Source organism: Pseudoduganella lurida (assembly GCF_007830455.1).
Lineage (GTDB): Bacteria > Pseudomonadota > Gammaproteobacteria > Burkholderiales > Burkholderiaceae_D > Rugamonas > Rugamonas lurida.
The window spans coordinates 575,615-633,285 of sequence record NZ_VLLB01000002.1 but is presented as its reverse complement, the minus strand read 5'-3'; the positions used below and the strand labels follow the sequence as shown (position 1 = coordinate 633,285).

Here is a 57,671-nt window from a genome sequence, read left to right as displayed (position 1 = left end):
CGCGTATTCGAAAACGATCATGTACGACCGCGAGGAGAAGCTGTTCTACCGCGACGCGCGCTACGTCTACCCGCAGCACAAGAGCTCGAACGGCAAGAAGGACTTCTGGTCGCGCGGCGACGGCTGGGTGTTCGCCGCGCTGGCCCGCGTGCTGGAAGAACTGCCGAAGGACGATCCATACCGCGCCGAATACGTGCAGGACTTCCGCGACATGGCCGTGGCCCTGAAGCGCTCGCAGCAGGCCGAAGGCTACTGGACGCGCAGCCTGATCGACCCGGCCCACACGCCCGGCCCGGAAACCAGCGGCACCGCCTTCTTCACCTACGGCTTCCTGTGGGGCGTGAACAGCGGCCTGCTGGACCGTGCCGAGTACCTGCCGGTGGCGCAGCGCGGCTGGCAGTACCTGACGACGGTGGCCGTGCAGCCGGATGGCCGCCTGGGCTACGTGCAGCCGATCGGCGACCGCGCCATCCCCGGCCAGGTGGTGGACAAGAACTCGACCGCGCACTTCGGCGTGGGCGCCTTCCTGCTGGCCGGCGCCGAATACGTGCGCCTGATCGATAAAGGAAACTGAGATGGAACGTCGTAATTTCATGCGTACGCTGGCCGCTGCGGCGCCGGCGGCGATGCTGGGTGCCGATGCGGTTGCGGGTGGCGCCGATGCCGTGGCCGCGCCGGGCGATGCCCGCGCCTTCCAGCTGGGGCTGATGCGCAGGATGGCCGAGCCGGTGCTGTTCAACATGGCCAAGGGACAGCTGAAGAAGACCTTCCAGCTCGAAGTGAGCCCAACGTGGGATGGCCGCGACAAGGGCGTCACTTACCTGGAATGCTTCGGCCGCCTGATCGCCGGCGTGGCGCCGTGGCTGGCGCTGCCCGATGACGGCACGCCGGAAGGCGTCGCCCGCAAGCGCCTGCGCGAGGCTGCGCTGCAAAGCTATGTGCATTCCGTCGATCCGAAAAGCCCGGACTACCTGCTGTGGAAGGGCCCCGGCCAGACGCTGGTCGATTCGGCCTACTTCACCAATGCGCTGATGCGCGCACCGAAGCAGCTGTGGGAGCCGCTCGACGCGGTCACGAAACGCCGCATCATCGCCGAGATCAAGTCGCTGCGCCGCATCGAGCCGCCGTACATCAACTGGATGCTGTTCGCCGCGATGAACGAGGCGTGGCTGCTGTCCATCGGCGAGGAATACGACCCGATGCGCATGAACGTGGCGATCCGCAAGGTCAACGAGTGGTACGTGGGCGACGGCTGGATCAAGGACGGCGAGTCGTTCCACTTCGATTACTACTGCTCGTACGTGATGTACCCGATGCTGGTGGAGATCCTGGAAGTGCTGGCCGAGAAGAAGGGCGTGTTCTGGAACGGCAAGCCGGACCAGCTGCTGGCGCAGGCCATGAAGCGCATGCAGCGCTACGGTGAACATCTGGAACGCTTCATCTCGCCGCAGGGCACCTGGCCGCCGATCGGCCGCTCGCTCACCTACCGCACGGCCGTGTTCCAGCCGCTGGCGCTGCTGGCCTGGCGCAAGCAGCTGCCGAAATCGCTGCCCGAAGGCCAGGTCCGCGCCGCCCTCGACGCCGCGCACCGCGCCATCTGGACCAATCCGTCGAACTTCAACGCGGACGGCTACCTGACGATCGGCTTCAACGGCCACCAGCCGGAGCTGGGCGACTGGTACTCGAACAACGGCAGCATGTACATCGCCTCCGAAGGCTTCCTCGCCCTCGGCCTGCCCGCCACCGACAGCTTCTGGACGTCGCCCGCCCAGGACTGGACGCAGAAGCGCGCCTTCTCCGGCGCGAAGTTCGCCAAGGACTACGCGGTCGATTACTGACCGGCCGCCGCACCAACGGTCCAGCTCGTGTCCACCTGGGGGGCAGACCCCGACTCGGACACGGACTGAGCTGCATTTGCAGCCGAGCTCGTGTCCATGTCGGGGTCAGACCCCAGGGTGGACACGGGCTCGGCAGTGGCTCTCCCTTCTGCCGCCGACGCGATGCCGCCGGATATGGTAAAAAGACATACCGTATTCAAAGGAGCGATCATGTCCGGTTTCAGTATCAATATCGAAGAAAAGACCCTGTCCAACGATTACTTCCGCGAGGTGCTGTACACCACGCAGCGCAGCCAGCTCGTCGTGATGACGCTGCAGGCGGGCGAGGAGATCGGCGCGGAGAAGCATGAGGGACACGACCAGTTCATCCGCGTGGAAGCAGGGCAGGGCAAGGCGATCCTGGATGGCGAGGAGCACCAGCTGGAAGATGGTGTGGCCGTCGTCATCCCGGCCGGCACGCAGCACAACGTGATCAACACGGGCGACGAGCCGCTGCGCCTGTACACGCTGTACACGCCACCCGAGCACCCGGACGGCATCATCCACAAGGACAAGGCGGAAGCCGACGCCTACGAAGAGCAGCACGGCCACTGACCATCGTCGGTCAACGGCCCAGCTCGTGTCCATGTCGGGGTCTGACCCCATGGTGGACACGGGCTCAGCGGTAGATGGCCTGGCCGTTGCCGTCGAGCGTCAGCGCGACGAGCTGCGCGCCATCCCTGATCTGCACGACCTTGCCGGCCGGCCCGCGCAGCACCGCACGCGTGAAGCGGCCGGCCTTCCATTCGATATCGATCTCGACACCACCGCGCGCCCGCACGCCGCGCAAGGCGCCGCCCCGCCACGACGACGGCAATGCCGGCAGCAGCCGGATCTCGCCGCCCCATGACTGCACCAGCATCTCCAGGATGCCGGCCGCGCCGCCGAAGTTGCCGTCGATCTGGAACGGCGGATGTGCGTCGAACAGGTTCGGATAGCTGCGCTCCGGTCCCATCAGGCCGAGCAGGATCGCGTGCGCGCGGTCGCCTTCGCCCATGCGCGCCCACAGGCACAGGCGCCACGCCGTGGCCCAGCCGGTGGACTTGTCGCCGCGCGTGTTCAGCGTGTGCTTCGCGGCCGCGATCAGCGCCGGCGTGTCGCGCACATTGAGCTGCGAGCTCGGGTAGATCGCATACAGGTGCGACACGTGCCGGTGCTGCTGCTCGGGCGCCGCCGCATCCCAGTCGTCGAGCCATTCCTGCAGCTGGCCCTGGGCGCCGATACGGTCTGCCGGCAGGCGGGCACGCGTCTTTTCCAGCGCGGCTACGAACTCCTTGTCTTTCTCAAGCAGCAGCGCATGCGCCTGCGCCGTGACAGCAAACAGGTCGCGCAGGATCTGGCTGTCCATCGCCGGTCCCGCGCAGAGGGCCACGCCGGGGCGGTGCGCATTCTCCGGCGACAGCGATGGCGACGTGACGAGCCCGCGGCCCTGCGGATCCTCCACCAGCGTATCGAGGAAGAACTGGCTGGCCCCCTTCAGGAGCGGATAGATGCGCCGCAGGTAGGCCGCATCCGGATGGTATTCGTAGTGATCCCACAGCGACATGCACAGCCACGCGCCGCCCATCGGCCAGATGCCATACTTGGCGCCGTCGATCGGCGCCGTCGAGCGCCACAGGTCCGTGTTGTGATGCGCGACCCAGCCGCGCGCGCCGTAGCCGTCGCGTGCCGTGACCGCGCCATTGACGGCCAGGTCCTCGACCATCCGCACCAGCGGCTCGACGCACACGCCCAGGTTGGCGGGACCGGCCGGCCAGTAGTTCATCTCCGTGTTGATGTTGATGGTGTACTTCGATCCCCACGGCGGATTGACCCCCTCGTTCCACAAGCCCTGCAGGTTGGCGGGCTGGCTGCCGGGACGGGAGCAGGACAGCAACAGGTAGCGCGCATACTGCACGTACAGCGCGGCCATCGCCGGATCGGGCGCGCGCTCCACATCGAGGATGCGGGCCTTGGTCGTGCGCCGGTCCTGCGCCGGAATGTCGAGACGCAGCGCGAAGTTGCGGAACTGCGCCCGGTGCGCGGCCAGGTGATCGTTCTTCAGCATGCCGTACGGCTTGCGCGCCGCCGCATCGACCTGGCGCCGCACGATGGCCACCGGATCGCCGCTCACATCCCGGAAGTCCACGTAGCTGGTGGCCAGCGCAACGAGCAGCGTCACCTGCGTGGCATTGCGCACTTCGATGCGGTCGCCGTCGACGACGATCTCGCCATCGCCAACTGCCTTGATGCGCACCGCGTAGCGCAGCGCGCCGTCGATGCCGAACGAGGCGATATTGTGGCCTTCGACCAGCAGACAGCCTGCGCCATCCCCGCGCACGGACAGGGAAGCAGGACGCTGGCTCACCCGGGCATCTTCCCGGTGATCCCATGCGGCGCCGCCTTTGCCGGCCTGCGTCACGGGTTCCGTCAGGCGCGTGGAATCATAGGTGGCCTTGTCCGGATGGCGGTAGCGGACCTGGAAGCCGAACGTCTTGCCGGGGGAGGAGAAGTGCGCGACGACCACCTGGTCCGCCGTGCTGGCAAAAACTTCGCGCACCGAGGCGCTACCGAGTTGCGTCGTCGCGATCGCGCTGTCGAGATCCAGGCTGCGCCGGTAGGTGGCAGGCGCGGTGGCGTCATCGAAATCGATCAGCAGGTCGCCCGCCGTGCCATAAGGCATCTGCCGGCCCGGCTTGCCCAGCAGGTCGCGCTCGGCCAGGTCGGACGCTTCCTGGTAGCGCCCCGCATCGATCAGCGCCCGCACCCGCGGCAGCGCGGCGCGCATCGCGGGATTGTTCGGGTTGTGCGGCCCGCCGGCAAACAGCGTGTCCTCGTTCAGCTGCAGGCGCTCCTGGGCGACACGGCCGAACACCATCGCGCCGATGCGGCCATTGCCGACGGGGAGGGCCTCGACCCACGGGCCGGCCGGCTGGTCGTACCACAGCGCCAGGTCCTCGCGATCCGCGGTCGAGGTGACGGCTGCCCGCGCACCGGCCAGCCCCGGAAACGCCAGCGCCAGGCCGGCGGCCACGATGAATTCACGCCGCGCGATGCCGCCGCCCGTCCTTTCCTTGCCTGCCTTGTCTGCCATCTCTGCCATGTCTCCTCCTTGCGGCGGCACTCGTGCGTACACCGTCGTTGATCGTGATGTCCAGTATATATTAAGAACATCGCACGGGGATGGAACGGCGACTTTCGAAAGGCCGGGCGCTCGAAGGCCGGGTAGCGCCGCCATCGTTCATCGAACAACCGACGTGGCGGGCGCCGCGACGGCCGGTGTTCATCCTGGCAGGGACGCGGCCACCGCCTCGGCATCCGCGCCGGCCGGAATGCGCATTGGCGCGGCAGGATCCGTCACCGCCCGCCACACGGCGCGCGCCACGTCCTCGGCATGCGTGACGGGCCCGTCGCCCCGTACGTTTGCCACGACGGCATCGAGCATCGGCCGGTACGCTTCCGGCAGCTCGCCCTGCATGTGGGAACGGGCGTTCTCGCCGAACCTGGTGGACGGCGAACGGCCCGGCAGCACCAGGCGGGTGCGGATGCCCAGCGGCGCCAGCTCCAGCGCCAGCGATTCGGTGAACGCATTCACGGCGGCCTTGCTGGCCGTGTAGACGGACAGCAGCGGCAGCGGAACGAGCGTGACGGTGGACGTGACGTTGACGATCACGCCCGCGCCTTGCGCACGGAAGGCCGGCAGCACGGCCTGCGTCATGGCGATCGTGCCCAGCGTATTCGCCTCGAACACGGCGCGGGCGGTGGCCATCGCGATCGCTTCGAGCGGATACAGCACGCCGATGCCGGCATTGTTGACGAGCGCGTCGATCGGCCCGGCAGCGTCGATCGCGGCGCGGATGCTTGCGGCATCGGTGACATCGAGCGGAAGGATGCGCAGACGATCGGAAGCGGGCAGCACGTCGTTGCGCGGCGTGCGCATCGTGGCGACGACGTGCCAGCCCTGTTCGAGGAAGTGTTGGGCCGTTGCCAGGCCGAAGCCGGACGAGCAGCCGGTAATCAGGACGGTTTTCATGGGGACTCCAGTGGTGGTGATCGGTAGCGCTACGATAGGCCACCATGCCCGGACGCGCTACAATCGCCAGTCCGAATAACTTGTGCGGGAGTCCAGATGATCGATCCGCTGGCCGAGGTGGTCGGCCTGCTGCAGCCCGGCGTGCGCTACACGAAGATCGTCAGCGGTGCGGGGCAGTGGGGCGTGCGGCGTGCCGAGACGGGGCAGCCTTCCTACTGCGTGGTCCTGGACGGGACCTGCCGCATCGCCTCCGAGGGCGGCGCCGCCATGGAGCTCGTGGCTGGCGACTTCGTGCTGATTCCGGCAACCTACGATTTTTCGATGTCGAGCACCGTGCCGCCACCCGCGCGGGACTTCGACCGCGCGCCCGTGATGCTGCGGCCCGGCGAATTCCGCCTCGGCGCACTGGATGCCGAGCCGGACGTCCGCTACATCATCGGGCATTGCGTGTTCGGCTCGCCCGATGCCGCGCTGCTCGTGTCGCTGCTGCCGCGCCTCGTCCATGTCAGAGGCCAGCAGCGCCTGGCAACGCTGGTGCAGCTGGTGAACGACGAATCGCGTGCGCAGCGGCCTGCCCGCGAGGTGGTGATGGCGCGGCTGCTGGAGGTGCTGCTGATCGAGGCGCTGCGCTCGGCCGAGGGCACGGCGGCCACGCCCGGCCTGGTGCGCGGCCTGGCGGATGCGCGCCTGGCCGTGGCGCTGCACCGCATGCACGAGGAGCCGGCGCGCGCCTGGACCGTGGCCGAGCTGGCGCAGGAAGCGGCCCTGTCGCGCTCCACCTTCTTCGAACGCTTCAGCCGCATGGTCGGCACGGCGCCGATGGAATACCTGCTGGCCTGGCGCATGGCACTGGCGAAGGACCTGTTGCGCCGTGGCGGCGCCAGCATCGCCGAAACCGCCGGACGCGTGGGCTACAGCTCCGCCAGCACGTTCAGCGTCGCTTTCGCACGCCATATCGGCGCGCCGCCGGCACGCTACCTGCGCGAGCAGGGGCGTGCATCGGAGGACAACGGTTTGCAGGATCGGGGCTTGCAGGATCGGGGCTTGCAAGATCGTGGCTTGCAGGATCGGGCCTTGCAAGATCGTGGCTTGCAGGATCGGGGCTTGCAGGATCGTGGCTTGCAGGATCGGGGCTTGCAAGATCGTGGCTTGCAGGAACCGGTCCGCGCAGCCTGATCGGGTATAGTCCGGCGATGTCCGCCGCACCTCATTATCCCGTCACGCCGGATGGCCGCTACTTCGTCGTCCGCGGCCGCCTCTGGCGCACCAGCAATCCGGCGCTCGATCCCCAGCTTCGGCAGGAGCTTGTCGACCGGCTGATGGCGGCCAGGCGCCAGGTGGGCGTGGCGAAGAAGGCTGGCGATGCGCAGGCCGAACGCGCCGCCCGCGCCGAGGTCGATGGGGCCAAGCGCGGCCTGGGCGAACGCGGGCCGGCCTGGTGGACGGATGGCGCGCCGGACTTCAATCGCCGGATGGTCGCCAATACGCCGTATGCGGAGTGGTTTGCCGCGCTACCCGAGTAGTTTCCAGCGTCAGCACCACGCCGACCAGCCATCACGACGTGGCCCCGGGTCAGTGATCTTCATAATCTTCGCCCACCACGTCCCGAGGTTCGCGCCGTTCCTCGCCCACCCGCCGCTCGCGCGCCGGCTCCGGCCGTTTCGGCACGACCGGTGGCCGTGCCGATGCAGCGATGGCCTCGGCTGCCGACGACGCCGCGGCGGCAGCCAGCTTCCCGGCACGCAGGATCTCGTTGCGGCGAACGCCCGCCAGTTTCCAGAACTTTTCGCCCGGCAGCAGCAGGCAGATCTCGCTCCATGCATTGCGGGGCGCACCCGCACACGCCGTCACGAACTGGTTCGGCGATACCGCACGGCTCTCGCAGATGATCTCGTCGCCAATCACTTCGGCATGGCAGGTTTGCAGAGGGCTTTGTATCCGGAGGCGCGTGCCGGCGGGCAGGAACAGCGTTTTCCAGCGATAGCCGTGAATGGGCGGCAGTTCGACCGGCGCGGCATGGCGCGCCGCGATCCAGGCGCGAATGGCTTCATCGGCCGCCTCGCAAGGCTCGGCATCGTAACGGCGAAAGGCCAGGTGCTGCAGCAGCGCCAGCATCGTGGTGCCGGAGATCTCCAGGCTCACTCGGGGAAGCATGCTTGAATCCTCCTCTCTTTTTTACTCAAATGTGCGGAAACATATTCGGTTGGACCTCTCCAGCAGGGAAAAGTTCAGAAAAGAGGGAAAGAGAAGGGATGTTGAGTAATTTTCCCTGAGGGGGCGCCGAGGGTGTACGGCCCCGGACCCGGCGTGAGTCGCCAGCCTCGGCGATAAAGGGCGCGGGCGATTCGCTGACCAGGCAAAGCCGCGCGCCGCCTACGTCACCCAAGTTGTCACTTGCCCAGTTTGGCCCGCGTCACTCACGCCACTCGCGCCGCGTTAATCCATCTGCGCAAGCACACCCGTGTCAGCGCATCCGAACCGCACGCACGCCACAGTCTTCGCAGCTGCCACGCGTCCCGCATCATGCATCCTCCAACCCGCGTCCTAGCCCGCTTCTTCCATCCCGCACCGTTACCCTCGCGCAAACTGACTTCCGCCGATCAGGCACTTCACGTCCGAAGGCCGCCATGCCCTTCTCCTGCCAGCCAACGCATGCGCACCAACACCGCTACCCCGGCGCCGACCGCCGGCCGCCGACAGCAGCGCCCCGACAGCAGCGCCCCGACAGCAGCGCCCCGACAGCAGCGCCCCCGCCAACCGCCAACCGCGCACTCGCCCATCACGCCGACTCAGATCCCCCCAACCGCGACAGCCCCGCTAATCACCCGCCCCGCCGAATTGCTCACCTCAACCGTGTACCTGCCCGCCGCGCGCGGCACCAACTCGCTGCCCGTCGCTCCCGCAACCGGCTTCCCGTCGCGATACCACCGGTACGCCACATCCGGCACCCCGGCCGCGCGCACGGACAGCGTCCGCGTCCCGCCGCCCTGCACCAGAACCGGCTGCGCCAGGATCAATGGCGCCAGCGCGGGCTGCCATCCGCCCAGCACCCACGCCGGATCGCGGTACTGCGCGATGAGGGCCGCATCGCGCTGCGGATCGAGCTGCCGCGAGGCCGGATGCCGCTGGCTGGTGTCCACGGGCTGGCCGTTCGCATCGCGGCTGTTCGCTTCCAGGAAGCGGATGTGCGTCGCCTCCGGCCCGATCTCGCCCCAGCCGGCCGGGATGATGCCCGTCAGCGTGGCATCGATCAGCACCGCTTCGGCGTAGGGATAATTGCGGCCCTTGTTGCTGGGCAGGCGTGCCAGGTCCGTGTCCCTGCCGATTGCCGTGAAGCGGCAGCCCACGAACACATTGCCGTGGTTCGTCTCCGGATTGCGGATCCACATGAAGGTGTTCTTCGAGGCGATGTCGCAGCGGCGGAAGAAGGCCGCGCCGCGGCCCAGGATCGTGTCGCCTTCGCCTTCCAGCCGGAAGTCCGTGTAGTAGGCGGTGCCGTTGGTCTGCAGCGCGTCGCCGGAGCCGCGCACCGTCACGTGGCTGATCACATTGCGTTCGCCGTTCAGCAGCAGGCCCTCGGCCTGGCCGTGCGCCGTCGTCTCGATCGTCAGGTTGACCAGGGCCAGGTCCTGCACGTTGTCGGCCATGAAGGCGGCGCGGCGCGACGGGAAGGTGCCCTTTGCTTCGTTGGTCGCCACGTTCAGCGGGTGCGGGTTGAACAGCTCGTTGTTCGCGTAGTGGATGCGCACCTTGTCGCGGTCCTCGCCGAGAATCGTGAGGTTGCGCTTGTTGCGGAAGTAGACGATCTCCTCGTAGTCGCCGTTCTTCACGAAGATGGTCGTGCGTCCGCGCGGCTGGTCCGGCACGTGATCGAGCGCGCCCTGCACGGTGGAGAAATCGCCCTGGCCATCGGCGCTGACGGTCACGCGCGCGGCATCGGCTGCCGGCCCATGCGGCCTGGTCGTGAAGCGCCAGTCCTTGCCCGTGATGCCCTTGAAGCCGTCGCCCGACAGCACGCCCGGATCCACCTGTACGTAATAGGTCCGCCCGTAGGCCAGCAGATTGTGATGCGGCTGGATGGCGGCCGTTTTATCGCGCACGATGACGGGATAAAAGTGAAAACCTTCCGTGAAGCCGCCGATGATGGTCCATTGCCAGTCGCCCGGCAGCGCCTGCGGTGCGGGCGCGACGCCGGCCGTCGGCGTGCCGGGCTGCGTGTCGGCATTGGTACGGCGCGGGCCATCGTAGGGGTAGGGCTGCGGCAGGTAGGCGGCGCGCGGCGCCGTGCGCGGCGTGGTCGGGCCGGCGGGGATCGCCAGGTCCAGCGTGTCGACCAGGCGGTCGTCCTGCGCGTCGTAGATGCGGATCTTGCCGCTCGTGCCGAGCACCGGTGCGCTGTCGAACACGAGGTGCAGCCGCGTATCGGGATTGACGCCGGTAGCGCCGGCACGGGGCAGCAGTTCGACCGCACTGGCGGCCAGCGGGAGTGTCAGGAAGAGGGCCGCCAGCGTCGAAAGCGTGGCGGGCAGGCGCATGTGGTGGATGGGGTAGTGCACGGAGTCTCCTGGCGGTGATCGATTCTTGGTATCCGGGCATTGTAGCTTGCGCCCGCATCGATGGTCCTCGTCGTATACTGGCCGTTCGATCCACTCTCGCGGCCGCGCCGCCACCTTCATGATCACCAGCCCGGATGCCGCCTTCTGGCACGCAGCGATAGTCCAGCCGACCGAACAGCGCCACGGGACTGCGCCCGCCGCGCTAGCCGATGCGCTGCGTGGCGAGTACGCCGACGTCGTCGCGGCCGAGGTGCCGGAGTTCGATACGGACCTGGATGCGGCGCTGCGCAGCCTGCCGCCGGCCGTGCTGGCCAGGCTGCACACCACCTGGCTGGGCGCCTACACGGTGCGGGGGCTGGGCCGACAGGCGCTGACGGACCTCGTCATCACGCCGGACGGCCAGTTCCTCGGCCTCGTCACGCTGCTCGATGCCGATGCGCTGGCGCCGTTCACGGCCAACGACTGGGCGAAGATGCGTGCCCGCGCTTCGTATCCCGGCGCGCCGATCGAAGTGCAGGTGGAGGAGTTCGCCGGCGACACACGCGCCAATGCGCTGCGGCTGGTGCTGCTGCACGAAGCGGGCAAGGCGCTGGCGGCCGGCCGCCGCTTCGTGCCCGACTGGTGGCATGACGAGCCGCAGGGCGACTACTCGTTCCTGCCGCTGTCCTGGCGCATCGGCGACGACAACGCCATCGCGCCGCTGGACGATGCCCTGGCGCGCGCCAGCGACGATGCGGCGGCCGCGTATGCCGCACTGGCCGGTACGCCTTTCCTGACGCCGTTCGGCGCGCAGTCGCCGCTGGACGACTTCGCCGAAGCGTTCGCGCTGTATGCGCACATCGTGCTGTCGCACCGTCCTTATATCGTGACGCTGCCGGCGTCCCGCTATGTGCCGGACTGGAACGATGCCCGCCTGGCCGGCAAGCGCGCGGTGCTGGCGCGCTTCGTGCCCGATGTGTCGAACGAGCCGGATGCGCTGGTGGCTGCTGCCGCGCTGCCTTTCGCACCGCTGGTTGGCGTGGCACCGCTGATGCGCCGGGCGTTCAACCAGCAGGACCTGGCGCCCGTGGCCCAGGTGCTGCTGGCGCGCGCCGAGGCGGACCAGCTCGATGCCAACGCCTATCTGGACTTCTCGACCACCTTGCAGCTGACGGGCGACCGCGACGTGGCCATGCAGGTGCAGGCCGAGGCGGTGGCCATCCAGTCCCGCTACACGCTGCCGGCGCGCCGCGGCGAGATGCTGCGGCTGCTGGTGGTGATGGGCCTGGGCGACCTGATGGCCAACACGCCTGTCGAATTCCTCGTCGAGGACAGCGACGTGACGCTGGAGATCCTGTACGTGACGGCCGACGCGCCTTGGCCGGACGTGGTGCCGGAACACGATGTGCTGCTGGTCTGCATGGGCGAGAACGACGTCAACCAGCCCTTGCTGGGCCGCCTGTCCGAATGGCTGGCCGGCTGGCCGCGGCCCGTGCTCAATGGCCCGGACCGCATCGCCGTACTGTCGCGCGATGGTGCCTGCAATGCACTGGCCGGGATCGAGGGCGTGGAGATGCCGCAAACCGTGCGGCTGCTGCGCGCGCAGGTGGCGGCGCTGGCCGAACATCCAGACACCTTGCCGGGCGTGCTGGCCGATGGCGCGTTCCCGCTGATCGTGCGTCCGCTCGGCTCGCACGCCGGCCACGACCTGGACAAGATCGACACGCCGGCCGACCTGGCCGCCTACCTGGCGCGCGTGCCGGCGGACCAGTTCTACCTGTCGCGCTTCGTCGACTACCGCAACGCGGGCGGCCTGTTCGGCAAGTACCGCGTCGTGCTGATCGAGGGCCAGGCCTTCCTCGCCCACTTCGCCATCAGCGAACACTGGATGGTGCACTACCTGAACGCCGGCATGGGCGAGAGCGCCGCCAAGCGCGCCATCGAGGCCGAGACCATGGCCAGCTTCGACACCACCTTCGCGCTGCGCCACCAGGCCGCGCTGGCCGAGATCAACCGCCGTATCGGCCTGTCCTACGTGGGCATGGACTGCGCGGAGACGCCGGACGGCAAGCTGCTCGTGTTCGAAGTGGACAACGCGATGGTCGTGCACGCGATGGACGACGCCACCATGTACCCGTACAAGCAGCCCGCCATGCAGAAGATCTTCACGGCCTTCCGCCAGATGCTGGAACGGGCCCGCAGCGGCGAGCGCCGCAGCTGAGCCCGTGTCCTGGTGCCAGGCACCAGGACAGGGAACCAGGACACGGACTCAGCGGCAGTCCGGCAGGTCGACGCTGACGGCGCTGCTGTCGGCAACAACGGTCACGCCGCGGTCCGTTGCGGCGGGTCCGCAGCGCACCAGGTAGGTCTGCCGGGCGGTCAGGCCGGGAAAGCGCCCCTGCCACGGCGCAATGGTCAGGCGCGTGGCGGACTGCAGCCACGTAAAGCGGCGCGTGGCCGATTCGCCCCGCGTGTAACCCTGGCCGTCGCCGGCATCGTCGTACAGCTCGTAGCTGCCGTCCTTGCCCGGATAGACGCGCAGCTCGATCGGCTCGCGGCTCTTCTGGTTGGCGTACTGCACCACGGGTCCCAGCGGCAGGATGCTGCCGGCGCGCACGAACAGGGGAATGGTCCCGATGTCCGCGGCCGCCGCGATCACCTTGCCGGCCGCGTGGCGCTGGCCGGTCCAGTAATCGAACCAGTCGTCCTGGCCGGGCAGGTAGACGGTGCGCACATCCGTCTTCGCGCTGGTCACCGGGGCCACCATCAGCGCCTTGCCGAAGAGGTACTGGTCCGGCACCGTGACGGCCTGCGGGTCGGTGCGGAAGTCCATCACCAGCGCGCGCATCATCGTGCCGTGGCGCCCCGTCACGTCCGCCGAGGCGCTGTAGATGTAGGGCAGCAGGCGATAGCGCAGCTGCGTGTACTTCAGCAGGATCTTCTGCGTGGCCGCGTCGAACTGCCAGATCTCCTTGCCGTCGCCGGTGCCGTGCACGCGGAACATCGGGTTGAACGCGCCGAACTGGTACCAGCGCGTGTACAGCTCCGCATAGGCCGGGTCGGACGGTTTGCCGCCGAAGAAGGCGCCGATATCGGCGGACCAGTAGGGGATGCCGCTCAGCGTGAAGTTCAGCGCGGCCGGCAGGTGGGCACGGAACACCTCCCACGTGGCGGTGGTGTCGCCGGACCAGGTGATGGCGGCGTTGCGCTGCTGGCCTGCGTAGGCGGAGCGCGTGAGGATGAACGGGCGCTTGGCCGGGGAGTCCTTCAGGGATCCCTCGTACACGCCGGTGGTGTGCAGCAGCGGATAGGCATTGAGCACGGCCGCGCCAGGACCGGCCGCCGTCTTCACGTCGCGCAGCTCTCCCCAGTTGCCGCCCAGTTCCGCCTCGCTGGCATCGAGCCACCAGCCATCCCAGCCATGGCGGCCCAGGCTGCGGCTGATCTGGTCCCAGTACAGCCTGCGGCCGGCCGGCGCATACGCGTCGTACCAGCGGCCCGTGCCTTCCGGGTAGACGTTCGTGTATGTCTTCGGATACAGCGCGCCGGCCCGTTCCAGTTCGGCGGCGTTGCGGGTCGCCGTGTCGAAGCGGGCCCACACGGAGATCACGGCGTGCACGTTCTGGCCATGCAGCGCGTCGACCATGCCTTTCGGATCGGGGAAGCGCGCCGGCTCCATCCGGTGCTCGCCCCAGTTCCCCGCGCTCCAATACTGCCAGTCCTGCACCACTGCGTCCAGCGGCACGTTCATCGCCCGATAGCGCGCGGCCACGCCGAGCAGCTCCTGCTGGTCCCTGTAGCGTTCCTTCGACTGCCACAGGCCCCAGGTCCAGCGCGCCATCATGGGAGCGCGGCCCGTCAGGTCGCGGTAGCCGGCCACCACATCGTCGATCTCGGGACCGTAGATGAAGTGGTAGTCGATGCCGCCACCCGCTTCGGAACGGATCTGCAGCGGGTGGCCCCAGGAGATGGGCAGGCCGACGTCGACATCGGTCACCGACGCGTTGTTCCACAACAGGCCGAAGCCCTTGGGCGACACGAGCATCGGTACCGCCACGTCGCGATTGGCCTGCTGCAGGTGGACGGTGTTGCCGGTGTAGTCGAACAGCCCGTTCAGGTGCTGGCCCAGGCCGAAGATGGGCGACTGCAGGGCGAAGCTCTGGCTGATTTTTCCGTCCCGCGCGATGCGCCGCGCATCGGCCGGCTCCTTCAGGATGAGCGTGCCCTGCGCATCATGGAAGCTGATCGCACCGGTCTTCCTGTCGACCCGCACCTGCAGCTGCTTCGTCGTCAGCGCGTGGTAGTCCGGTGTCTCGCTGGCCTGCCAGTCGACACGCGCCGCCTTCGCGATGACGGCAGGATTGTAGTTGCCCGGCCAGGCCGCGTCGGCACCGGCCAGCACGTGGATGACACGTTCGCTCCAGGGCTCGATGCGCACGGTGCCCTGTGCCGTCGTGATCACCAGGCCGCGAGCGGTGGCTGTGGCAGTCAGCGCCAGCGGCGCCGGGGTGGTGGGTTCTGCCATCGCGGGCAGCGAGAAGGCGGGGAGCAGCAGCAGGCCTGCCAGCAGGCCTTTCGGGGAAGTGCGCATCGGGTCTCCGGATCGTTATTGTTATCGCAACCACGGCTGATTGTGCCGCAATGGCATGCGCAGTGCGATGAAGTCTGATCACCGTGCGATATCAATTCGGCATCGGTAGCATCCCTACAGTTCAGCCGTGCAGCCGTGCGGCGGCCAGGGCTTCGAGGCCGGCGAGCAGGGCGTCGATGTCGCGTCGCTCGCTGCGGTGGTTGACGATGGCGACGCGGATGGCGACCTTGCCGCGCAAGGTGGTGAGCGAGGGTGCGGCGATGCCGGCTTCCTGCAGGTCCGCCACCAGCGCGGCGTTGAAGTCGTCGATGCCGTCGCCGGCCACAAGATAGCGGAAGCAGACGATGTTCAGCGCCACGGGTGCCAGCAGTTCGAAGTGCGGCCGCGCCGCCACCTGCTCGGCGCAATAGCGGGCCAGCGCGCACGTGCCGGCAATCGCGGCGCCCATCCGGTCGGTGCCATACGCCTGCAGTGTGAACCAGGCCTTCAGGGCGCGGAAGGAGCGCGACAGGTCGGGGCCGAAGTCGCAGGGCCAGGGCGAGCCGCCCGCCATGCCGCGCGGCTCCCGTTTCAGGTAGCGCGGGTTGGCGGCGAAGGTCTGCCGGTGCAGTTCGCCGTCGCGCACCAGCACGAAGCCCGCGTCGTACGGCACCTGCGCCCACTTGTGGAAATCGAAGGCGATCGAATCGGCGCGGCCGATGCCGTCCAGCAGGGGCGCCAGTTCGGCCGACAGCATCGCCATCGCGCCGAACGCGCCATCGACATGGAACCACAGGCCGTGACGGTGGGCGATGTCGGCCACGGCGCCCAGCGGGTCGATGGCGGCCGTGTCGACGGTGCCGGCCGTGGCGGCCACGAAGAAGGGTTTCAGGCCGGCGGCGATGTCGGCGGCGATCGCGTTCTCCAGCGCGGCCGTGTCGATGCGGTAGTCCTCGTCCAGCGGCACGAGGCGCAGCGCGGCGCGGCCGATGCCCGTCAGGTCCATCGCCTGGGCGATGCAGTCGTGCGCGGCGGCCGAGGTGTAGGCGACCAGGCCGCGGCCCAGTTCGGCCAGGCCCGCGTCCCGCACGGCCAGGCCCAGCGCGCGGTGGCGCGCCACCAGCACCGCGATCATGTTCGCCATCGACGTGCCGGTGACGAACAGGCCGCTGGCGCCGGCCGGGAAGCCGAACAGCTCGGCCATCCAGCGCGCCACCTGCCGCTCGACATGGACGGGAATCTGGTCGCGTCCTCCCACATTGGCATTCAGCCCGGCCGCCAGCATCTCGGCCAGCATGCCGACCGGCGTGCCGCCGCCATGCACCCAGCCGAAGAAGCAGGGATGGGCATTGCCGACGGCGTAGGGCACCACGTCGCGCATGAAGGTGTCGTGCAGGGTGGCGAGGTCGGTGCCGCTGCGCGGCAGCGGCGTCTCGAAGGTGGCGCGGGTGGCGGGCGGGGAGGGCTGCCACACCGGCCGCTCGCGCAGGTGCTCCAGGTAGTCGAACATATCGTCGAGCATCCGGTGGCCCTGGGCGCGCAGCGCCGGCCAGTCATCCGGATCGAGGGTGGTGCGGTCAGCCATCGTGGGGTCCAGTAACGCCGTGGCCGAACTATACTGCACCGGCGCCCGGTCCGGCGCAGGGTTACCGGACGCCGGCTGCCGTCAACCCCGCAGCGCCACCACGCCCTCCGTCACGGTGACGAGGTCCGCCACCCGCCCATGCACCAGCGCGCGGCCGATGCGTGCCTCCGCCTCGGCCGTGGTGCGCGCGATGCCCAGCAGGCGGCACACGGCGCGCGCCACGCCGGACTGCGTGGTGCTGCCCAGCTGTCCCAGCACGTACACGGCCAGGTTGCCCAGCTCTTCCAGCGGCACTTCGTCGATCGCCCGTTTCGATTCGGCTTCCGGACCAGGCAGGCGATGGCCCGTCCACGTGGCCGGATCGAGGTGCGCCGGCCACAGGAAGCCATCGGCCGTCGTTGCCACCGGCAGCAGCGCCGCCAGGTGCTTCTCGATGCGGGCACCGCTGCGCGCCAGGCCCCAGGCCCGCGTGATGCGGCGGAAGGCCACCGACTGCGCCACCGGCCCTTCTTCCTGGACGATGCGCCCCAGCTGGTGGCGCAGCGTGTCGGCCGACGCGCTGTCGTGGAAACGCTCCGGGTCGGCCGGCGGCAAGGTCACGGGCAGGTACAGCGCGTGGTTGTCCTCGCTGGCCGGCACCGGCAGTGCCGCAGGCCCTGTTTCGACCACCGGCGCGGTTTCCAATACAGGTTCGGGCACGGGCTCCGGTTCCGCCACGGCTTCCGGCGCCTGCTGCACCAGTTCCTCCAGCCGCGCCAGGAGTTTGCGCATCGGCTCCTCCGGATCGAGCCACCAGTCGGTCGACCAGATGCGGAACAGCTGCCAGCCCAGGCCTTCCAGCACGTGCTGGCGCAGCCGGTCGCGGTCGCGCGCGGTGGCGCCGGAATGGTACATGGCGCCATCGCACTCGACACCCAGCAGGTAGCGGCCCGGCGCACGCGGATCGACCACGCCGATGTCCACCCGGTAGCCGGACACGCCCACCTGCGGATGCACCGTCCAGCCTTTTTCGCGCAGCACATTGATCACCTGCCGTTCGAACGGGCTGTCCGGTTCGCGGCCGGTGGGCAGGCTCTGTTCGGCCAGCGCACGGGGACCGCGAATGGCGAATTCCAGGTAGTGCTTCAGGTCCCGCACGCCGCTGGCCCGCACGCGCGCCAGGTCGATCTGCTCCGGCACCAGGGTGCTGAAGATGACGACGTTCTGGCGCGCCCGCGAAATGGCCACGTTCAGGCGCCGGTGGCCACCCTCCAGGTTCAGCGGGCCGAAGTTCAGGCTCACCTTGCCCGCGATATCGGGGCCGTAGGTGATGGAGAACAGGATGATGTCCCGCTCGTCGCCCTGCACGTTCTCCAGGTTCTTGATGAACAGCCCCTCCTGCGCCGGCTGGGCGATGGCCGCATCGAGCGCCGGCAGCGCGCGGCGGCGCTCGTCCAGCAGCCGTTCGATCAGGCTTTGCTGCGCCTGGTTGAACGTCACCACGCCCAGTGTCAGGCGCCGTTTGGAAGGATCGAGGTAGTGCTGCTCGATGGCCGTGACGATGGCTTCCGCCTCGGCGCGGTTGGTCTTCGAGCCGCCCCGGTCGTAGGTGCCGTGCACGCGCTGGAAGCGCACGCCGTTGTCCTCGGTGACGGGCGACGGGAAGGTCACCAGCGCGTTGTCGTAGTAGGTCGCGTTGCTGAAGGCGATCAGGCTTTCGTGGCGGCTGCGGTAGTGCCAGTTCAGCGTCAGCTGCGGCATGCCGATGCCCAGGCATTCGTCCAGGATGCTTTCCAGGTCCTGCACTTCCGTGTCGCCGTCGACCTCGTCGTCGCTCTCGCCGCGGCTGAAGAAGCTGGTGGGCGGCAGCTGTTTCGGGTCGCCCACGCAGACCAGCTGGCGGCCCCGCGCGATGGCGCCCACCGCATCCCACACGGGAATCTGCGACGCCTCGTCGAAGATCACCACGTCGAACTGCGCGTGCGCCGCATCGAGGTACTGGGCCACCGACAGCGGCGACATCAGCAGGCAGGGCTTGAGCTTCGGCATCAGCGTGGGCAGGTTCTGCACCAGCTGGCGGATCGGCATGTGGCGGCGCTGCTTCTGCAGTTCGCGGCGCAGCTTGCCCATCTCGGAATCGGAACCGGCCGCCAGCGCCGCATTGTCGGGAATCTGGCCGGCCAGCCGCGCCGCCACGTACTGCTGCGTGAGCTGCTGGAAGCGCGCATCGGCCGCGCGGAATTCGCGGATCTTGCGCTCGTGGTCCGCGCTGGAGAAGGTGCACAGCACCGGCTCGCGGTCGATCGCCTTGCGCAGCCACCAGTTGCGGTAGCTGTATTCGAAGAAGTCGGCCACGTCGGCCAGCGGCACCCGGCCCGCTTCGACGGCCTGCACGATGCCCTCCAGGCCGGCTGCCACGGCCCTGGCACGCGCACCCTGCCACACGCACCAGGGCTGCAGCTGCCGCGCGCCGGCCTGCCAGGCCGCCATCGTCCCGCGCAGCCGCGCCGTGACGCCGCCGGCATGCCGGTCCAGTCCCAGCAGGTCGCCGCAGGCGCCGAGCTGCGCCACCTGCCGCAGCTGCGCCATGAAGTCGGTCCATGCGGCGCGATACGCGGTCAGTGCCGCCCCGATCGGGCCGCCGGCCCCCAGCATCGCGCGGTTCTCGGCCACGTAGGGTTCCAGATTGCTGCGCAGTGCTGCGGCCAGGTCCACGTCGCCGTTGGCCAGTTCCAGCACGGCGTCCGCAAAGGCTTCGGCCCACGCGGCGGCACGCGCCACGGCATCCCAGTCCGTGCGGTGCGTGGCAAAGCCCGATTGCAGCAGGGCCGCGCCATCCGCCGCCATGGCGCCGATGGCCTGGTCTTCCGTGTTGACCTGCGCGAGCGCCTCCAGCAGCGCCGGCACCTCGCTCTCGGCGGGGCGCTGGCCATCCTGCCGGTAGGGCTTCAGGCGATTGAGCACGCCCCGCCTGGCGAACCACGACATGGGCCACCAGGTGGCGCTGGCGGCATGCCATTCGGTGCGCAGCTGGCCCGCGGACAGCTCGGCCAATGCTTCGGTGTACCTGCCGCCGAGGACTGCCCAGGCGCGGTTGCGTGCGATGCCATGGCGGTGCAGCGTCGCCAGTTTTTCACGTGCCGTTTCATCGTGCGCGGCACGTGCCACCCCCACCGGCACGTCCGGCGCCTGCACCAGGACTTCTGCCAGCCGGTCCAGCGCGGCGAAATCGGCCAGCGACAGGCCCTCCGGTGCGGCGCCGAGCAGGGACAGCGGCCTGACGGCGGCGGCATCGAGCGCGCCTGCCCGGTCGTGCAGCAGTGCGGCGCCATCAAGCAGGTCCTGCTGCCAGGACGGGGTCCAGGCCGAGACGCGGATCAGGCCCAGCGGATGATGGTCGAGCGCCGTCAGTTGCCCGGCCAGTGCGCCGATCTGCCGGCTCGTGTCGCGCATCCGTTCCAGGTCCGCCCGGGCGTGCGCATCGGCATCGGGCCACGCAAAGGCGGCCGGCTTCCGGTGCGCGTGCAGGATGCAGGTGCCGATCGCCTCGTGGATCGTCAGGTCGTTCGGATGCAGCCGGTGCAGCGCGACTGCCACGTCATTGAGTTCGCCGCGCAGCACCGCCAGGCGCTCCGCTTCCAGTTCCCATTCCCGCACGGTGCGGCCGCCGGCCGCGTCCAGCGCGATGCCCAGCTGCTTGAGCACATCGGCCTTGCGCGCTTTCGACGAATGCAGCTCCAGGCAGTAAGGCCCCAGGCCGATGGCGCCGAGGCGGCGGTGCACCACGTCCAGCGCCGCCATCTTTTCCGAGACGAACAGCACCCGCTTGCCGGTGGCCAGCAGGTGCGCGATCAGGTTGGTGATGGTCTGGCTCTTGCCCGTGCCGGGCGGCCCCTCGATGACGAGGTTCCTGCCGCTGCCGGCCACGCAGATGGCGCGCAGCTGCGACGAATCGGACAGCAGCGGCGCAAACAGGTCCTGCGGGCTGTGCGTCTGGTCCAGCGTGCGGGGCTCGAAGCCCAGCTCCTCGCGTGCGAACGCCTCGCCGGGATGGTTGATCAGCTGGGCCACCACGGCGTTTTCCTGCAGCTGCCGGTGGCGGTCCTGCAGGTCCTTCCACATCAGGTATTTGGTGAACGAGAAGATGCCCAGGTGGACCTGCTCGCGCACTTCCCAGCCCTTCAGTTCCGTCACGCCCAGGCGGAAGGCCTGCAGGATGCCGGCCACGTCGAGGCCCTTGTCGTCCGTCGGCAGCACGTCGAAGGCGGGCAGCTTCAGGCTGAAATCCTGCCACAGTTTCTGGATCAGCGTGGGATTGACGAGCGCTTCGTCGTCATGCCGCACCAGCCGGAAGCCGCTGCGCACCGACTGGCGGGTGAGCGTGACGGGCACCAGCAGGATCGGCGCCAGGTGCGAGGCCTCCGCCTCCTGCTCCTCCTTCCACTGCAGGAAGCCGAACACGAGGAACAGCGTATTCGCGCCGCCTTCTTCCAGGCTGGTGCCGGCGGCGCGGAAGATCTCCAGCAGCCGCGCGTCGAGCGCGCCTTCATCGATGTCGACGATCAGCTCGTGGTTGCCCAGCGCTCCCGCCGCCAGCTCGTCGAGCGGCACACTGCCCGTGCGCGCGGTGTAGACGGCGGCATCGCGCACGTCCGGCCCCGTCATGAGCGGCGGCGCGGCGCGCAGGCGGAACTCCTTGCCGTCGGCCAGCGCGTCTTCCAGCGCGCCCGCATCCGGGCACACCAGCCGAAGCGAGCTCTTCGTCGGCTTGAAGTTGAGCAGCCGGTTGCGCAGCGTGAGGTCGAGCAGCTTGCTTTTCCAGCGCGCCAGCCGGCCTTCCGGCGTGTCGGCCGCCAGGTCGGTGGCCGGCAGCGCGGCCGGGTCCAGCGGCGGCAGCGGCGGCATGTCCTCGATGGCCGGCACATCGTGCACATCGGTGGGCGCCCCTTCCGGTGCGGCAGCGGAGCGCGAGGGCAGGGGACGGATCTGCAGCTCGCGGGCGCGGCGGATGTCGACCGCATACGCGAAGCGTTCCTCGTCGTCGAGCTGTTCGACGCCGGTGGCGCAGGCCCAGCGCAGCGTCGGCCGCTGGCCGCCCGCCACGCCCGTCGTTTCGAACACCATCAGCTCGCCGGAATGGACGCGCTTGCGCACCGCCTGCGCATCGTCCACCAGCGCGGTCGGAAAACTGGTCTCGACCAGCCACACGCCTACCCAGGCGTGGCCCTCGCGCAGCAGCACCACCGGATGCAGGCCGGCCTGTTCCAGCGCCGCGGCAAACAGCATCACCAGGTCCAGGCAGGTGGCCACCTTCGTGTCGAGGACGCGTTCCGGCGTGCGGATCTTCTGGCCGTCGCTGCCGAACGAGGCGGGCGGATTCGCGTAGTGCAGTTCCTCGGCCAGGATCGCGCTGTACAGGGCGGATACCTGCTTCCATACCTTTTCCCGGTTCTTCGCCTGGTAGCCGTTCATCGCCAGATCGCCCGGCGCCTGCCGCAGCAGCGCGGATGCCGTGGCGATCAGGTGATCGACCACGCGCGAATTGGGCATGCAGAACGCGGCCAGCAGTTCCGGCAGCGCGCGCGTGCCGGCCCACTGGTCGTAGGCCAGCACTGCCAGCCGGTGCGACGCCTGGCCGCGCATGGCGCCGGCTGCACTGGCGGTGAACGTGATGACGGCCTGCACGGCTTCGTCCAGCGTGGACAGGTAGGCATGATCGGGCTTCAGGTCCAGCGGGGCGATGCGGCGGGTTTCGCCCGGTTCCAGGCGCTCGAAGCGCAGGCGCAGGCCGGTGGCGAAGGCCGGCACGCAGGCGATCGCCAGTTCGACGTCCACCAGCGCGGCCGTTCCCGTGTTGGTCATGGTCAGCTCGCGCACCACGGGCACGTTGTTCTGGATGGCGGCGTAGCCGATGGTGGCATCGGCGATCACATTGATCGCGACTGGCAAAGGAGCGGTGGACGCGGCGCCGTCGGGGACGGTGGCGTCGGAAAGTTCGGGCGTCATGTGGGTTCGGTGGGTCCTGCCATGCACAGGTGATGGCGACAGGCGATTGTACTGCACCGCCGGGCTGCGCACGGCTGCCGCCGCCCCTGCCGCACGGCTGCCGCCGCCCCTGCCGCACGGCTGCCGCCGCCGCCATGACCCGCACGCCGGGCACGATTGACGGTGCGCCGTTTCGCATGCGATATTCGCCGATTCCCCGTCGAGAAAGTCGAACATGCGCCACTTCGTTCCCGCCATCGTCCTCGCGCTGGCTGCCGCCACCGCCGCCGCGCAGGTACCTGCCGATCCGCTGGCCGCCAGCATCACGTCCCGCATCTCCGCCGATTCGCTGCGCGGCCACCTGTCCTTCCTGGCTTCCGACCTGCTGGAAGGCCGGGGCACGCCGTCGCGCGGCCAGGACCTGGCGGCCGAATACATCGCCGCGCAGTTCCGCCGCGCCGGCCTGGAACCGGCCGGCGACGACGGCTACTTCCAGACCGCCAACTGGCAGCATGCGGCCCGCGAGGCGCAGGATTTCACGCTGTCCGTGCAGAACGGCGGCAGGACCGTGGCCGTGCCGCTGGCCGGCGCCACCGCCGAATTCCTGCAGGCCGTGAAGCTGCCGGCCACGGCGGCCGTGTTCATGCCGTGGAAGGAAGCGCTCGATGGCAAGCGCAATGTGGGTGGCAAGGTGCTGGTGGTGCCCGCCGAAGCCGTGCGCCGTGCTGCGCGCGTGCTGCAGAAGGAACTGAAGGGCCGGCCGGCGCTGGTGATCATGGTCGACAAGGAACGGCGGCATGGCGGCAACCCCGGTTGGCTGATCGATCCGGAGGGCGAGGCGGCACCGGCCGGCGCGCTCCCGGTCGTGGCCCTGCATGACCAGGAAGCGGCGGCGCTGCTGGAAAAGGGCGGCGCCACGGTGACGGCGTCGATCGCGGCGGCCACCGTCAGGCCGGTGAAACTGCGCAACGTGATCGGCGTGCTGCGCGGCGCCGATCCGAAGCTGAAGAACACGTACGTGATGCTGACCGCGCACTACGATCACCTGGGCGTGAAGAACGGCGAGATCCACAACGGCGCCAACGACGATGGCAGCGGCACCGTCTCCGTGATCGAGATCGCGGCGGCACTGGCCGCCGAAAAGCAGAGGCCGCGCCGCAGCGTGGTGTTCATGGCGGTGTTCGGCGAGGAGCTGGGCCTGCTGGGTTCGCGCTACTATGGCCGCCACCCCGTGTTCCCGGTGAAGGACACGGTGGCGGACCTGAACCTGGAGCAGGTGGGCCGCACGGACGACAGCGAGGGCGCGCAGGTAAGCTCGGCGACGCTGACGGGCTACGACTATTCGACGGTGACGGACACGCTGCGCCAGGCCGGCGCCCGCACCGGCGTGAAGCTGTGGAAGCACGAGAAGAACAGCGACCGCTTCTTCGCGCGCAGCGACAACCAGGCGCTGGCCGACCTGGGCGTGCCGGCCCACACGCTGGCCGTGTCGTTCGAGTTCCCGGACTACCATGGCAAGGACGACGACTGGGGCAAGATCGACTACGACAACATGGCGCGCGTGAACCGCATGGTGGCGCTGGGCCTGTACGGCATCGCCAACGATCCGGTGGCGCCGAAGTGGACCGACGTGCCGAATGCGAAGCCGTACGTGGAAGCGGCGAAGAAGCTGCAGGCGAAATAGGCCGGAGGGCCGGATGCCGCAAGATCGAAAGCAGCTACCGGGGGCGGGCACAAAGGGTCGAACCCTGGCCGCTGCCGCTGGTGCCAGTGAGGGCTGCAGGTGGGCTCAGAACAGCGTGCGCTGCCGGCTGGTCAGGCCCGTGAAGCTGTCGCCGAGGAAGGGCAGGATGGCGTCGCCGATCGGCTGCAGCTGCTTTTCCAGGTAGTGCGCGTAGTCGATCGGGGCGCGCCGCGTCTCCAGCGGTTCCGGGCCGGCCGTCGTCATCAGGTAGCGGATCCAGCCGCGGTTCTGGTACTGCAGCGGGCGACCCTGGGCGGCATTGAATTCGTCCGCGATGCGGGCCGCGCGCACGTGGGGCGGCACGTTGCGCTCGTAGTCGTCCAGGCCGCGGCGCAGCCGCTTGCGGTACACCAGCTGCGCATCGAGCTCGCCACGCAGCATCCGTTCCGTGTAGTCGCGCACGTAGTCGCGATACGGCTCGCCGCGGAAGATGCGCGCGTACAGCTCCTGCTGGAACACCTGGGCCAGCGGCGTCCAGTCCGTGCGCACCGTTTCCAGGCCCTTGAACACCATCTGCTCGGTCCCGTCCGGGCGCACCACCAGCCCCGCGTAGCGTTTCTTGCTGCCTTCCTCCGAATCGCGGATGGTGGGCATGAGGAAGCGGCGGTAATGCGTTTCGTACTGCAGCTCCAGCGCGCTTTCCAGCCCGAACGCCTGCAGCAGGTGGTCCTTCCACCACGCATTCACGTGCGCCACCAGCGTGCGGCCGATGCCGTCCGCCGCCGCCGAGTCGTGCGCTTCGCCCAGCCACACGAAGGTGGAATCCGTGTCGCCGTAGATCACCTGGTAGCCCTGCGCCTCGATCAGCTCGCGGGTGCGGTGCATGATCTCGTGGCCGCGCAGCGTGATGGACGACGCCAGGCGCGGATCGAAGAAGCGGCAGCCGAATGCGCCCAGCACGCCGTAGAAGGCGTTCATGATGATCTTCAGGGCCTGCGACAGCGGCTGGTTGTTCGCCCGCTTGGCGGCCTCGCGGCCCTGCCAGACGCGCGTGACGATGCCCGGCAGGCAGTGTTTCGTGCGCGAGAAGCGCGCGCCGCGAAAGCCCGGCACGGTGTCCTCTTCCGGCGCACGCAGTCCCTCGACCAGGCCGACCGGGTCGATCAGGAAGGTGCGGATGATGGACGGGTACAGGCTCTTGTAGTCGAGCACCAGCACCGAGTCGTACAGGCCGGAGCGCGAATCCATCACGAAGCCGCCCGGGCTGTTCTCATTGGCCACGTCGCCCAGGTTGGGTGCCACGAAGCCGGCACGGTGCATCAGCGGGATGTACAGGTGCTCGAAGGCGGCCACCGACCCGCCGCTGCGGTCCGCCGCCAGGCCCGTGACGCTGGCCCGCTCCAGCAGGAAGTCCAGCACCTTCGTGTGCGCGAAGATGCGCGTGACCAGTTCGCAGTCCTTCAGGTTGTAGCGGGCCAGCGCCGGCTTGTCCTCGGCGAACAGGCGGTTGATCTCGTCCATCCGGTCGTACGGATTGTCGATCGCCTTGCCTTCGCCCAGCAGCGTCTGCGACACGTTCTCCAGGCTGAACGACGGGAAGCTCCAGGTGGCCGAGCGCAGCGCCTCGATGCCGTCGATGAGCAGCCGGCCCGGCGCTGCGGCGAAGAAATGCTGCCCCTTGCTGTGCTCGCGCCACTCCATCGGCGTCGCCACGCCGTCCGCGCCGCGGCCCAGCAGCAGCGGGACATCGAAGCGGTCGGCATGCTTCTGCAGCACGCGCAGGTCGAACTGCACCACGTTCCAGCCGATCAGCGCATCCGGATCGTGCCGCGCGAACCATTCGTTCAGGCGCACCAGCAGGGTGGGGCGGTCGGCGCAGTATTCCAGCGCGAAATCGACGGCGCCTGCATCGCCATTTTCCGGCCCCAGCATGTAGACGTTGCGCGCGCCGCAGCCTTCGATGGCGATCGAGTACAGCTCGCCCCGCTCGGTCGTCTCGATGTCGAGGGACGCCAGCCGCAGGCGCGGGCGGTAGGTGTCGGCCGGCTTCAGGCGCACCTGGCCGTCGTCGCCGTCGAACGCCACCGGCGCGGTGATGAAGCGCTCCATCAGGTAGCGCTCGGGCGGGCGCACATCCGCCTCGTAGACGTCGATGCCATGTTCGCGCAGGCGCTTCTCCAGCTTGAGCAGCTGGCGGTATTGGCGGCAGTACAGTCCGACGACGGGGCGGTGGCTGAAATCGGCCAGGTCCAGCGGACGCAGTTCGCAACCCCGCTCGGTACCGAGGATGGTCTGCGCCGCTTCCTGTTGTTCGACGGGGAGGAAGGCAACCGCGCTCTGCACCGGCAGCCGCACGTGGCGCGGGCCGTCATCGGTGGCGAGCCAGAAGTCCACTTCCAGGCCCGCTTCCGTGTCGCGCCAGTGGCGCGTCAGGAGGAAACCCTGTCCCATCGCGGCCTCCGGCGTCAGGCGGCGCTGCGCCACGCCAGGCGGTTGCGCCCGGCCTGCTTGGCGCGGTACAGGTGGGCATCGGCCGCGGCGAACAGCGTTGCCGCGTCCTCGCCCTCGAGCAGCGTGGCGCCGCCGATGCTCGCCGTCAGCACGGGGCTGACGGGCGAGGCGGCGTGCTCGATGGCCAGGCTGCTCAATGCCTCGCGCAGCTTGTCGCACACGTGGCGGGCCTGCGTTGCGTCCGTGTCGGGCAGCAGCAGCACGAGCTCTTCGCCGCCATAGCGCGCGGCCAGGTCGCCGGGACGCCGCACGCAGCCGGCCGCGGCGCGCGCCACGGCACGCAGCGCGCGATCGCCGGCCGGGTGGCCGTAGTGATCGTTGTACTGCTTGAAGCTGTCGATGTCGATCAGCGCGAGGGACAGCGGCGTGCCCTTGCGGCGCGCGCGCTGGTATTCCAGGGCCAGCACCTCGTCGAAGCGGCGCCGGTTGGCCAGCTCCGTCAGCCCGTCCACATGGGCCAGGCGTTCCAGCATGCGTCGCTGGCGCACCATCTGCAGGTGCATTGCCACGCGCGCCATCACCACGGTGGCGTTGAACGGCTTGGCGATATAGTCGGAGGCGCCCAGTTTCAGGCCGGTGATCTCGTCTTCCGGCCGGTCCAGGCCGGAGACGAAGATGACGGCGATCTGCGCGGTGGCCGGATCGGCGCGCAGCCGGCGCAGCACTTCGAAGCCGTCCATGTCCGGCATCAGCACGTCCAGCAGGATCAGGTCCGGCACGTGGCGCGCGGCCCGCTCCAGCGCCTGTGCGCCGTCCTTTGCCAGCAGCACCGTGTACTCCGGCTTGAGGAGTTCGGCGAGCACCTCGCGGTTGATCGCGTCGTCGTCGGCCACCAGGACTTTTTGCAGGGCGTTCATGCGGGTTCTTCGAGAGGGATGGACAGCGCCTGCGCCAGTGCTGCCAGCGGCGCCAGGCCCGCATCATACTCGATGTCGGCCACGGCCCGCCCGATGGCGGCCAGCAGCGCGCCATGCGCCGCCACGGCCGGCAGCGCCTGCAGCGCGCGCAGCAGGTCCTCGGCGCGGGCATCGTCGGCACGCAGGCTGGCAGCCAGCTCGCGCAGCAGCGGGCCGGCATCGGTGTCCGCCCCGGCAGCGGGTGCCAGTGCGACCATTGGCGCCAGGCCGGCCAGCAGCACCTCGAGCATGCCGATCAGCTCCGGCACCAGCACCGGCAGGTGTTCCGTGCGGCCGTCGCGCAGTTCCAGCTCCACGGCGCCGGCCAGCTGGGCCAGCGACAGCGCGCCGATGTAGACGGCGCTGGACTTGAGGTTGTGCGCCAGCGACTGCATCGGGGCGGTACTGCCCGTCACCAGGGCATCGCGCAGCAGCGCCGGCGCCGGCAGGTATTCGCGCACGAAGCCGCGCAGGCGCTTGTGCAGCCGGCCCGGCTGCCCGTCGACGCCGAGCAGCGCCGCATGCCAGTCGATGCCGGCCAGGGATGGCCAGGCCAGCTCCGCATCGGCCAGCACGTCGGGTAAGGTACCGGCCGCCGGCTCCGGCAGCGGCCGGCCCGCCAGCCGCGCCGGATCGATCCATTGCAGCAGGGCGCCGAACAGCGCGTCCGGGTCGATCGGCTTGGCCACGTGGTCGTTCATGCCCGCCGCCAGGCAGTTCTCGCGGTCGCCGGCCATCGCATGCGCCGTCATGGCGATGATGGGCAGCTTCTCGAAGCCGGGCAGGGCGCGGATGCGGCGCGTGGCCGTCAGGCCATCCATGCCCTGCATCTGGATGTCCATCAGCACCAGGTCGTAATCGCCCGCGCGCACCTTGTCCACGGCCTCGATGCCGTTCACGGCCACGTCCACCTGCATGCGGGCGGCGGCCATGAAGTCCAGCGCCACCTCGCGGTTGTTGGCGTTGTCGTCCACCAGCAGCACGCGGGCGCCGTCCAGCCGCGCCAGGTCGTGGCGGCGGCCCGGGCCCGTGCTGCCGTCCGGCGCCGGCGGCGCGATCGCCAGGTCCGGCCGCAGCACCTGCACCAGGCTGTGATACAGGAGCGCCGGGCCGACCGGCTTGGTCAGGAAGCCGGATAGCGGCAGCTGCCCCGCGTTGCGCAGCACCGTGTCGCGCGTGCAGACGGTCAGCATCAGGATCGCCGGTGGTGCGGCAAAGCGGCCGTCGGCGCGGATGCGGCGGATGGTCTCCACGCCATCGAGTTCCGGCATCAGGTAGTCCATCAGCACCACGTGGTACGGCCTGCCGGCGCGCTCGGCTTCTTCCATCAGGCGCAGGCAGTGCTCGCCCGAGTCGGCGCTGTCCGGGACCACCCCGAAGCCGCCCAGCATTTCCACCAGGGCCTCGCGGGCCGTGGCGCTGTCGTCCACCACCAGCACGCGTGCCTCGTGCAGCAGGGCGGCCGGCATCGCGACGGCGTTGGCCTCGTCCTCGTCACCCACGCCGAGCAGCACGGCGAACGAGAAAGTGCTGCCGGCGCCGGGCCGGCTGCGCACGCCGATCTTCCCGCCCATCAGTTCCACCAGCTGCTGGGAAATCGTCAGGCCCAGGCCCGTGCCGCCGTAGCGGCGCGTGACCGAGCCGTCGCCCTGGCTGAACGCCTGGAACAGGTTGGCCAGCTGGGCGTCGCTCATGCCGATGCCGGTGTCGCGCACGGCGAAGCGCAGCGTGACGCCGGCGGCGGTACGGCTCTCGACATCGACGGAGACGACGATCTCGCCCCGCTCGGTGAACTTCACCGCATTGCCGGTCAGGTTCATCAGCACCTGTCCAAGACGCAGCGGATCGCCCACCAGCACGGCCGGCACGTCGCGGCCCACGCGGAACACCAGTTCCACCTGGCGCGCATCGGATTTCAGCACCGTCAGGCTGGACAGGTGATCGAGCAGCGCGTTCAGGCTGAACGGCACCTGCTCGATCGTCATGCGGCCGGCCTCGATCTTCGAGAAGTCGAGGATGTCGTTGATGATGCCCAGCAGGTGCTCGCCCGCGCCCAGGATCTTGGCCAGGTAGTTGCGCAGCTTCGGATCGGGGCCCGTCATCAGTGCCAGGCGGCTCATGCCGAGGATGGCGTTCATCGGCGTGCGGATCTCGTGGCTCATGTTGGCCAGGAATTCCGATTTCAGCCGCGTGGCCGCTTCGGCGCGCAGCATGGCCTGCTGCAGGCCCTGCGTGCGCAGGCCCAGGATGCGCATGAACAGCAGCATGTCGAGCGCGCTGGCGATCTGCAGCGCGTGCATCGACCAGAACGTGGCCTCCATGCGGCCGCTGAAGATCTGGCCGTGCACCATCGCGGCACTGAACAGCACCACCCAGCCGACCAGGAAGGTCCAGCCCACCTGGTCGCCCTGGCGCGCCAGCCGGAACGCGCCGGGCACGCCGAACAGCTTCGGCACGGCGGCGATGGTGGAGACGACGATCAGCAGGCCGTTCATCGTCAGGATATCGGCCGCATAGGCGGCCGCGCACAGGGCCATCGCCGCGGCGCAGCCCTTCATCCACAGGCTGAAGCGGCGGTCCTTGCCGGGCCGCGCCAGCACCTGCTGGACGAACAGGTAGGAGCCGGTGGAGGCCAGCAGCGCCGTGATGCCGCCGGCATGCTCGATCAGCCACGGGCTGCCCGGCCACAGGTACTGCTGGCCGACGCCGAAGAAGTCCAGCGCGTACAGGGAAAGGCAGCTGGTGTGCAGCGCGAACTTGCCGAACAGGATGTCGCGCAGCGCGATCCACTGCGCCACGCTGTAGACGAACAGGCACAGGCCCAGGCCGGCCAGCATGCCCTGCACCATCTGCTCGAGCAGTTCCTTGCGGTGGAAGTGGGGCGCCTTCATCAGCTGCACCGGCAGGATGATGGGGCCGCGCGCCTGCACGCGCAGCAGCAGCGTGTGCTCGCCGGGCGCCAGGGTCAGCACGAAGCCGGGAATGCGCGCGCCGACATACGGTTCGCTGGGCGGCAGCCGGTTGCCGCCGATCTGGTGGGCACCGAGACGCCCATCCGTCACGACCCAGCTGTCGACCTTGCCCAGCAGCGCATAGTTCAGCGCCAGCACCCACTGGCCGTTGCCGCCTTCGGGCACCCGCACGGGCATGCGCAGCCACAGGATGCGGTGCTCCTTGCCGGTGGTGCCGCGCGCCGTCGTCGGTGGCCGGAACCGGTCCGCGGCCGCGAGCGCGGCGCGTGCATCGAGGCGGCCGTCCGGGTCGGACAGCATCGTCAGCACCGACCAGGCATCAGCTTCGGTGCGCGTTTCATCGAGCCACAGCGGCTCCGGCGCCGCGGCGGCGAGGCGGGGCAGCAGGGCAAGCGCCAGCGCGCACAGCAGCGCCGCCAGCCAACGGGCAGGTGTCGTCATCCCGAGCGATCAATAAGAATAATCCAGGCGCACGCCGTACCGGCGCGGTTCGCCCGGCACCGACATGCCGAAGCTGTCGACCGTGCTCGGGGCGATCCTGTTGCCCAGGTTGCGGCCATACGCCGTCACGTTCCAGGCCGCGCCCACCGGGCGCCAGGCCAGCGACGCATCGACATTGGCCATGGCCGGGATCCGGTACTGCACCAGCTTCGACGGCACGCCGATCGCGTAGCCGGCGCTGCGCCGCGCATTCACGCCGGCGCGCAGTTCCTGGTTCGCGAAGCGCACGCGGCGCTCGTAGCCCAGCGACAGCACGTGGGAGGGTGCGCGGTCCAGCTTGCGGCCGGCCCACGAGTGCACGCCGTCCGGCGAGTACGACGTGTAGTGCGCGTCCAGCAGCGTGAGGCCATACGTGAAGCGGTCATCCGGCGTGGCCTGCACGGTGCCGTCCAGCTCCAGGCCCTTCACGCTCGCCACGCCGGCATTGGTGGTGATGAAGCGCGGCGTGCCGTTGACGATCGCATTGCCGGACAGCTGCAGGTTGGTGTAGTCGTACTTGAACACGGCCAGGTTGGCGCTGGCACGCTTGTCCCAGAAGCGCGCCTTGGCGCCCGCTTCGTAGGACCTGAGCGTTTCGGGCCGGTAGTACAGGTAGTCCGCGCTGACGCCGACGATGGCCGGGCAGGCCACGCCGAGCGTCACCGTGCCGCCGATGCAGCCGTCGTTGAAGCCGCCGGCCTTGTAGCCGGTGGCCACCGACGCGTAGACGAAGGTGGCCTGCGTCAGGTCGTAGTCCGCGCCGAGCCGCCAGGTGCGCTTGTCGGTCTCGATACTGGCCGCGTTGGGCGAGGCCAGGTCGGTCGCCGCATTGAAAACGGGACCCTGCTGGAACGTGGTGGCACCGCGGCGGGCCTTTTCGTCCGTCGTGTAGCGTGCGCCGGCGGTGGCGCGTAGGCGCTCCGTCACGCGGTAGGTGAGCTGGCCGAAGGCGGCGCGGCTGTTCGCCGTGGTGGGATCGGTGGGGAAGGCGTAGTACGGCACCCGCACGATGGCGGCCAGGTCACGGAACGTGTAGCTGGAACGGGACCGCTCGTCGAAGTAGTACAGGCCGGCCTGCGCGCTGAGCGGGCCGGTGCCGTTGGTGGCCACGCGCAGCTCGTGCGAATCCTGCTCCTGCACGCCGCTGAAGTTCTGGCGCACGCCCAGCGTCAGCACCGGTGCCACGCGGTAGATGTAGTTGGTGAGGAAGTCCAGGCCGAAGCGGCGGTGGGCACCCAGGTAGTACAGCGTGGCCGGGCCCAGGTCCCAGGTGAATTCGGCGCCCACGCCGGACGTGCTGCTGTGGCCCCACCCCTGTTCCGGCACCACGTTGACGGGCCTGAAGGTGTTCGTCAGGCGTGCGCTCGCCGGCGCGCCGTACCAGACCGGGTTGCCGCTGTCGGCATTGCGGAAGAAGTTGTTGTCCGAGACGAAGCTGTCCGGATCGTAGTCGTTGGTGGCGCCATCGACGCGCAGCAGCAGCGACGCGGTGGTGCCGAGGGCCAGCCTGGCCGACAGGCGCGCGGCCTGGTTGTCGCGGTCCTGGCCGAGCGTGTGCGGCGTGCCCTGGCCGTTGCGCAGGTAGGAGTCATGGCGGTCCACGGCGACGGCGGCGCGCAGCGCCAGCGCATCGCCCACCGGCACGTTCAGCATGCCGCTGGCCTTGCGGCTGTTGTAGTTGCCCGCCTCGATGCCGGCCGCCGCTTCCAGCTTGCGCGTGGGCGCGTGCGAGATGACGTTGATGGCGCCGGCCGTGGTGTTGCGGCCGTACAGCGTGCCCTGCGGGCCGCGCAGCACCTCGATGCGGTCCACGTCCAGCAGCAGGCCGTTCTGGTTCTGCGGGCGGGCGATGTAGATCCCGTCGAGCAGGAAGGCGGCGGACGGGTCGCCCTTGTCCGTGGCGTCGCTGTTCGACACGCCGCGGATGGTGATCTTCAGGCCGTCGGCGGCGCCGTCCAGGTGCACGTTCGGCAGGCGTTTCGCCAGTTCGGCCGGTGTATCGAAGCCGCCAGCGCGCAGCGCGTCGCCGGACAGCACGCTCATCGCAATCGGCGTCTTCGATTCGAGCGACGTGGTGCGCTGGGCGGTCACGACGACTTCCTGGAGGCCGTCGTCGGCAGCGTTCGCGACGTTCCGTGCGGTGGTTTGTGCGTGGGTGGCGGGGGAGCAGAGGGCGGCGACCAGGCCGGCCAGCAGGGTGGGACGCGTCCAACGATGTTGCATCACTTCTCTTTCATGACAGGCCATCGCGCAGGTCTGTGCCTGAGACTTAATGTTTCCTACGATGAATTTAACAGTCCGTCAGTCTAGCAGCTCGTGCAGTGCAGAAATAGTACCCATGCCCCGGGCATGCATGAAATGGATGAGCTTGTCGCACGGTTGCCACGCCGTGCCGGGGAGCTGTTATCAAGCGTGTCATCAACGTTGCCATCGAGCTTGAGAATCAGCTTGAGAATCAGCTTGAGAATCAGCTTGAGAAGCAGCTTGTCATGGAGCTGTCAACTGGCTGTCATCGGCGCGTCATGACCGGTATTTACCATTTGGAAATTGTTTATTTTTCTGAAAGATCCCGATGCGCCTGCCCCGTTTGCCCCTGAAGCCACTCTGCCTGTTCACGCTGACCGCGCTGCACGCCATTGCACACGCCAATCCGGATGCGGCGCCTGCCGATGCGGCTGCCGATCCGGCGGGCGCACCGCCGATGGCCGTCGTCGAGGTGACGGGCACGGGCCAGTCGCGCCAGGTGCAGAACATCTCGCGGGCCGACCTGCAGCAGGCCACGCCCGGCACCAGCCCCCTGAAGACGCTGGAAAAGCTGCCCGGCGTGAGCTTCCAGTCGGCCGATCCGTTCGGCAGCTACGAATGGTCGACGCGCTTCTCGATCCGCGGCTTCTCGCAGAACCAGCTGGGCTTCACGCTGGACGACATCCCGCTGGGCGACATGGCCTACGGGAACAGCAACGGCCTGCACATCTCGCGCGCGCTGTCGTCCGAGAACATCGGCCGCGTCGTCGTGTCGCAGGGCGCCGGCGCGCTGGGCACCGCGTCCACCAACAACCTGGGCGGCGCGATCCAGTTCGTCACGCTGGGCCCCTCCGACGAGCGGGGCGTGACGGCATCGCAGACGCTGGGCAGCGACGACACCTCGCGCACCTTCGTGCGGGTCGACAGTGGCCTGATCGGCAGCGGCACCAAGTTCTACCTGAGCGGCACCCGCATGCGCGCCGACAAATGGAAGGGCGACGGACCGCAGAACCAGGAACAGTTCAACAGCCGCATCGAACAGCAGATCGGCGAGCACACGCTGTCCGCCTTCTTCAACTATTCGGACCGCCGCGAGGTGGACTACCAGGATCTGTCGAAGGAGATGGCGGCACGCCTGGGCATGGACTGGGACAACTACTACCCGGACTGGCAGCGCGCGCTGAACGCGGCGAAGGGCGTCTACACGGGTGGCGTGAACAGCCTGGATGACGCCTACTACCTGGGCCAGGGCCTGCGCAAGGACAAGCTGGGCGGCGTGGCCGCGAACCTGAACCTGGCGCCGGAACTGGCTGCCAAGTTCACCGCCTACCACCACAGCAACGAAGGCCAGGGCCACTGGTACACGCCGTACACGCCCACGTCGGCCGCCATTCCCATCACGATCCGCACCACCGAATACGCGATCAGCCGCAACGGCGTGCTGGGCGACGTGACGTGGGACATCGGCATGCACACGCTGAACGCGGGCTTCTGGGCCGAGCGCAACAACCACACGGTGACGCGCAACTTCTACGCGGTGCAGGACGGCGCCTTCATCGACCACATGCTGCGCAATCCGCTCAGCACCGGCTTCCTGCAGTCCTTCACGACGGACACGCGCCAGTTCTACCTGCAGGACACGGTGGCGCTGCTGGACGGCCGCCTGAAGATCAACGCCGGCTTCAAGAGCCCGAAGGTGGACATCGATGCGCACACCTTCATCGGCGACCGCGCCGATGGCTCGCTGACGGCGAAGAAAACCTTCCTGCCGCAGGCGGGCCTGAACTACACGTTGACGAAGGACGACGAGCTGTTCCTCTCCGGCGCGAAGAACATGCGCGCCTACGAGGCCGGCGTGGGCGGGCCGTTCTCGCAGACGCGGGCCGGCTACGCGCTGTCGATCGCTTCGCTGAAGCCGGAGATGTCGACCAACTTCGACCTGGGCTACCGTTTCAAGCGCGACCAGCTGCAGGGTTCGGTGGCCGTGTATTACGCCGACTTCAAGGACCGCCAGCTGGGCATCTCCACCTGCGCCGGCATCGTGGGCTGCGCCGGCACCATCGTCAACGTGGGTAAAGTCGAGACGCGCGGCGTGGAGGCGCTGGCGGTGTGGAAGCTGCTGCCGTCCGTCGCGTGGTTCAACACGGCGACCTACAACGACTCGCAGTACAAGTCGGACTACACGGACAATGGCAAGCTGGTGGCCACCGATGGCAAGCAGGTCGTCAACACGCCCAAGAAGATGTTCAACACGGAACTGGCGTTTGGTGATGCCGCACCGAATGCAAACGGCTTCTTCGCGCGCATCGGGGCCAAGTACACGGACAAGCGCTACTACACCTACCTGAACGACAACTCGGTGCCGTCCTACTGGATCGCCAACCTGTCGGCCGGCTACAAGTTCCGCTCGGTCGGCATGCTGAAGGACCTGAGCCTGCAGCTGAACGTGACGAACCTGTTCGACAAGAGCTATTTCAGCACCGTGGGCTCGAACGGTTTCTCGACCTCCGACCCGGCCGGCACGTCGATGACGCTGCTGTCCGGTGCGCCGCGCCAGGGCTTCGTCACGCTGTCCGGCAAGCTGTAATGGGCAGGCGCTTGGTGGTGCTGCCGCTGGCGCTCTGCCTAACGGCGGCGCCACTGGAGGCGGCGGTGCGGGTGCTGGCGGGGCCGACGCCGATCGAAGGCGGCGATGCCCGCGGCGCAAAGGACCTGACGGTGATGAACGACCGGCTGGCGTTTTCGCTGGCTGTCGAGTCGCCCGTACCGTACGGCGTGCCGCGCGGCGCGCTGGTCGATATCGCCGCAGTACGGGACGGGAAGGCCGGCCGCGACCGCGCCGTCATCGCCGACTTCATTCCGAACAACTGGTCGGCGTGGCCTAACACGTACCAGCGCGTGACAGTGCTCGAGCGGGGACCGCGGCGCGCGGTCGTCGAAGCGGTGCGCGACTGGGGCGAGGTGACGGTGCGCACGCGCTACACGCTGCGCGACGGGGCCGATCGCATCGAGATCGCGACGACCATGACCAATGGCGGCAAGGCTGCGCTGCCGGACCTGCTGTCCGGCTTCGTGCTGTGGCCGCGCGGCGGGTTCCTGTTCGGCGTGCAGGGTGCAGGGAAGCAGGGAGCGGCGGAGCAGGGAGCGGTGCCGGCCGGGGCGCCGGTGCGCGTCGTGGCGTATGACGAGGATTTTTTCGTGGCGCTGCATGCGCCGTATGCGGACCATATCGAGTACGGGTCCAAGGATCTGTACCGGCGCCATACGCTGGCGGCCGGCGGCACGCGCCGGTTCAGCGGCTTCCTGCAGGTGGGGCCGAGCGGGGATCTGGCGCCGGTCATCGCGGCGGACATGTCGAATGTACGGGAGCCGGTCGCGGGCAGGGCGTGGAACCGAGGCGAAAGGAGGGTCGCAGCCAACTCGGCAGCCTACACCGCAGCCAACGCCGCAGCCAACGCCGCAGCCAAGACAGCAGCCAAGACCGCAGCCAAGACCGCAGCCAAGACCGCAGCAAAGACCGCATCCAACACCGCAGCCAAGACCGCAGCAAAGACCGCAGCAAAGACCGCAGCAAAGACCACATCCAACACCGCAGCCAACGTTGCGGGCACGGTGGCCGGGCGGCTCGGGGATGGTGGTGTCGTGGTGGTCGAGCGCGGTGGCAGGCCGTTTGGCTGGACGCTGGCGCGTGACGGTGCCTATGCCCTGCAGCTGCCGGCCGGCGACTATCGGCTGTATGCGACCGCGAAGGGGCATGCCGACAGTGCGCCCGTGGCCGTTACCCTGGCGGCAGGCGAGCGGGCGGTGCGCGATTTCGGTCCACTGCCCGGGCCAGGCACGGTCACGTTGACCGTGTCCGACGAACGCGGGCCCGTCGACGCGCGCATCGAAGTGGTGCGCGGGCGGCAGCCGGTCGTCGGCTTCCTGGGCCGCAAGACGTTCTTCACGGCGTTCGACCGGCGCGGCGTGGCGGAGCTGGCCCTAGCGCCGGGCGACTACACCCTGCGGATCTCGCATGGCGGCGGCTTTACGCATGGGGCGCGCGAAATGGACCTTCACGTCGCGCCGGATGCGCAGCTTGCCGAGACGGTGAAACTGGCGAGATTTGCCGATCCGGCGTCGCGAGGCTGGTACTCGGCGGACCTGCATCACCATGCCGACCAGGCCGAAGCCGTGACGCCACCCGCCGACTTGGCCCGTGCGCAGCTGGCGGCCGGGCTGGACCTGCTGTTCGTCAGCGATCACGACACGATGGTCAACCTGCCGGCGCTGACGGCGCTGGGCCGCCAGCGCGGCGTGCCGGTGCTGGGCTCGATGGAGTTTTCCGCTTCGTGGGCGCATTTCAATGCTTACCCGCTGGCCGTCGATGGCGCGCTGCGGATCGACATGGCCACCGCGCCGGTCGATGCCATCTTTGCCGAGGCGCGCCGCCTCGGTGCCAGCGTGATCCAGGTGAACCATCCCTACATCCCGTACGGCTATTTCGCCAGTGCGGCGGCCGGCACGGCGCCGGGCGGCTGGAACGAGGGTTTCGACGTGGCCGAAATCAACGGCGCCACGCCGGGCGACGATGCCAAGGTGCTGCAAAAGCTGTGGGCGGACTGGGATGCCGGCAAGCCGCACTACCTGGGCGGCGGCACCGACCTGCACGACGTATGGGCGCACGCCTCCGGCAGCACGCGCACCTTCGTCCACCTGGAGGGCCCGCCCACCGCGCAGAGCTATGCTGCCGGGCTGAAGGCGGGCCGCGCCTACGTCAGCGGCGGACCGCTCGTCTTTCCGGACAAGATCTTCGGTTCGCGGCTGGCCGTGACCGCCGGGACGCCGCTACGGCTGGGCTATACGCTGCAGTCGGCGTCGGGCATTCGCAAGATCGAGCTGGTGTCGGCCGGGACGGTGATCGACAGCCGTGTGCCGGAACGTGGCCCGGAAGCGGATGTGCAGCGCGAACTGCGCGTCGAGTTCCGGCCGGTGGTAGAGGTGAGCGGCTGGTATGCGCTGGTGGTGGAGGATGTTGTGGGACGCAAGGCCTACACGAATCCCGTGTGGGTGGAGGCGATGGCCGGCAGGAAGCAGTAGGGCAATTGCAGAGAGAAGGCCAGCGTGCAAGTAAGGCCAGCGCATAAATAAGGCAGCGCATAAGTAAGGCCAGCGCGGAAGAAGGGCCAGCGCGGAAGAATGGCCAGCGCAAAGGAATGGCTAGCGCGGAAGTGCAGGCAGTGCAGGAATGACGCCGGCGCAGGTGCGCGCTTCAGGGCGGGCTGGCGCAGTACAATGGCGGATTCTCGGCGCCGCCTTCCATGTCCACCATTACCGTCGTTCCGCCGTCCCGCCCGCACATCGTCACGCTTGCCTGGCCGCTGCTCGTGGAGCTGGTGCTGGCCGTTGCCATTGGCGTCGTCGGCACCACGCTGGCAGCCCATATTTCCGATACGGCCGGCGCGGCATTCGCGATCGCCAACCAGATCTCCGTCACGCTGTTCCTGCTGTTCCGCATCGTCGGCTCGGGCATCGGCGTGGTCATTACGCAGAGCCTTGGGGCCGGGCAGCGCGAGCGCGCCAATCGCGTGGCGCTATCGTCGGTCGGTGCCAGCACCTGGATCGGGGCGCTCACGGCGCTGCTGGCGCTGGCGGGCGCGGGACCTCTGCTGCGCCTTCTGCAAACGCCGGCTGATGTGCTGCCGCTGGCGATTCCCTTCCTGGCGGCGCTGGCGCCGGCGCTGCTGTTCGATGCATGGAACGCGTCGATGGCGGCCGTGATGCGCGCCCATCTGCGTACCCGTGACACGCTGGTGGTGCTGGTCGCCATGCACTCGACGCACCTGCTGCTGGCCGTGCCGCTGATGGCGGGCTGGGGCCCGCTGCCGGCCCTGGGCCTGCCCGGTTACGCGCTGGCGCTGCTGTTCAGCCGTGCCCTCGGCCTGGCGCTGCATCTGCTGCTGTGGAAGCGGCACCTGGGGCTTCTCACCACCGCGCCGGACTGGTGGCGCCTGCCGCGCCGGGAACTGGGCGAGGTCCTGCACATCGGCATTCCGGCTGCTGCCGAGAACATCGCGTGGCGTCTGTCGTTCATGGTCAGCATGGCGGCAGCGGGCACGCTCGGCGCGCATGCACTGGCTACCCACGCCTACGTGCAGCAGATCGGCAGCATGGTCATCGTCTTCAGCATGGCTACCGCATTTGCCGTGGAGATCATGGTCGGGCATATGGTCGGCGCCGGGGAACTGGGAGCCGCGCACCGGCTCGTGCGCAGCGCGCTCGGACGGGGACTCGTGATCAGTGGCGTCGCTTCGTCGCTGGTGGCGCTGGCGGGCGGGCCGCTGCTGGGCTGCTTCACGAGCGATGCGACGATCATCGCCGAGGGGCGCCGGCTGCTCTGGATCGGCGTGCTCGTGGAACTGGGACGCACGTTCAATCTGGTCGTCATCAACGCGTTGCGGGCCACGGGCGATGTGCGGTTCCCGGTGGTCGCGGGCGCCGCGTCGATGGTGCTGATCCTTGCAGGCGGGAGCTGGGTGCTCGGGATTCATTTCGGTTTTGGCCTGGCGGGACTGTATATCGCGTTTGCCGCGGACGAGTGGTTGCGCGGCCTGATCATGTGGCGGCGCTGGGCCGTGCAGGCCTGGGTGCCTTATGCGCGGGCGGCGCGGCGCAGGATCTTGCGGTAAACGGTTTCAAGCGGTTTCCAGGCGTTGACGCCATCGGCTGCTTCGAGGCTTGTTCAAGGTGATGACTCTGGATGAGTGAAGATATATGCGAGTTGTCGCTGGCAATGACGCGGAACGTGAGCCTCGAACGTTCAATCTTGAATGTTGAATTTTGAATGCGAATCCTGAATCTTGCAGCGCGAGGAGCGAGTCGCGAGCAGTGAACCGTCAGCAGCAAATGGCCGGCCGCGGAAGTGCCAGCAGCAGATGGACGGCAATAAAGCGCCGGCTTCCTGACCGTGAGTAGTAGGCCGACGGCAGAAATCGCCGGCCGCGGAAGCCCTAGCCGCGAAGCCCAGCCGCGAACCGTCAGCCGCGAGCCGGCGGCAGCGAACCGCAAGCAGCGAACCGCAAGCAGCGAACGGCAAGCAGCGAACCGCTAGGAGCGAACCGCAAGCAGCGAACCTCGAGCCGCAATCGCTAAAGGTCCATCGCAAACCTCGCACGTCGCACGTCGCACATCGCACTTCGTGCCTCGCAGTGCGCAATGCGCACCGCAGGCTGCGCGCTTCACTCCGCGCGCGAAGCATCGCGTATGCCACACCGCGTACCCCGCCCTAAGCACTGCGCCCCGCACGCCTCACACCTCACACCTCACACCTCACACCTCACACTTCATACTGCGCACCCGACTCGCTGCTCAGCACTGCGCGAAGACCTAAGGTGATGGTTCTTTTTTTTTTACCCATTTTCTAAAACGCGATAAATCTCGATACCTCATGCTGCTCCTCGATATTCCAGCGGCATTTCCGATATTTCACAATATCTCGGGAACTATTCTCCTATTTTCGATTCTAAGATCTGATAGAACTCCTCCTGCACCCGGATAGTGCCTTCTATCGAATCTCCAGTATTTTTGTCGCACGAAATCTCAGGCTTTCGTAACAGGCATCGCGTTCTATTACGTTCTAGTGAAAGTTCGCGGTTTCTAGAAAATCCGTTTTTTTTGGGAGAGTACCCATGTCTGACTTTTGCACGCCGGTTTATCTGCCCGCCAAGTTGCTCGAGGAAGTCGGCGAGCTCTTAGGGGTTTTTTGGTCGCACACGTGGATGATGGAAGACTTTCTTTGCGATGCGATCCGGGCCCATATCAGGGCTAGTCAGGATGGCGGGCAGCAATCGGTCTCGCCAGCTGGGTCGGCGCGGGCGGGGGCTCCAGGTCAGGCAGGCCAGCCGGTCCAACTAGGCCAGGCGGGCCAGGTGGGCCGGGTGGGTCAGGGAACCCAGGCGCTTCAGGCGGCGCTGGCTGTTCAAGCGCCGCTATCGACGGTGGTCTCGGAACTGGGCTACCAGTGGAAAGAGCTGTTTCTGCCCGAGGGGACACGGCTGCGCGCCAGCTTCGCCCGCCAGCCTTACTTCGCGACGGTGGAGGGCTCCGCAATCATGTTCGGGGAGCTCCCTGTATCGCCGTCCTGTTTCGCCAACCTGCAGGGCGGTGGCAATCGGAACGCCTGGACCGCCATCTGGCTCCGTCTGCCCGGCAGCGGTGATTGGCTGCGCGCCGATGCGTGCCGCACGGCGCGGCGAGCGGCCCTTGTGCGCTTGCTCGGCAGTCCGCCGAGGGCAGAGCGCCGCAGTCTCGGAGTAGCGGCGGGAGTACCGCAAGCCCGTGCGAAGCTGCACAGGCATGACAACCCCGGCGACCCTGTCAGCCGATTGATCGACGGCGCAGCCAGGCGATCGATCGGCGCATCGTCCAGCCAATCGATCGGCGCATCGTCCAGCCAATCGGTCGACGCATCGTCCAGCCAATCGATGGGCGAGGCGGTCTGCCCTTCGCATGACGAGGCGGCCCTCGATTCGATTGGCGAGGCAGCCTGCCGATCGCCCGACCATCGCCCGACCAATCGTCAGACCGCTCATTCGGTCACTCACTGGGTCAATCAGCCGCTTACCTGGACCGCGACCTCGCCGGCAGATCAGCCGATCGTCGAGTCGGCCGACCGGGTGGGCGCTCAACGGATCATGCGGCGAGCCGTTCCGCCGATCATGCTGCCCACCGTCCCGCTGATCATGCCGGCCACCATCCCGCCGATGATGCCGGCCACGGCTCAGCCGATCGCTCCACTGACCGCGCGCCTGCCATGCACGCGGCGGCATACGCCGGTGATGTCCGCCGCTGGAGCGGCAGGCGGCGCGCCGATCGCCGGCAGGATGCGGGCCACTACCATGCTGATGCGGCGGGGCGAAGCTGAAAATTGTTTGCAGCGGAGCGGTCGTTCACGTAGATTCTCGCCAACGATATTACGGAGACCGCTGATGCACCTGCCGCTGCAAACCCTGAAAATCGCTGCCGCCATGGCGCTGCTGGCCACCACCGCGCACGCGGTCCATGCTGCGCAACCGCTTTCCACCCGCTTCAACGCCGATCCGTCGCCCCACTATTTCACCACGAAGGAGGGCGGCAGCTTCTACTTGTACGCCACTGACGATGCGTCGAACTCCGGCAAGTATTGGGACTCGGTGACGTGGCGGCTCTACAAGTCGAAGGACATGCGGACGTGGACCGATGCCGGTGTGCCGCTGGATGTCACCGTCTTCAAATGGGCGCGGCCCGATGCCAAGGCGTGGGCGCCGGAGGCGGCCTACCGCAACGGCAAGTACTACTTCTATGCGCCGATCGGCGGCGACAGGATCGGCGTGGCCGTGGCGGACGATCCTGCCGGCCCGTTCCGCGATGCGCGGGCGGATGCGCTGGTGGACAAGGCACGCGATGCCAATGCCGGCGATGAACCGTTCGATCCCGCGGTGTTCGTCGACGGCGACGGGCAGGCTTATATGTATTTCGGCACCCGCGTGCCGAAGGTGGTGAAGCTGAAGGCCGACATGGCCAGTGCGGATGGTCCGATCCGCAATCTCGTGATCGAGGGCTTGCCCGCTGGCGATCCGAAGAAGGCGTACGGCGAAGCGCCGTTCCTGCACCGGCGCGGTGGCACCTACTACTTCACGTTCTCGACCGGCTGGCCCGGCCAGATCGTGTATGCCACCGGTACCTCGCCGGCCGGGCCGTTCACCTACCGCGGCGTGGTGCTGGACTACCTGAAGATATCCACCAACCACCAGGCCATCATCGAACATGAAGGCAGGAGCTGGCTGTTCTATCACGATAACCTGCTGCCGGGCGGCGGCAGCCACCGCCGCTCGATCGCCATCGCCCCGCTGGAGTACGAGGCCGATGGCCGCATCCGGCAGGTGGTGCCGGACCCGGTGGCCGGCAAGTAAAGGATGCATCGGGAGCATACGACCTCACCGGCTCGCATCCACCCACTCGCATCCACGGGCTCGCACTCACCGGCTCGCACTCACCGGCTGGCGTTCCTCGTCTCGCGTCCACCCACTCGCATTCACCGGCTCATGATCACCGGCTCATGTCCACCGGCTCGCGTCCACCGGCTGGCGCTGACCGCCGCACCTGGTCCCTGCCTTACCCGCGCCGCGCCAGCTTGCCGACCGCCGGCACGGCCAGCGCGGCCAGCACGGCAATCGCGGCCGACACATAACCGACATTGCCGGCACCCCAGTGCGAGATGCTCAGGCCACCGATGACGGCGCCCAGCGCGATGCCGCCGTTCGCCGCCGAGACATTGATCGTTCCGGCCAGTGCCTGCGCCGCCGAAGCGGCCTTCATCACGCGGATCTGGCAGATCGGGTAGAGCGCGGTGTTCGCAATGCCCCACACGCCGAGTGCGAGTGCGAAGTAAAGAGTCTGGCCGGCCAGCGCCATCGTGGCCGCCATGCCGAGCGCCAGCACGATGCAGAACAGGGCAGTCGTGGCGAGCGGCTTGCGGTCGACCCACTGGCCACCCAGCCAGTTGCCGAACAGGCCCACGGCGCCGAAGCCCATCAGCCACCAGCCCACCTGCGCGGCCGGCACGCCGGCGGATTTCTCCAGCATCTCGGCCAGATACGTGTAACCGGTGAACATTGCCGTGAAGACGAGGATCGACAGCGCCACGTTGGCCAGGAAGAAGGGGCTTTTCAGGATCTGCGCCTGGTCCGCCATCCGCACGGGCGCGCCGGCCCGCACGGTCGGCATGCTCCATGCGATCAGGATGGCGATCACCAGCGACAGCACTGCCAGCAGGGCAAACGCGCCGCGCCAGCCCAGGGCATCGGAGGCCAGCGTGCCGAGCGGGATCCCGAACAGCATCGCGGCGGAGATGCCCAGGTAGACCATCGACACGGCCTTGCCTTCCTTGCCGGGCCCGGCGATCTTGCCGGCCGTTTCGCTGGCCGTGCCCCAGAACACGGGTAGCGCCAGTGCGGGCAGCAGGCGCGCGATGGCCAGCACCCAGATGTTCGAGGCGATGGCGGCCAGGCCGTTCGATGCCGCGAACAGCACGAGGATGGCGATGAACAGGCGCTTGCGGTTCACGTTGGCCAGCCACGCCGTCAGGAACGGGCCGCAGAGCATCACGACGACGGCGAACAGCGTGACCAGCTGGCCGGCGCTGGCGACGGAGATCGCCAGGTCCCGCGCCAGCGCCGGCAGCAGGCCGACGATCAGGAACTCGGTGGTAACGATGACGAAGGCGGCGATGGCCAGGATCGCGATGGAAGCGGCGCTGCCAGTGCCGGCGGCAGCCAGCGCGGCGGCACTGTCCGCAGTGCTGTCCCCAGTTCTATCTGCAGTGCTGTTTGCAGTGCTATTCGCCGTGCTATTCGCGGTGCTATTTGCAGTGCCATTCGCTTTGCTGCGCGCAGCGGTGTCCGCACTACTGTTGATGGGTTTTGCAGTGGTCATGCAGGCTCACGATGAAATTTTTTGAGGACGTATGATATAAAGGATGCCGATTCCACTGTTGGATGATTTTTCCCGCAAGCTGCGGAAAAATATTCCATAATCGGCCGATCGGATGCTTCCCGTTCCGCGGCGCATGCCGGCGCCAAACCCATACACAGGATTGCTGCCCCCAACATGACCTCGACCGAGCGCCTGAAAGGGCTGGAGACCTTCGTTGCGGTGGCCGAAGCGGGCAGCTTCACGGCCGCGGCGGAGCGTCTCAATCGCACCAATTCCGCCGTCGGCAAGGCCATCGCGCGGCTCGAAGGGCGCCTGAACAGCCGCCTGTTCGACCGCACCACGCGCCGCCTCGAGATGACGGATGCGGGCGATGCCTTCTACACGGTGTGCGTGCGCGTGCTGGAGGAGCTGGAGGAGGCCGAGCGGGTGCTGGCGGCGGACGACGTCGTGCCGTCCGGGCGTCTGCGGGTCGACCTGCCCGCCACGTTCGGCCGGATGCAGGCGCTGCCCGCGCTGCTGGCGTTCGCCGACCGGCACCGGCAGGTGCGGCCGCACGTGTCGTTCACCGACCGGTTCGTCGATCCGGTCGAGGACGGCCTGGATCTCGTCGTGCGCATCGGCGGCAGCGATACGTGGCCGGCGGCGCTCGATCACAAGTACCTGGGCCACGAGGAGCTGGTGTTCTGCGCGTCGCCGGCCTACCTGGCCGCGCACGGCACGCCAGCTTCGCCGAAAGCGCTGCTCGACCATGCCGCCGTGCTGTACGGGCGCGCCGATGGCAGCACCAGTCCGTGGCTGATCCGGCACGGCAAGGCGCCGCTGGCGCGCCATCACGTGGAAGGCTGCATCGTGCTCGGCCAGGCCGAGGCACAGGTGGCGGCCGTCGAGGCGGGGTGGGGCATCGCGCAGCTGGCCACCTGGCTGGTCGAGCGCCAGCTGCGCGACGGCACGCTCGTTCCCATCCTGCCCGCGCTGGCCACGCAGGGGCTGCCGCTGCACCTCGTCTGGCAGCGCAGCCGCCAGCATGCGCCGAAGGTGCAGGCGCTGATCGGGCATTTCACCGACACGCTGGCGATCCGTCCGGTCGGCTGAGCGGCAATGGTGTGGTGGTCCCGTGCACCCGGTGCCGCGCGCCCGCATCTACAATGGGTGTTCCGCCACTCCAGGAAGAGTCCATGACCGCCACCGCATCGTCCCTGCATCCGCACCTGCACTTGTTCGCGCTCGGCACCAGTGCGCCGTTCGGCCGGCGCGTGGCGCGCCATCTCGGCATCGAACTGGCGGCGCACGAGGAAAACGAGTTCGACGACGGCGAATACACGCTGCGCGTGCCTGCCGCGGTGCGGGGCGCCCATGCCTGCGTGATCCATTCGCTGGCCGGCGCGCCGGGGCAGGGCAGCGGCGAGCGGCTGTGCCGGCTGCTGTTCTTCGTGGCGGCGCTGCGCGATGCGGGGGCCGCGCGCGTCACGGTCGCGCTGCCCTACGTGGCGTATGCGCGGCAGGACTGCAGCCGCGAGCCGGGCGAGCCGCTGACGCTGCGCTACGTGGCCACCCTGCTGGAGGCGGCCGGGGCGGACGTGACGGTGGCGCTGGACATCCACAACCTGGGCGCCTTCCAGAACGCCTTCCGCCACCGCACCGTGCACCTGGACGGCAGCGCGCTGTTCGCCGCGCACTTCGCCACGGTCGCGGGCGGGGACGAAATCTGCATCGTCGCGCCCGATGGTGGCGGCATCCGCCGTGCCGATGCACTGCGCCAGGCGCTGGCCGCGGTGCTGGGCCGTCCCGTGGCGCTGGCCTTCGTCGAGAAACACCGCGACGGCAGGGAGCTGTCCGGCGACCTGATGGCGGGCGACGTGGCGGGCCGGCTGGCGATCGTGTTCGACGACATCATCGGCACCGGCCACACGATGGCGCGCGCGGCCGAGGCGGCGCGGGCACGGGGCGCCGCGCGGGTGCTGGCCGCCGCCACGCATGCCATCTTTGCCGGCGACGCGGCCGCCGTGCTGGCGCGGGCCGGCATCGATGGCGGCGCCGTGGCCGATACGGTGCAGGATGGCGCACGGGCCGGCCCGCTGTTCACGGTGCTGGACAGTGCCGTGCTGTTCGCGGCAGCGATCCGCTCGCTGGAGGACGAACGGCACGCGGGAGTCGCATGCTAGGATGACAAAAAGCCAAACAGGAGTCCATCGTGTCCACCCGCAGCGAAGTCCCACCCGGCGTTCCTTCCGAAACCCGTCCTGAAGTCCGTTCCTTCGTTCCTCCCGAACGCTTCGATGATCCCGCCGCCGCGCTGGCGCGCGTGCAGGAGATCTACAACGGCAGCATCGCCCATCTGCGCGATGCCCTGCAGCGCTTCGTCGACGGCGCAACCCTGGGCCATGTGCGGGCCTGCTATCCGTTCGTGCGCGTGCAGACCGAGACCTTCGCGCGCGCCGATTCGCGGCTGTCGTTCGGCTTCGTGGAAGGCCCCGGCACGTATGAAACCACGCTGACCCGGCCGGACCTGTTCGCGCGCTACTACCAGGAGCAGTTCCGGCTGCTGCTGAAGAACCACGGCAAGCAGCACGTGCAGATCGAAGTGGGGCTGTCGTCGCAGCCGATCCCGATCCACTTCTCGTTCGCCGAGCACGACCACATCGAAGGCAATATGAGCCCGGAGCGGCGCGCCATGATGCGCGACGTGTTCGACCTGCCCAACCTGGCAGTGATGGACGATGGCATCGCCAACGGCACCTGCGAACCGGCGCCGGGAGAAGCGCTGCCGCTGTCGCTGTTCACCGGCCCGCGCGTGGATTATTCGCTGCAGCGGCTGCGCCATTACACGGGCACGTCGCCGGAGTACTTCCAGAAGTTCGTGCTGTTCACGAACTACCAGTTCTACATCGACGAGTTCGTGCGGCTGGGCCACGCGATCATGAGCCGCGAGCCGACCGATCCGGACGACGGCTACATCGCCTTCGTCGAGCCGGGCAACCGCATCACGCGCCGTGCCGGCCAGGAAGCGCAGGCCGGCGACACGCTGGGCGCGCCGCCGCTGCGGCTGCCGCAGATGCCCGGCTACCACCTGATCCGCGCCGACGGTGCCGGCATCAGCATGGTCAACATCGGCGTGGGGCCTGCCAATGCAAAAACCATCACGGACCACGTGGCGGTGCTGCGTCCTCACGCGTGGCTGATGCTGGGCCACTGCGCCGGGCTGCGCAACACGCAGCAGCTGGGCGACTATGTGCTGGCGCACGGCTATGTGCGCGAGGATCACGTGCTGGACGAGGACCTGCCGCTGTGGGTGCCGATCCCGGCGCTGGCCGAGGTGCAGGTGGCGATCGAGGCGGCCGTGGCCGAGGTCACGCAGCTGACGGGGCCGGACCTGAAGCGCGTGCTGCGCACCGGCACGGTGGCCAGCACGGACAACCGCAACTGGGAGCTGCTGCCGCAGCGCACGCCGGAGCGCCGCTTCAGCCAGAGCCGCGCCGTGGCGCTGGACATGGAGAGCGCCACCATTGCCGCCAACGGCTTCCGCTTCCGCGTCCCGTACGGCACGCTGCTGTGCGTCAGCGACAAGCCGCTGCACGGCGAGATCAAGCTGCCGGGCATGGCCAACCAGTTCTACCGCGACCGCGTCGACCAGCACCTGCGCATCGGCATCCGCGCCCTCGAGCTGCTGCGCCAGCTGGGCGTGGACCGGCTGCACAGCCGCAAGCTGCGCAGCTTCGCCGAGGTCGCATTCCAGTAGCCTGCTCCGGCCCCGGTGCCGGATGCAGCCGATGCATCTGGTGCCAGACAGCGGTTTGCGCCGCCGGCAGCCGATCTGCACACCCTCTCAATCTTCCGCGGGATCCGGCGCCGGCTGCCGCTCCATGCGGATCTGCATCAGGATCTCCTCCACCGCGTCGATGCGGTAGGGCTTGAGCAGCAGCCGCACGCCCGGCGGCAGCGGCTCGCCCAGCGCCCGGCCGGTGACGACGACGATGGCCGCATCGCACTCGCCGTCCGCCGCCAGCCGCTGTGCCAGTTCCAGCCCGCTGATGCCGGGCAGTTCCACGTCGGTAAACACTGCGTCGTAGGCGCTGCTGTCCAGCGCTTCGAGCGCCGCCTCGGCACTGCCCACGCCCTGCGCGCGGTAGCCCAGCGTGGCGATCATCTCGCAGGTCAGCTCGCGCAGGTCCTCGTTGTCTTCCACCACCAGCACGCAGATCGGCACCGCGTCGGCCGTGCGCCGGTCATGTGCATCATGCTCGTCCAGCACCGCGCGCACCTTGCGGGCCAGCTCGTCGCGGCGGTAGGGTTTCGACAGCAGGTGCACGCCCGCTTCCAGCTGGCCGCCCTGGGTCACGGCCTCCTGCGTGTAGCCGGAGGTGAACAGCACGGCAATGCCCGGCCGCAGCTGCCGCGCGAAGTCGGCCAGCTCGGTGGCGCGCACGGCGCCGGGCATGATCACGTCCGTGAACAGCAGGTCGACGGCCGCGCCGCTGCGCAGCACCTGCAGGGCTTCTTCCGCGCCGGCCGTTTCGATCACGCGGTAGTGCAGGCTGCGCAGCATCGCCGCCACCGTGTCGCGCACGGCATCGTCATCCTCGGCCAGCAGGATGCACTCGTCGCCACCCACCACGGCCTGCACGGACGTGGCGGCCTGCGCCACCTCGGGTGCGCTGGAGCGGGGGAAGTACAGCCGCAGCGTGGTGCCCACGCCCACTTCGCTGTAGACGCGGATATGGCCGCCCGTCTGGCGCACGAAGCCGTAGGCCATCGACAGCCCGAGGCCGGTGCCTTCGCCTTCCGGTTTCGTGGTGAAGAAGGGCTCGAACACGCGCTCGATCACGTCCGGCGCCATGCCGCTGCCGTTGTCGGAAACGGCCAGCAGCACGTAGTCGCCGGCCACCGCTTCCGGCACGGCCGTCGTGTAGTCCTCGTCGAGCGCGCAGTTGAGCAGCTCGATGGTGAGCTGGCCATTGGACGGGCCGCCGCTGCGGCTGCGCATCGCGTCGCGCGCGTTGATGGCCAGGTTCAGGATCACGTTCTCCAGCTGGTTCGGGTCGACCAGCGTGTTCCACAGGCCCGGTTCGACGCGGGTGGACAGCGTGATCGCATCGCCCAGCGCGCGGCGCAGCAGGTCGTCGATGTCGCGCAGCACGCGCGCCATGTTGATCACCACCGGATCGAGCGGCTGGCGGCGCGCGAAGGCCAGCAGCTGGCCCGACAGCCTGGCGCCACGCTCGACGGCGGCCAGCGCACCGTCCAGGCGGCGCGGCGTGTCGGGGCTCCGCGGGTTGGTCGCCACCGCCTGCACATTGCCGTAGATGACCTGCAGGACATTGTTGAAGTCGTGCGCCACGCCGCCCGTCAGCTTGCCCACGGCTTCCAGCTTCTGCGCGCGGTGCAGCGCCTGCTGGGCATCGCGCAGGTCGCGCTGGCGTTCTGCCTCGCGCGCCGCCGAAGAGCGCAGCGTGCTGTTGGAGCGCTGCAGCGCCGCCGTCACGCGCCGCACCAGCTGCCGCGCGCGTGCGCGACCGTGTGCCAGCAGCCACACGAGCGTGGCGGACAGCAGGCTGATGACGATGCCGACCACGCCGGCCCATGCAGCCTGCCGGGAAGCCAGCCGCTGCTCGAACACGGGGGTGCCGTGGGCCTGCAGGATCCACGTCCGGCCGGCGATCGACAGCGTCTGCGTGGCCTGCAGCCGCGAACCCGGTGGCGGCGTGCAGCCCAGCATGCAGGCCGCGGCAGCGCGCGTGCCGTCGTACAGCGCCACGTGCAGGTCCGCTTCCCGCTCGCCGTTCAGGCCTGCCATGAAGTCGTGCATGCGGAAGGCGCCGTACACCCAGCCATACAGGGCGGCGCGGCGGCCGGCCTCGTCGGCGGGTGCGCCGCGGTACAGCGGCAGGTACATCAGGAAGCCCGGCTGGCCGGCCCCCCCGGGTCCTTCCTGCACCAGGCGCACCTGGCCCGTCAGCGCCGCGGCACCCGTGTCGCGCGCGCGGGCCATTGCCGCATGGCGCACCGGTTCGCCGAACATGTCGAAGCCGAGCGCGCGGCGGTTCATCAGGTCCAGCGGCTCGATCATCGCCACGGCACTTTTCTGCCGTGCGGGATCGGTGACGGAAGGCTGCAGCAGCGCGATGCCGATGCCCTGGATGCCGGGATAGTACTGGCGCAGCTGCAGCGTGGCGACATAGGTGCGGAAGGCACCCGGCTGCGGCAGGCTGTCCGCTGCGGCCACGTAGGCCTGCGCGCCGCGCAGCACCTGTTCGTAGGTGGCCATGCGCGGGCCGATGCGCAGCGCCAGGTCGCGCACCCGGTAGTCGAATTCGGCGCGCAGCTGCTGGTCATGCGCCAGCCGCAGGCTGTGCCAGGCCAGGCCCGTCGTCGCCAGGCCCACGCACAGCGTGCCGAGCGCCAGCGCGAGCGGCAGCAGGCGGCCGGACGGGCGCGGGGCAGGGGGCGGTGACGATGGGCGCATGCCGCCATCGTACCGCGCCGGGACGCTCTTCTGTGTTCTGTTTGCGGTGGATGGCCGATATGCCGCAGCTTGCCGCGTGCACCCGACGCGGGCCGGCTACGGTTCCAGGATCCCGCGGCGGATCGCGATCGTGACCGCATGCGTGCGGTCGCGCGCCCCCAGCTTGCCCAGCACGGTGCTCATGTGGGCCTTGACGGTCTCCTCGGCAATGCCGAGCGCCTGCGCCACGCGCTTGTTGGAATTGCCGTCCGCGACCAGGGCCAGCACTTCCGTCTCGCGGGCCGACAGCTTGTCCGCATCGATATGGGCCGCCAGCTCGACGGCGATCTCCGGCGGGATGTGGCGCTGGCCGGCATGCACGCGCGCGATCGCCTCGGCCAGTTCCGTGCGCAGCGAGCTTTTCAGAAGATAGCCCATCGCGCCCGAGCGCAGCGCGCGCAGTACCTGCACGTCGCCCTTGTAGGTCGTCAGCACGATGATGCGGGCCTGCGGCGCGATCTCGCGGATCGCCACGATGGCCTCCAGGCCGTTCATGACGGGCATCTGCAGGTCCATCAGCGTCACGTCCGGCCGGTGGCGCACGAACTGCTCGACGGCGCTGCGGCCGTCGCCCGCCTCGGCCACCAGCGTGAACCGCGGGTCGATCGACAGCACGGCGGCAAGTCCCTCGCGCAGCAGCGGATGGTCGTCCACCACCATCACGCGCACCGGCGTGGCGGCTGCTGCATCGTTCATCTGGCGCTCCATCCTTGTCTCCCCTCCGCCCGCGCCGCGGCGCCGATGCGGCATCTTACACGCGGCCGGGCGGCAGGAGGCTGCCCCGGCCGGCCGTTGCCCCTTTCGGGGGATCAGGGTACCGGCCGGATGCGCGGCAGTGCGCGCCGCCACCCCTGCCGGTTCGGGCATAATCGCGTTTTGCCAACATCTGAAGCGAGAAGGATGAAATCACAGCGATGGAACTGACAATCGAACAGGGACCCTTCGGCCATGCGCCGGACGGCGAGCCGCTGAGCCTTTATACGCTGCGCAACCGCACCGGCATGGTGGTCAAGGTCACCAACTGGGGCGCCATCATCACCGCCATCGAGGTACCGGACCGCGACGGCAGGCTGGCCGACGTGACCTTCGGCTTCGAGACCCCCGAGCCGTACTTTGGCGACAGCCCGTACTTCGGCGCGCTGATCGGCCGCTACGGCAACCGCATCGCCGCCGGCCGCTTCACGCTGGACGGCCGCACGGTGCAGCTGGACACCAACAACGGCCCGAACCACCTGCATGGCGGCGTGACCGGCTTCGACAAGGTGATCTGGCACGCCGCGCCATTCACGACCGACCTGACCGTCGGCCTGACGCTGACGCACACCAGCCCGGACGGCGACCAGGGCTATCCCGGCCAGCTGGACGTGACGGTCACGTACGAGCTGAACGACGACAACGAGCTGCTGGTGATCTTCCGCGCCACGACGGACCAGGCCACGCCCGTCAACCTCACCCAGCATGCCTACTTCAACCTGGCCGGCAGCGGCACGGTGCTGGATCACGAGGTGACGATCCACGCCGACCGCTACGTGCCGATCGATGCCACGTCGATTCCCCTCGGTCCGCTGGCCCCGGTGGCCGGCACGCCGTTCGACTTCCGCACGCCGCGCACGGTGGGCGCGCTGATCGATGCGGACGACGAGCAGCTGCGCAACGGCCAGGGCTACGACCATAACTTCGTGCTGAACAAGCCGGCGCCGGGCGCGCTCAGCCTGGCCGCCACGGTGCGCGAACCCGTGTCCGGCCGCGGGCTGGAGCTGTACACGCAGGAGCCGGGCGTGCAGTTCTACACCGGGAATTTCCTGGACGGGACGCTCACCGGCAAGGGCGTGCAGTACGGCCGCCGCGAAGCGCTGTGCCTGGAACCGCAGCACTTCCCCGACTCGCCGAACCGTCCCGAATACCCGAACACCATCCTGCGGCCGGGCGAGGTCTATTCGACGCGGTCGCTGTTCCGGTTCACCGTCACGGCATGAGCCATCGGGGACAGCCACCTATTTTCGGGAATGTTTCCCGAAAATAGAGGCTGTCCCGATGTCTACATGCGTGGATCGATACCTTTTCCAGTATCCCAGCTGCGAAATTTATTATTTGCCGGGAATCGTTTCACTCTTTAACATCACGCCATCGCAGCTCGGTGGGGACAGCCATTCGCCGGGCCCAGCACAACACCGGAGGAACGATGTCTGAGGAAAAGAAGAAGGTCAAGCTGCGCTCGGCCGAATGGTTCGGCACGCAGGACAAGAACGGTTTCATGTACCGCAGCTGGATGAAGAACCAGGGGATTCCCGATCACGAATTCCAGGGCAAGCCGATCATCGGCATCTGCAACACCTGGTCCGAGCTGACCCCGTGCAACGCCCATTTCCGCAAGCTCGCGGAGCACGTCAAGAAGGGCATCATCGAAGCCGGCGGCTGGCCCGTCGAATTTCCCGTGTTTTCGAATGGCGAGTCGAACCTGCGTCCGACGGCCATGCTGACCCGTAACCTGGCCTCGATGGATGTCGAGGAATCGATCCGCGGCAATCCGATGGATGCCGTGGTGCTGCTGGTCGGCTGCGACAAGACCACGCCGGCGCTGCTGATGGGCGCCGCGTCGTGCGACGTGCCGGCCATCGTCGTCACGGGCGGCCCGATGCTGAACGGTAAGCTGAACGGTAAGAGCATCGGTTCCGGTACCGCCGTCTGGCAGCTGCACGAGCAGGTGAAGGCGGGCGAGATCTCGATGCACGATTTCCTGGCCGCCGAGGCGGGCCACTCGCGCTCGGCCGGCACCTGCAACACGATGGGCACGGCCTCCACGATGGCCTGCATGGCCGAGTCGCTGGGTACCTCGCTGCCGCACAATGCCGCGATTCCCGCCGTGGATGCGCGCCGCTACGTGCTGGCCCATATGTCCGGCATGCGCATCGTCGAGATGGTGTGGGAAGACCTGCGCCTCTCCAAGATCCTGACCCGCGAAGCGTTCGAGAACGCCATCCGCGTGAACGCCGCGATCGGCGGATCGACGAATGCCGTGATCCACCTGAAGGCCATTGCCGGCCGCATCGGCGTCGACCTCGAACTGGAAGACTGGACCCGCGTGGGCCGCGGCACGCCGACGGTCGTCGACCTGCTGCCATCGGGCCGCTTCCTGATGGAAGAGTTTTATTACGCCGGCGGCCTGCCTGCCGTGCTGCGCCGGCTGGGCGAGGGTGGCCTGCTGCCGCACAAGGATGCGCTCACCGTCAACGGCAAGACGCTGTGGGAGAACACCCACGACGCGCCGATCTACGACGATGAAGTGATCCGTCCGCTGGACAAGCCTTTGATCGCCGATGGCGGCATCTGCATCCTGCGCGGCAACCTGGCGCCGCGCGGCGCCGTGCTGAAACCATCCGCCGCGTCGCCGCACCTGATGCAGCACCGGGGCCGCGCCATCGTCTTCGAGGACTTCGACCACTACAAGACGCGCATCCTCGACCCGGACCTGGATGTCGATGAAAACTGCGTGCTGGTGATGAAGAACTGCGGCCCGAAAGGCTATCCGGGCATGGCGGAAGTGGGCAATATGGGCCTGCCGCCGAAGCTCCTCGCCAAGGGCATCAAGGACATGGTGCGCATCTCGGACGCGCGCATGAGCGGCACGGCGTATGGCACCGTGGTGCTGCACGTGGCGCCGGAAGCGATGGCCGGCGGGCCGCTGGGGATCGTGCGCGATGGCGACATCGTGTCGCTGGACTGTGCCGGTGGCCGCCTCGACCTGGAGATCACGGACGAAGAGATGGCGCAGCGCCAGGCCGCCCGTGCCGAAGTCAAGGTCGACCTGCCGAAGTCGGGCTACGCGCAGCTGTATGTGGAGCGCGTGCTGCAGGCCGACGAAGGCTGCGACTTCGACTTCCTCGTTGGCTCGCGCGGTTCGGCCGTGCCGAAGCATTCGCATTAAAGATTACTATTCGAAGCAGGCCGCCGTCATGTGGGCGGCCTTCAGGAGACTTCCATGTTGCTGGTCCAATTCAAGAACAAGGAGGGTGCGCGCCACGTCGGCATCCTCGAGAACGACACGCTGCGCGTGATCGATGGCTACACCACCACCTACGCGCTGGCGCGAGCCGCGATCGCAGGCAAGCAGACGCTGGCCGCGCTGGCGCAGGCCGCCGCCGGTTCGACGACCGTGAACTTCGCGGACGTGACGCCGCTGGTTCCGCTCGACCATGAGGACGACGCGCACACCTATGTCACCGGCACGGGCCTCACGCACCTGGGCAGCGCCGACGCGCGCGATGCGATGCACAAGAAGATCGGCGGCGACGTCGAGACTCTGTCGGACTCGATGAAGATGTTCCGTCTCGGCGTGGAAGGCGGCAAGCCGGCGGCAGGCAGCGTTGGCGTACAGCCCGAGTGGTTCTATAAAGGCGACGGCTCGATCGTCTCGGCCAGCGGCGAGGCGCTGACGATGCCGGACTTCGCCCTCGATGGCGGCGAGGAGCCGGAGATCGCCGGCCTGTACGTCATCGGCGACGATGGCCAGCCGTACCGCGTGGGCTTCGCGATCGGGAACGAGTTTTCCGACCACGTGACGGAGCGCCAGAACTACCTGTACCTGGCGCATTCGAAGCTGCGCGCCTGCGGCGTGGGCGCCGGCCTGCTGGTGGGCGAACTGCCGGCCCACGTGCAGGGCACGTCGCGCGTGCTGGCGGCCGATGGCACCGTGCGCTGGGAGAAGCCGTTCCTCAGCGGCGAGCAGAACATGTCGCACACGATCGCCAACCTGGAGCACCACCACTTCAAGTACGGCCTGTTCAAGCGTCCCGGCGACGTGCACATCCACTTCTTCGGCACGGCCACCCTGAGCTTCGCGGACAATATCTCGGTGCAGCCGGGCGAGACGTTCGAGATCGAGGTCGCGGCCTTCGGTCCCCCGCTGCGCAATACGCTGGCCGTGGCGGAGGCTTCCTCCGGCCAGGTCCGGGCGCTGTGAGCGGCAGCGTGAAGGTGCCCGCCACGTACGGCAGCCTGCGCGGCAAGCGCGTGTTCGTCACGGGCGGCGGCAGCGGCATCGGCGAGGCGATCGTCGAGGCGTTCGCGCAGCAGGGCGCCTTGGTGGCGTTCGTGGACATCGCCGTGGAAGCGAGCGAGGCGCTGGTCGCGCGCATCGCCGCGGCCGGCCATCCGGCGCCGCTGTTCCGCGCCACCGACATCACCGATATCCCGGCGCTGCAGCAGACGATCACCGGCTTCGCCGCGCAGATCGGCGACTTCGACATCCTCGTCAACAATGCCGCCAACGACCAGCGGCACAACGCCGAGGACGTGACGCTGGAGTACTGGAACGAGCGCATCGCCATCAACCAGCGTCCCATGTTCTTCACCTGCCAGTCCGTGCTGGCGGGGATGAAGAAGAAGGGCGGCGGCTCGATCATCAATATCAGCTCGATGTCGTTCCACGCCAAGAACCCGGGCTATCCCGTGTACGGCACCACGAAGGCGGCCGTGACGGGCCTGACGCGCTGCCTGGCGCGCGACTTCGGCCCGCACGGCATCCGCGTCAACACCGTCACGCCCGGCTGGGTGATGACGCAGCGGCAGGTCGACCTGTGGCTGGACGAGGCCGGCGAAGCGGAAATCAGGCGCGCCCAGTGCCTGCCCGGCAAGCTGATGCCGCACGACGTGGCCGCCATGATCCTGTTCCTGGGCGCCGACGACAGCGCCATGTGCACCGGCCAGGACTTCGTCGTCGACGCCGGCTGGATCTAGCATCAACAGCCGAGTCCATGTCCTGGGGCCTGGCACCAGGACACGGACTGGACCTTAGTAAATCCAATAAAATCAAAGGAGACTCCACCCATGTTCCAACGTACCGTCCTGGCGCTTGCGCTGACCCTTTGCGGCGGCGCCTATGCGCAGGTTGCCGTGACCATCGATGCCGGCAAGCCCGGTCCCGTGATCGACAAGAACGTGTATGGCCAGTTTGCCGAGCATCTCGGCACCGGCATCTATGGCGGCATGTGGGTGGGGCCGGAGTCGAAGATTCCGAACGTGAAAGGCTGGCGCAAGGACGTCATCGGCGCATTGAAGGCGCTGCACGTGCCGCTGGTGCGCTGGCCGGGCGGCTGCTTTGCCGACGAATACCACTGGCGCGACGGCATCGGCCCGCGCAGCAAACGTCCCGTGAAGGTCAATACCAACTGGGGCGGCGTCGAGGAAGACAACGCCGTCGGCACGCACGAGTTCTTCGAGCTGGCCGAGCAGCTGGGCGCGCAGGTCTACGTCAACGGCAATCTGGGCACCGGTTCGGCGCAGGAGATGAGCGAGTGGGTGGAGTATATGACCTCGGACTCGAAGTCGACCCTGGCGCAGCTGCGCCGCAAGAACGGCCGCGACAAGCCGTGGAAGCTGGACTATTTCGCCG

Annotated in this window: 32 protein-coding genes and 1 pseudogene (2 of these 33 running past the window's edge); 19 read left to right on the top strand and 14 right to left on the bottom strand. The window is 68.5% G+C overall.

The window, feature by feature from the left end:
* The 3 genes from IP91_RS09345 to IP91_RS09335 all read left to right on the top strand — a co-directional run.
* On the top strand, positions 1–574 hold the end of the coding sequence (locus IP91_RS09345; RefSeq protein WP_199754552.1) for a glycoside hydrolase family 88/105 protein. 614 nt of this gene lie to the left of the window's left edge; the window shows 574 of its 1,188 coding nt (coding positions 615–1,188); its start codon lies off the left edge, out of view; its stop codon occupies positions 572–574.
* Position 575: 1 nt separating this feature from the next.
* A complete protein-coding gene (locus tag IP91_RS09340; RefSeq protein WP_145648649.1) occupies positions 576–1,838 on the top strand; it encodes a DUF2264 domain-containing protein in 1,263 nt (420 codons plus the stop codon).
* A gap of 210 nt (positions 1,839–2,048) precedes the next feature.
* On the top strand, positions 2,049–2,432 hold the full coding sequence (locus IP91_RS09335; protein WP_145648648.1) for a cupin domain-containing protein: 384 nt from the start codon (positions 2,049–2,051) through the stop codon (positions 2,430–2,432).
* A 64-nt stretch (positions 2,433–2,496) separates the two neighbouring features.
* Here the strand turns inward: IP91_RS09335 and IP91_RS09330 are convergent, their stop codons facing one another.
* Together IP91_RS09330 and IP91_RS09325 are read right to left on the bottom strand one after the other, a co-directional pair.
* Positions 2,497–4,959 (bottom strand): glycoside hydrolase family 95 protein, encoded by a 2,463-nt coding sequence (locus tag IP91_RS09330; protein ID WP_199754551.1) that lies wholly within the window; start codon positions 4,957–4,959, stop codon positions 2,497–2,499.
* A 180-nt stretch (positions 4,960–5,139) separates the two neighbouring features.
* Positions 5,140–5,889 (bottom strand): SDR family oxidoreductase, encoded by a 750-nt coding sequence (locus IP91_RS09325; RefSeq protein ID WP_145648647.1) that lies wholly within the window; start codon positions 5,887–5,889, stop codon positions 5,140–5,142.
* A gap of 96 nt (positions 5,890–5,985) precedes the next feature.
* Here IP91_RS09325 and IP91_RS09320 point away from each other — a divergent pair.
* Positions 5,986–6,891: pseudogene (locus IP91_RS09320) on the top strand (AraC family transcriptional regulator); the annotation flags it as partial.
* A 191-nt stretch (positions 6,892–7,082) separates the two neighbouring features.
* Positions 7,083–7,412 (top strand): hypothetical protein, encoded by a 330-nt coding sequence (locus tag IP91_RS09315; RefSeq protein WP_145648646.1) that lies wholly within the window; start codon positions 7,083–7,085, stop codon positions 7,410–7,412.
* A 49-nt stretch (positions 7,413–7,461) separates the two neighbouring features.
* Here IP91_RS09315 and IP91_RS09310 read toward each other — a convergent pair whose 3' ends face one another.
* Both IP91_RS09310 and IP91_RS09305 read right to left on the bottom strand, forming a co-directional pair.
* The gene (locus tag IP91_RS09310; protein WP_145648645.1) at positions 7,462–8,004 is read right to left on the bottom strand and encodes a hypothetical protein; all 543 of its coding nucleotides are present in this window, start codon (positions 8,002–8,004) and stop codon (positions 7,462–7,464) included.
* A 674-nt stretch (positions 8,005–8,678) separates the two neighbouring features.
* Entirely contained in the window at positions 8,679–10,445 is a 1,767-nt protein-coding gene (locus tag IP91_RS09305; RefSeq protein WP_199754549.1) for a pectinesterase family protein, read from the bottom strand.
* Positions 10,446–10,563: 118 nt separating this feature from the next.
* On the opposite strand from IP91_RS09305, the gene IP91_RS26400 reads away from it, so the two are divergent.
* Entirely contained in the window at positions 10,564–12,645 is a 2,082-nt protein-coding gene (locus IP91_RS26400; protein WP_229474177.1) for an ATP-grasp domain-containing protein, read from the top strand.
* Positions 12,646–12,693: 48 nt separating this feature from the next.
* Here the strand turns inward: IP91_RS26400 and IP91_RS09295 are convergent, their stop codons facing one another.
* The 3 genes from IP91_RS09295 to proA all read right to left on the bottom strand — a co-directional run bounded on the left by IP91_RS09295 (position 12,694) and on the right by proA (position 22,564).
* Positions 12,694–15,015, bottom strand: coding sequence for a glycoside hydrolase family 31 protein (locus IP91_RS09295; RefSeq protein ID WP_145648644.1), 2,322 nt, complete (start codon positions 15,013–15,015; stop codon positions 12,694–12,696).
* 121 nt (positions 15,016–15,136) lie between these two features.
* Positions 15,137–16,579: a pyridoxal phosphate-dependent decarboxylase family protein gene (locus tag IP91_RS09290; protein WP_229474175.1), complete on the bottom strand. Its 1,443-nt coding sequence runs from the start codon at positions 16,577–16,579 to the stop codon at positions 15,137–15,139.
* 81 nt (positions 16,580–16,660) lie between these two features.
* Positions 16,661–22,564, bottom strand: coding sequence for an anti-phage protein ProA (gene proA / locus IP91_RS09285; RefSeq protein ID WP_145648643.1), 5,904 nt, complete (start codon positions 22,562–22,564; stop codon positions 16,661–16,663).
* A gap of 214 nt (positions 22,565–22,778) precedes the next feature.
* Between proA and IP91_RS09280 the strand changes: the two genes are divergently transcribed.
* Positions 22,779–24,227, top strand: a complete 1,449-nt coding sequence (locus tag IP91_RS09280) for a M28 family peptidase (protein ID WP_145648642.1) — start codon at positions 22,779–22,781, stop codon at positions 24,225–24,227.
* A 105-nt stretch (positions 24,228–24,332) separates the two neighbouring features.
* Here IP91_RS09280 and IP91_RS09275 read toward each other — a convergent pair whose 3' ends face one another.
* Genes IP91_RS09275 through IP91_RS09260 form a run of 4 tightly spaced genes read right to left on the bottom strand, consistent with a single transcriptional unit; the run spans position 24,333 to position 33,309 of the window.
* Complete coding sequence (locus tag IP91_RS09275; RefSeq protein ID WP_145648641.1) at positions 24,333–26,678, bottom strand: DNA polymerase II; 2,346 nt, start codon at positions 26,676–26,678, stop codon at positions 24,333–24,335.
* A gap of 14 nt (positions 26,679–26,692) precedes the next feature.
* Positions 26,693–27,595, bottom strand: coding sequence for a diguanylate cyclase domain-containing protein (locus tag IP91_RS09270; RefSeq protein ID WP_145648640.1), 903 nt, complete (start codon positions 27,593–27,595; stop codon positions 26,693–26,695).
* Complete coding sequence (locus tag IP91_RS09265; protein ID WP_145648639.1) at positions 27,592–31,047, bottom strand: hybrid sensor histidine kinase/response regulator; 3,456 nt, start codon at positions 31,045–31,047, stop codon at positions 27,592–27,594. Before IP91_RS09265 ends, IP91_RS09270 begins: the two co-directional genes overlap by 4 nt.
* 9 nt (positions 31,048–31,056) lie before the next feature.
* Positions 31,057–33,309 (bottom strand): TonB-dependent receptor, encoded by a 2,253-nt coding sequence (locus IP91_RS09260; RefSeq protein WP_145648638.1) that lies wholly within the window; start codon positions 33,307–33,309, stop codon positions 31,057–31,059.
* 349 nt (positions 33,310–33,658) lie between these two features.
* On the opposite strand from IP91_RS09260, the gene IP91_RS09255 reads away from it, so the two are divergent.
* From IP91_RS09255 to IP91_RS26210, 4 genes are all read left to right on the top strand, one after another.
* Positions 33,659–35,917 (top strand): TonB-dependent receptor, encoded by a 2,259-nt coding sequence (locus IP91_RS09255; RefSeq protein WP_145648637.1) that lies wholly within the window; start codon positions 33,659–33,661, stop codon positions 35,915–35,917.
* Positions 35,917–38,409 carry a CehA/McbA family metallohydrolase gene (locus IP91_RS09250; RefSeq protein WP_145648636.1) on the top strand — a complete coding sequence of 831 codons (2,493 nt, stop codon included), beginning with the start codon at positions 35,917–35,919 and terminating at the stop codon, positions 38,407–38,409. The genes IP91_RS09255 and IP91_RS09250 overlap by 1 nt, the downstream gene beginning before the upstream one ends.
* A gap of 221 nt (positions 38,410–38,630) precedes the next feature.
* On the top strand, positions 38,631–39,998 hold the full coding sequence (locus tag IP91_RS09245; protein ID WP_199754548.1) for an MATE family efflux transporter: 1,368 nt from the start codon (positions 38,631–38,633) through the stop codon (positions 39,996–39,998).
* Between the two features lie 999 nt (positions 39,999–40,997).
* Positions 40,998–43,259, top strand: a complete 2,262-nt coding sequence (locus IP91_RS26210) for a family 43 glycosylhydrolase (protein ID WP_199754547.1) — start codon at positions 40,998–41,000, stop codon at positions 43,257–43,259.
* 202 nt (positions 43,260–43,461) lie between these two features.
* On the opposite strand, the gene IP91_RS09235 is transcribed toward IP91_RS26210, so the two are convergent.
* On the bottom strand, positions 43,462–44,781 hold the full coding sequence (locus IP91_RS09235; RefSeq protein WP_229474174.1) for an MFS transporter: 1,320 nt from the start codon (positions 44,779–44,781) through the stop codon (positions 43,462–43,464).
* Positions 44,782–44,955: 174 nt separating this feature from the next.
* Here IP91_RS09235 and IP91_RS09230 point away from each other — a divergent pair, with 174 nt between their 5' ends.
* From IP91_RS09230 to IP91_RS09220, 3 genes are all read left to right on the top strand, one after another.
* A complete protein-coding gene (locus tag IP91_RS09230) occupies positions 44,956–45,873 on the top strand; it encodes a LysR family transcriptional regulator (protein ID WP_145648635.1) in 918 nt (305 codons plus the stop codon).
* A gap of 83 nt (positions 45,874–45,956) precedes the next feature.
* Positions 45,957–46,943: a ribose-phosphate diphosphokinase gene (locus tag IP91_RS09225; RefSeq protein WP_158643119.1), complete on the top strand. Its 987-nt coding sequence runs from the start codon at positions 45,957–45,959 to the stop codon at positions 46,941–46,943.
* A gap of 29 nt (positions 46,944–46,972) precedes the next feature.
* Entirely contained in the window at positions 46,973–48,517 is a 1,545-nt protein-coding gene (locus tag IP91_RS09220; RefSeq protein ID WP_145648633.1) for an AMP nucleosidase, read from the top strand.
* Positions 48,518–48,604: 87 nt separating this feature from the next.
* Here IP91_RS09220 and IP91_RS09215 read toward each other — a convergent pair whose 3' ends face one another.
* Complete coding sequence (locus IP91_RS09215; protein WP_145648632.1) at positions 48,605–51,241, bottom strand: CHASE domain-containing protein; 2,637 nt, start codon at positions 51,239–51,241, stop codon at positions 48,605–48,607.
* 96 nt (positions 51,242–51,337) lie between these two features.
* Positions 51,338–51,976 carry a response regulator gene (locus IP91_RS09210; protein WP_229474172.1) on the bottom strand — a complete coding sequence of 213 codons (639 nt, stop codon included), beginning with the start codon at positions 51,974–51,976 and terminating at the stop codon, positions 51,338–51,340.
* A gap of 218 nt (positions 51,977–52,194) precedes the next feature.
* On the opposite strand from IP91_RS09210, the gene IP91_RS09205 reads away from it, so the two are divergent.
* The 5 genes from IP91_RS09205 to IP91_RS09185 all read left to right on the top strand — a co-directional run.
* Positions 52,195–53,256, top strand: coding sequence for an aldose epimerase family protein (locus tag IP91_RS09205; protein WP_145648631.1), 1,062 nt, complete (start codon positions 52,195–52,197; stop codon positions 53,254–53,256).
* 206 nt (positions 53,257–53,462) lie between these two features.
* Entirely contained in the window at positions 53,463–55,205 is a 1,743-nt protein-coding gene (locus tag IP91_RS09200) for an IlvD/Edd family dehydratase (protein ID WP_145648630.1), read from the top strand.
* A gap of 54 nt (positions 55,206–55,259) precedes the next feature.
* Positions 55,260–56,240, top strand: a complete 981-nt coding sequence (gene araD1 / locus IP91_RS09195; protein ID WP_145648629.1) for an AraD1 family protein — start codon at positions 55,260–55,262, stop codon at positions 56,238–56,240.
* Complete coding sequence (locus IP91_RS09190; protein ID WP_371860605.1) at positions 56,237–57,016, top strand: SDR family NAD(P)-dependent oxidoreductase; 780 nt, start codon at positions 56,237–56,239, stop codon at positions 57,014–57,016. Before araD1 ends, IP91_RS09190 begins: the two co-directional genes overlap by 4 nt.
* Positions 57,017–57,106: 90 nt before the next feature.
* On the top strand, positions 57,107–57,671 hold the 5' end (the start) of the coding sequence (locus IP91_RS09185) for an alpha-N-arabinofuranosidase (protein WP_145648627.1). Its footprint extends 974 nt past the window's final position; 565 of the gene's 1,539 nt are visible here — the first part of the coding sequence; the start codon lies at positions 57,107–57,109; the stop codon falls past the right edge of the window.

Excerpts from the sequence above, each read along its gene's own strand:
- IP91_RS09280 (WP_145648642.1), top strand. The coding sequence starts at position 22,779 with ATGCGCCACTTCGTTCCCGCCATCGTCCTCGCGCTGGCTGCCGCCACC.
- IP91_RS09325 (WP_145648647.1), bottom strand. The coding sequence starts at position 5,889 with ATGAAAACCGTCCTGATTACCGGCTGCTCGTCCGGCTTCGGCCTGGCA.
- IP91_RS09290 (WP_229474175.1), bottom strand. The coding sequence starts at position 16,579 with ATGGCTGACCGCACCACCCTCGATCCGGATGACTGGCCGGCGCTGCGC.
- IP91_RS09275 (WP_145648641.1), bottom strand. The coding sequence starts at position 26,678 with ATGGGACAGGGTTTCCTCCTGACGCGCCACTGGCGCGACACGGAAGCG.
- IP91_RS09200 (WP_145648630.1), top strand. The coding sequence starts at position 53,463 with ATGTCTGAGGAAAAGAAGAAGGTCAAGCTGCGCTCGGCCGAATGGTTC.
- IP91_RS09250 (WP_145648636.1), top strand. The coding sequence starts at position 35,917 with ATGGGCAGGCGCTTGGTGGTGCTGCCGCTGGCGCTCTGCCTAACGGCG.
- IP91_RS09210 (WP_229474172.1), bottom strand. The coding sequence starts at position 51,976 with ATGAACGATGCAGCAGCCGCCACGCCGGTGCGCGTGATGGTGGTGGAC.
- IP91_RS09225 (WP_158643119.1), top strand. The coding sequence starts at position 45,957 with ATGACCGCCACCGCATCGTCCCTGCATCCGCACCTGCACTTGTTCGCG.
- IP91_RS26400 (WP_229474177.1), top strand. The coding sequence starts at position 10,564 with ATGATCACCAGCCCGGATGCCGCCTTCTGGCACGCAGCGATAGTCCAG.
- araD1 (WP_145648629.1), top strand. The coding sequence starts at position 55,260 with ATGTTGCTGGTCCAATTCAAGAACAAGGAGGGTGCGCGCCACGTCGGC.
- IP91_RS09330 (WP_199754551.1), bottom strand. The coding sequence starts at position 4,959 with ATGGCAGAGATGGCAGACAAGGCAGGCAAGGAAAGGACGGGCGGCGGC.
- IP91_RS09230 (WP_145648635.1), top strand. The coding sequence starts at position 44,956 with ATGACCTCGACCGAGCGCCTGAAAGGGCTGGAGACCTTCGTTGCGGTG.
- IP91_RS09245 (WP_199754548.1), top strand. The coding sequence starts at position 38,631 with ATGTCCACCATTACCGTCGTTCCGCCGTCCCGCCCGCACATCGTCACG.
- IP91_RS09255 (WP_145648637.1), top strand. The coding sequence starts at position 33,659 with ATGCGCCTGCCCCGTTTGCCCCTGAAGCCACTCTGCCTGTTCACGCTG.
- IP91_RS09315 (WP_145648646.1), top strand. The coding sequence starts at position 7,083 with ATGTCCGCCGCACCTCATTATCCCGTCACGCCGGATGGCCGCTACTTC.
- IP91_RS09260 (WP_145648638.1), bottom strand. The coding sequence starts at position 33,309 with ATGCAACATCGTTGGACGCGTCCCACCCTGCTGGCCGGCCTGGTCGCC.
- IP91_RS09335 (WP_145648648.1), top strand. The coding sequence starts at position 2,049 with ATGTCCGGTTTCAGTATCAATATCGAAGAAAAGACCCTGTCCAACGAT.
- IP91_RS09235 (WP_229474174.1), bottom strand. The coding sequence starts at position 44,781 with ATGACCACTGCAAAACCCATCAACAGTAGTGCGGACACCGCTGCGCGC.
- IP91_RS09340 (WP_145648649.1), top strand. The coding sequence starts at position 576 with ATGGAACGTCGTAATTTCATGCGTACGCTGGCCGCTGCGGCGCCGGCG.
- IP91_RS26210 (WP_199754547.1), top strand. The coding sequence starts at position 40,998 with ATGTCTGACTTTTGCACGCCGGTTTATCTGCCCGCCAAGTTGCTCGAG.
- IP91_RS09270 (WP_145648640.1), bottom strand. The coding sequence starts at position 27,595 with ATGAACGCCCTGCAAAAAGTCCTGGTGGCCGACGACGACGCGATCAAC.
- IP91_RS09205 (WP_145648631.1), top strand. The coding sequence starts at position 52,195 with ATGGAACTGACAATCGAACAGGGACCCTTCGGCCATGCGCCGGACGGC.
- IP91_RS09215 (WP_145648632.1), bottom strand. The coding sequence starts at position 51,241 with ATGCGCCCATCGTCACCGCCCCCTGCCCCGCGCCCGTCCGGCCGCCTG.
- proA (WP_145648643.1), bottom strand. The coding sequence starts at position 22,564 with ATGACGCCCGAACTTTCCGACGCCACCGTCCCCGACGGCGCCGCGTCC.
- IP91_RS09265 (WP_145648639.1), bottom strand. The coding sequence starts at position 31,047 with ATGACGACACCTGCCCGTTGGCTGGCGGCGCTGCTGTGCGCGCTGGCG.
- IP91_RS09295 (WP_145648644.1), bottom strand. The coding sequence starts at position 15,015 with ATGCGCACTTCCCCGAAAGGCCTGCTGGCAGGCCTGCTGCTGCTCCCC.
- IP91_RS09310 (WP_145648645.1), bottom strand. The coding sequence starts at position 8,004 with ATGCTGGCGCTGCTGCAGCACCTGGCCTTTCGCCGTTACGATGCCGAG.